This is a genomic window from Enterobacter cloacae complex sp. IR5459, assembly GCF_049238005.1.
Lineage (GTDB): Bacteria > Pseudomonadota > Gammaproteobacteria > Enterobacterales > Enterobacteriaceae > Enterobacter > Enterobacter hormaechei_C.
Genome location: NZ_JBMKIG010000006.1, coordinates 56,799 through 112,559 on the forward strand (window position 1 = coordinate 56,799; position 55,761 = coordinate 112,559).

Annotated in this window: 57 protein-coding genes, 3 tRNA genes and 2 pseudogenes (2 of these 62 running past the window's edge); 24 read left to right on the top strand and 38 right to left on the bottom strand. The window is 56.2% G+C overall.

Going from position 1 to position 55,761, the window contains the following annotated elements:
* From ACOTX4_RS14000 to hpaG, 11 genes are all read right to left on the bottom strand, one after another.
* Positions 1–13: the 5' end (the start) of an HTH domain-containing protein gene (locus tag ACOTX4_RS14000; RefSeq protein WP_023315336.1), read on the bottom strand. Its footprint begins 245 nt before the window's first position; the window shows 13 of its 258 coding nt (coding positions 1–13); it begins with the start codon at positions 11–13; the stop codon falls past the left edge of the window.
* 120 nt (positions 14–133) lie between these two features.
* Positions 134–643: a 4-hydroxyphenylacetate 3-monooxygenase reductase subunit gene (locus ACOTX4_RS14005; RefSeq protein WP_003856606.1), complete on the bottom strand. Its 510-nt coding sequence runs from the start codon at positions 641–643 to the stop codon at positions 134–136.
* Between the two features lie 17 nt (positions 644–660).
* Positions 661–2,223, bottom strand: a complete 1,563-nt coding sequence (hpaB, locus tag ACOTX4_RS14010) for a 4-hydroxyphenylacetate 3-monooxygenase, oxygenase component (RefSeq protein ID WP_023315337.1) — start codon at positions 2,221–2,223, stop codon at positions 661–663.
* 177 nt (positions 2,224–2,400) lie between these two features.
* Positions 2,401–3,333, bottom strand: coding sequence for a 4-hydroxyphenylacetate catabolism regulatory protein HpaA (hpaA, locus tag ACOTX4_RS14015; RefSeq protein ID WP_045331730.1), 933 nt, complete (start codon positions 3,331–3,333; stop codon positions 2,401–2,403).
* A 9-nt stretch (positions 3,334–3,342) separates the two neighbouring features.
* Complete coding sequence (gene hpaX, locus ACOTX4_RS14020) at positions 3,343–4,686, bottom strand: 4-hydroxyphenylacetate permease (RefSeq protein ID WP_003856603.1); 1,344 nt, start codon at positions 4,684–4,686, stop codon at positions 3,343–3,345.
* A 21-nt stretch (positions 4,687–4,707) separates the two neighbouring features.
* On the bottom strand, positions 4,708–5,502 hold the full coding sequence (hpaI, locus tag ACOTX4_RS14025) for a 4-hydroxy-2-oxoheptanedioate aldolase (RefSeq protein WP_045331732.1): 795 nt from the start codon (positions 5,500–5,502) through the stop codon (positions 4,708–4,710).
* A 10-nt stretch (positions 5,503–5,512) separates the two neighbouring features.
* Positions 5,513–6,316 (bottom strand): 2-oxo-hept-4-ene-1,7-dioate hydratase, encoded by an 804-nt coding sequence (gene hpaH, locus ACOTX4_RS14030; RefSeq protein WP_045331735.1) that lies wholly within the window; start codon positions 6,314–6,316, stop codon positions 5,513–5,515.
* Positions 6,317–6,381: 65 nt separating this feature from the next.
* On the bottom strand, positions 6,382–6,762 hold the full coding sequence (locus tag ACOTX4_RS14035; RefSeq protein ID WP_003856599.1) for a 5-carboxymethyl-2-hydroxymuconate Delta-isomerase: 381 nt from the start codon (positions 6,760–6,762) through the stop codon (positions 6,382–6,384).
* A 9-nt stretch (positions 6,763–6,771) separates the two neighbouring features.
* The gene (hpaD, locus tag ACOTX4_RS14040) at positions 6,772–7,623 is read right to left on the bottom strand and encodes a 3,4-dihydroxyphenylacetate 2,3-dioxygenase (RefSeq protein ID WP_045331737.1); all 852 of its coding nucleotides are present in this window, start codon (positions 7,621–7,623) and stop codon (positions 6,772–6,774) included.
* 2 nt (positions 7,624–7,625) lie between these two features.
* Positions 7,626–9,092: a 5-carboxymethyl-2-hydroxymuconate semialdehyde dehydrogenase gene (gene hpaE, locus ACOTX4_RS14045; protein WP_023315340.1), complete on the bottom strand. Its 1,467-nt coding sequence runs from the start codon at positions 9,090–9,092 to the stop codon at positions 7,626–7,628.
* Positions 9,089–10,366: a 4-hydroxyphenylacetate degradation bifunctional isomerase/decarboxylase gene (gene hpaG / locus ACOTX4_RS14050; protein WP_045331739.1), complete on the bottom strand. Its 1,278-nt coding sequence runs from the start codon at positions 10,364–10,366 to the stop codon at positions 9,089–9,091. The genes hpaE and hpaG overlap by 4 nt, the downstream gene beginning before the upstream one ends.
* A gap of 268 nt (positions 10,367–10,634) precedes the next feature.
* On the opposite strand from hpaG, the gene hpaR reads away from it, so the two are divergent.
* Both hpaR and tsr read left to right on the top strand, forming a co-directional pair.
* On the top strand, positions 10,635–11,075 hold the full coding sequence (hpaR, locus tag ACOTX4_RS14055) for a homoprotocatechuate degradation operon regulator HpaR (protein WP_045331741.1): 441 nt from the start codon (positions 10,635–10,637) through the stop codon (positions 11,073–11,075).
* 83 nt (positions 11,076–11,158) lie between these two features.
* A complete protein-coding gene (tsr, locus tag ACOTX4_RS14060) occupies positions 11,159–12,823 on the top strand; it encodes a methyl-accepting chemotaxis protein (protein ID WP_045331743.1) in 1,665 nt (554 codons plus the stop codon).
* 92 nt (positions 12,824–12,915) lie between these two features.
* Here tsr and ACOTX4_RS14065 read toward each other — a convergent pair whose 3' ends face one another.
* The 9 genes from ACOTX4_RS14065 to ACOTX4_RS14105 form a co-directional block, all read right to left on the bottom strand.
* Positions 12,916–13,425: a GNAT family N-acetyltransferase gene (locus tag ACOTX4_RS14065; protein WP_045331745.1), complete on the bottom strand. Its 510-nt coding sequence runs from the start codon at positions 13,423–13,425 to the stop codon at positions 12,916–12,918.
* Complete coding sequence (opgB, locus tag ACOTX4_RS14070; RefSeq protein WP_045331747.1) at positions 13,425–15,716, bottom strand: phosphatidylglycerol--membrane-oligosaccharide glycerophosphotransferase; 2,292 nt, start codon at positions 15,714–15,716, stop codon at positions 13,425–13,427. The genes ACOTX4_RS14065 and opgB overlap by 1 nt, the downstream gene beginning before the upstream one ends.
* A gap of 271 nt (positions 15,717–15,987) precedes the next feature.
* On the bottom strand, positions 15,988–16,470 hold the full coding sequence (locus ACOTX4_RS14075; protein WP_045331749.1) for a DUF2501 domain-containing protein: 483 nt from the start codon (positions 16,468–16,470) through the stop codon (positions 15,988–15,990).
* A gap of 84 nt (positions 16,471–16,554) precedes the next feature.
* Positions 16,555–17,292 carry a DNA replication protein DnaC gene (gene dnaC, locus ACOTX4_RS14080; protein ID WP_003856580.1) on the bottom strand — a complete coding sequence of 246 codons (738 nt, stop codon included), beginning with the start codon at positions 17,290–17,292 and terminating at the stop codon, positions 16,555–16,557.
* The gene (gene dnaT, locus ACOTX4_RS14085; RefSeq protein WP_045331751.1) at positions 17,289–17,834 is read right to left on the bottom strand and encodes a primosomal protein DnaT; all 546 of its coding nucleotides are present in this window, start codon (positions 17,832–17,834) and stop codon (positions 17,289–17,291) included. The genes dnaC and dnaT overlap by 4 nt, the downstream gene beginning before the upstream one ends.
* Before the next feature lie 124 nt (positions 17,835–17,958).
* Positions 17,959–18,387, bottom strand: coding sequence for an organic hydroperoxide resistance protein (locus tag ACOTX4_RS14090; protein WP_003856578.1), 429 nt, complete (start codon positions 18,385–18,387; stop codon positions 17,959–17,961).
* 84 nt (positions 18,388–18,471) lie between these two features.
* The gene (locus ACOTX4_RS14095) at positions 18,472–18,924 is read right to left on the bottom strand and encodes a MarR family winged helix-turn-helix transcriptional regulator (protein WP_032608457.1); all 453 of its coding nucleotides are present in this window, start codon (positions 18,922–18,924) and stop codon (positions 18,472–18,474) included.
* Between the two features lie 44 nt (positions 18,925–18,968).
* Complete coding sequence (locus ACOTX4_RS14100; RefSeq protein WP_003856576.1) at positions 18,969–19,442, bottom strand: threonine/serine exporter; 474 nt, start codon at positions 19,440–19,442, stop codon at positions 18,969–18,971.
* Positions 19,433–20,209 (bottom strand): threonine/serine ThrE exporter family protein, encoded by a 777-nt coding sequence (locus ACOTX4_RS14105; RefSeq protein WP_022650357.1) that lies wholly within the window; start codon positions 20,207–20,209, stop codon positions 19,433–19,435. Before ACOTX4_RS14105 ends, ACOTX4_RS14100 begins: the two co-directional genes overlap by 10 nt.
* A gap of 390 nt (positions 20,210–20,599) precedes the next feature.
* Here ACOTX4_RS14105 and ACOTX4_RS14110 point away from each other — a divergent pair, with 390 nt between their 5' ends.
* The gene (locus ACOTX4_RS14110; RefSeq protein WP_003856574.1) at positions 20,600–21,337 is read left to right on the top strand and encodes a helix-turn-helix transcriptional regulator; all 738 of its coding nucleotides are present in this window, start codon (positions 20,600–20,602) and stop codon (positions 21,335–21,337) included.
* The gene (bglJ, locus tag ACOTX4_RS14115; RefSeq protein WP_003856573.1) at positions 21,334–21,966 is read left to right on the top strand and encodes a DNA-binding transcriptional activator BglJ; all 633 of its coding nucleotides are present in this window, start codon (positions 21,334–21,336) and stop codon (positions 21,964–21,966) included. The genes ACOTX4_RS14110 and bglJ overlap by 4 nt, the downstream gene beginning before the upstream one ends.
* A gap of 37 nt (positions 21,967–22,003) precedes the next feature.
* Here the strand turns inward: bglJ and ACOTX4_RS14120 are convergent, their stop codons facing one another.
* Positions 22,004–22,462: a YbaK/EbsC family protein gene (locus ACOTX4_RS14120; RefSeq protein ID WP_003856572.1), complete on the bottom strand. Its 459-nt coding sequence runs from the start codon at positions 22,460–22,462 to the stop codon at positions 22,004–22,006.
* Positions 22,463–22,790: 328 nt separating this feature from the next.
* Here ACOTX4_RS14120 and ACOTX4_RS14125 point away from each other — a divergent pair, with 328 nt between their 5' ends.
* Positions 22,791–24,137 carry a PTS sugar transporter subunit IIC gene (locus tag ACOTX4_RS14125; protein WP_063937912.1) on the top strand — a complete coding sequence of 449 codons (1,347 nt, stop codon included), beginning with the start codon at positions 22,791–22,793 and terminating at the stop codon, positions 24,135–24,137.
* Positions 24,138–24,214: 77 nt separating this feature from the next.
* On the opposite strand, the gene fhuF is transcribed toward ACOTX4_RS14125, so the two are convergent.
* Positions 24,215–25,003 carry a siderophore-iron reductase FhuF gene (fhuF, locus tag ACOTX4_RS14130; protein WP_003856570.1) on the bottom strand — a complete coding sequence of 263 codons (789 nt, stop codon included), beginning with the start codon at positions 25,001–25,003 and terminating at the stop codon, positions 24,215–24,217.
* A 95-nt stretch (positions 25,004–25,098) separates the two neighbouring features.
* Positions 25,099–26,163, bottom strand: a complete 1,065-nt coding sequence (locus ACOTX4_RS14135) for a GGDEF domain-containing protein (protein ID WP_003856569.1) — start codon at positions 26,161–26,163, stop codon at positions 25,099–25,101.
* A 216-nt stretch (positions 26,164–26,379) separates the two neighbouring features.
* Here ACOTX4_RS14135 and ACOTX4_RS14140 point away from each other — a divergent pair, with 216 nt between their 5' ends.
* Positions 26,380–26,649: a DUF1435 domain-containing protein gene (locus ACOTX4_RS14140; RefSeq protein WP_032628028.1), complete on the top strand. Its 270-nt coding sequence runs from the start codon at positions 26,380–26,382 to the stop codon at positions 26,647–26,649.
* A gap of 42 nt (positions 26,650–26,691) precedes the next feature.
* On the opposite strand, the gene ACOTX4_RS14145 is transcribed toward ACOTX4_RS14140, so the two are convergent.
* The 4 genes from ACOTX4_RS14145 to rsmC form a co-directional block, all read right to left on the bottom strand.
* Positions 26,692–26,778 (bottom strand) — tRNA-Leu (locus tag ACOTX4_RS14145).
* 32 nt (positions 26,779–26,810) lie between these two features.
* A tRNA-Leu gene (locus ACOTX4_RS14150) sits at positions 26,811–26,896 on the bottom strand.
* Positions 26,897–26,924: 28 nt separating this feature from the next.
* A tRNA-Leu gene (locus tag ACOTX4_RS14155) sits at positions 26,925–27,011 on the bottom strand.
* Between the two features lie 144 nt (positions 27,012–27,155).
* Complete coding sequence (gene rsmC / locus ACOTX4_RS14160; RefSeq protein ID WP_063937913.1) at positions 27,156–28,184, bottom strand: 16S rRNA (guanine(1207)-N(2))-methyltransferase RsmC; 1,029 nt, start codon at positions 28,182–28,184, stop codon at positions 27,156–27,158.
* Positions 28,185–28,286: 102 nt separating this feature from the next.
* On the opposite strand from rsmC, the gene ACOTX4_RS14165 reads away from it, so the two are divergent.
* The 8 genes from ACOTX4_RS14165 (at position 28,287) to ACOTX4_RS14200 (ending at position 34,654) form a co-directional block, all read left to right on the top strand.
* Complete coding sequence (locus ACOTX4_RS14165) at positions 28,287–28,700, top strand: DNA polymerase III subunit psi (RefSeq protein ID WP_003856566.1); 414 nt, start codon at positions 28,287–28,289, stop codon at positions 28,698–28,700.
* Positions 28,669–29,112 (top strand): ribosomal protein S18-alanine N-acetyltransferase, encoded by a 444-nt coding sequence (gene rimI, locus ACOTX4_RS14170; RefSeq protein ID WP_063136693.1) that lies wholly within the window; start codon positions 28,669–28,671, stop codon positions 29,110–29,112. Before ACOTX4_RS14165 ends, rimI begins: the two co-directional genes overlap by 32 nt.
* A 19-nt stretch (positions 29,113–29,131) precedes the next feature.
* Positions 29,132–29,809: a pyrimidine 5'-nucleotidase gene (gene yjjG / locus ACOTX4_RS14175; RefSeq protein WP_003856564.1), complete on the top strand. Its 678-nt coding sequence runs from the start codon at positions 29,132–29,134 to the stop codon at positions 29,807–29,809.
* A gap of 92 nt (positions 29,810–29,901) precedes the next feature.
* Positions 29,902–31,491 carry a peptide chain release factor 3 gene (prfC, locus tag ACOTX4_RS14180; protein ID WP_003856562.1) on the top strand — a complete coding sequence of 530 codons (1,590 nt, stop codon included), beginning with the start codon at positions 29,902–29,904 and terminating at the stop codon, positions 31,489–31,491.
* A gap of 304 nt (positions 31,492–31,795) precedes the next feature.
* Complete coding sequence (osmY, locus tag ACOTX4_RS14185; RefSeq protein WP_003856559.1) at positions 31,796–32,413, top strand: molecular chaperone OsmY; 618 nt, start codon at positions 31,796–31,798, stop codon at positions 32,411–32,413.
* A 125-nt stretch (positions 32,414–32,538) separates the two neighbouring features.
* Positions 32,539–32,700 carry a DUF1328 domain-containing protein gene (locus ACOTX4_RS14190; RefSeq protein WP_003856556.1) on the top strand — a complete coding sequence of 54 codons (162 nt, stop codon included), beginning with the start codon at positions 32,539–32,541 and terminating at the stop codon, positions 32,698–32,700.
* Positions 32,701–32,822: 122 nt separating this feature from the next.
* The gene (locus tag ACOTX4_RS14195) at positions 32,823–33,875 is read left to right on the top strand and encodes a patatin-like phospholipase family protein (protein WP_003856550.1); all 1,053 of its coding nucleotides are present in this window, start codon (positions 32,823–32,825) and stop codon (positions 33,873–33,875) included.
* Positions 33,872–34,654, top strand: coding sequence for a TatD family hydrolase (locus tag ACOTX4_RS14200; RefSeq protein ID WP_045342575.1), 783 nt, complete (start codon positions 33,872–33,874; stop codon positions 34,652–34,654). Before ACOTX4_RS14195 ends, ACOTX4_RS14200 begins: the two co-directional genes overlap by 4 nt.
* On the opposite strand, the gene ACOTX4_RS14205 is transcribed toward ACOTX4_RS14200, so the two are convergent.
* Together ACOTX4_RS14205 and ACOTX4_RS14210 are read right to left on the bottom strand one after the other, a co-directional pair.
* A complete protein-coding gene (locus ACOTX4_RS14205; RefSeq protein WP_045342576.1) occupies positions 34,649–35,509 on the bottom strand; it encodes a YjjW family glycine radical enzyme activase in 861 nt (286 codons plus the stop codon). The genes ACOTX4_RS14200 and ACOTX4_RS14205 overlap by 6 nt on opposite strands.
* Complete coding sequence (locus tag ACOTX4_RS14210) at positions 35,484–37,019, bottom strand: YjjI family glycine radical enzyme (RefSeq protein ID WP_063937918.1); 1,536 nt, start codon at positions 37,017–37,019, stop codon at positions 35,484–35,486. The genes ACOTX4_RS14205 and ACOTX4_RS14210 overlap by 26 nt, the downstream gene beginning before the upstream one ends.
* 262 nt (positions 37,020–37,281) lie before the next feature.
* On the opposite strand from ACOTX4_RS14210, the gene deoC reads away from it, so the two are divergent.
* From deoC to deoD, 4 genes are all read left to right on the top strand, one after another.
* Positions 37,282–38,061, top strand: coding sequence for a deoxyribose-phosphate aldolase (deoC, locus tag ACOTX4_RS14215; RefSeq protein WP_003856543.1), 780 nt, complete (start codon positions 37,282–37,284; stop codon positions 38,059–38,061).
* A gap of 99 nt (positions 38,062–38,160) precedes the next feature.
* Positions 38,161–39,483 (top strand): thymidine phosphorylase, encoded by a 1,323-nt coding sequence (deoA, locus tag ACOTX4_RS14220; protein WP_063937920.1) that lies wholly within the window; start codon positions 38,161–38,163, stop codon positions 39,481–39,483.
* Positions 39,484–39,536: 53 nt separating this feature from the next.
* Entirely contained in the window at positions 39,537–40,760 is a 1,224-nt protein-coding gene (gene deoB / locus ACOTX4_RS14225) for a phosphopentomutase (protein ID WP_003856540.1), read from the top strand.
* Positions 40,761–40,885: 125 nt separating this feature from the next.
* Positions 40,886–41,605 (top strand): purine-nucleoside phosphorylase, encoded by a 720-nt coding sequence (gene deoD / locus ACOTX4_RS14230; RefSeq protein WP_022650368.1) that lies wholly within the window; start codon positions 40,886–40,888, stop codon positions 41,603–41,605.
* A 41-nt stretch (positions 41,606–41,646) separates the two neighbouring features.
* Here deoD and ACOTX4_RS14235 read toward each other — a convergent pair.
* From ACOTX4_RS14235 to ACOTX4_RS14265, 7 genes and pseudogenes are all read right to left on the bottom strand, one after another.
* Positions 41,647–41,745, bottom strand: a pseudogene (locus ACOTX4_RS14235) (hypothetical protein); the annotation flags it as partial.
* 86 nt (positions 41,746–41,831) lie between these two features.
* Positions 41,832–42,170, bottom strand: a pseudogene (locus tag ACOTX4_RS14240) (FimD/PapC C-terminal domain-containing protein); the annotation flags it as partial.
* 59 nt (positions 42,171–42,229) lie between these two features.
* Positions 42,230–42,463: a hypothetical protein gene (locus ACOTX4_RS14245; protein WP_063937928.1), complete on the bottom strand. Its 234-nt coding sequence runs from the start codon at positions 42,461–42,463 to the stop codon at positions 42,230–42,232.
* Positions 42,464–42,540: 77 nt separating this feature from the next.
* On the bottom strand, positions 42,541–43,230 hold the full coding sequence (locus tag ACOTX4_RS14250) for a DUF1120 domain-containing protein (protein ID WP_063937930.1): 690 nt from the start codon (positions 43,228–43,230) through the stop codon (positions 42,541–42,543).
* 57 nt (positions 43,231–43,287) lie between these two features.
* A complete protein-coding gene (locus ACOTX4_RS14255) occupies positions 43,288–43,974 on the bottom strand; it encodes a DUF1120 domain-containing protein (protein ID WP_045332543.1) in 687 nt (228 codons plus the stop codon).
* Positions 43,975–44,212: 238 nt separating this feature from the next.
* Positions 44,213–45,229, bottom strand: coding sequence for a lipoate--protein ligase LplA (lplA, locus tag ACOTX4_RS14260; RefSeq protein ID WP_045332542.1), 1,017 nt, complete (start codon positions 45,227–45,229; stop codon positions 44,213–44,215).
* Between the two features lie 39 nt (positions 45,230–45,268).
* Positions 45,269–45,913 carry a YtjB family periplasmic protein gene (locus tag ACOTX4_RS14265; RefSeq protein ID WP_003856526.1) on the bottom strand — a complete coding sequence of 215 codons (645 nt, stop codon included), beginning with the start codon at positions 45,911–45,913 and terminating at the stop codon, positions 45,269–45,271.
* Between the two features lie 117 nt (positions 45,914–46,030).
* On the opposite strand from ACOTX4_RS14265, the gene serB reads away from it, so the two are divergent.
* The 3 genes from serB to nadR are packed head-to-tail and all read left to right on the top strand — an operon-like array spanning position 46,031 to position 49,664.
* The gene (gene serB / locus ACOTX4_RS14270) at positions 46,031–46,999 is read left to right on the top strand and encodes a phosphoserine phosphatase (RefSeq protein WP_003856524.1); all 969 of its coding nucleotides are present in this window, start codon (positions 46,031–46,033) and stop codon (positions 46,997–46,999) included.
* Positions 47,000–47,010: 11 nt separating this feature from the next.
* Entirely contained in the window at positions 47,011–48,396 is a 1,386-nt protein-coding gene (gene radA, locus ACOTX4_RS14275; RefSeq protein ID WP_003856523.1) for a DNA repair protein RadA, read from the top strand.
* A gap of 35 nt (positions 48,397–48,431) precedes the next feature.
* Complete coding sequence (gene nadR / locus ACOTX4_RS14280; protein ID WP_003856522.1) at positions 48,432–49,664, top strand: multifunctional transcriptional regulator/nicotinamide-nucleotide adenylyltransferase/ribosylnicotinamide kinase NadR; 1,233 nt, start codon at positions 48,432–48,434, stop codon at positions 49,662–49,664.
* A gap of 97 nt (positions 49,665–49,761) precedes the next feature.
* On the opposite strand, the gene ACOTX4_RS14285 is transcribed toward nadR, so the two are convergent.
* A complete protein-coding gene (locus ACOTX4_RS14285; RefSeq protein ID WP_022650375.1) occupies positions 49,762–50,763 on the bottom strand; it encodes a zinc-binding alcohol dehydrogenase family protein in 1,002 nt (333 codons plus the stop codon).
* Between the two features lie 108 nt (positions 50,764–50,871).
* Here ACOTX4_RS14285 and ACOTX4_RS14290 point away from each other — a divergent pair, with 108 nt between their 5' ends.
* On the top strand, positions 50,872–51,771 hold the full coding sequence (locus ACOTX4_RS14290; protein ID WP_022650376.1) for a LysR family transcriptional regulator: 900 nt from the start codon (positions 50,872–50,874) through the stop codon (positions 51,769–51,771).
* A gap of 91 nt (positions 51,772–51,862) precedes the next feature.
* On the opposite strand, the gene ettA is transcribed toward ACOTX4_RS14290, so the two are convergent.
* Positions 51,863–53,530, bottom strand: a complete 1,668-nt coding sequence (gene ettA / locus ACOTX4_RS14295; RefSeq protein ID WP_003856515.1) for an energy-dependent translational throttle protein EttA — start codon at positions 53,528–53,530, stop codon at positions 51,863–51,865.
* 226 nt (positions 53,531–53,756) lie between these two features.
* On the opposite strand from ettA, the gene sltY reads away from it, so the two are divergent.
* Positions 53,757–55,694, top strand: a complete 1,938-nt coding sequence (gene sltY / locus ACOTX4_RS14300; RefSeq protein ID WP_063937934.1) for a murein transglycosylase — start codon at positions 53,757–53,759, stop codon at positions 55,692–55,694.
* A 55-nt stretch (positions 55,695–55,749) separates the two neighbouring features.
* Positions 55,750–55,761, top strand: the 5' end (the start) of a protein-coding gene (gene trpR, locus ACOTX4_RS14305; protein WP_003856511.1) for a trp operon repressor. 318 nt of this gene lie beyond the right edge of the window; 12 of the gene's 330 nt are visible here — the first part of the coding sequence; the start codon lies at positions 55,750–55,752; its stop codon lies off the right edge, out of view.

Here is a 55,761-nt window from a genome sequence, read left to right on the forward strand (position 1 = left end):
GTGAAGGGGCCATAAGACTTTCCAGCGTTAAGGGGGCGCCTGACGACGTCGCCAGCCGCCCCGGAAAATTTATCTTATGGATAGTTAACGGCGCACCTTTGCGGAAACCTTAGCGTTTTTTTGTGCAACGGGATCAAACCGCGGCTTCCATCTCCATCATCACCGGGTGGAAACGGCGTTTGAAGTAGATCAGGCCGTGCCCCTCGCTGCTGAGGATGATGTTCTTAATCTCCACAAGGTAGACCAGATGGGTACCGATGGTTTGCACCTGGGTTATCTCGCCTTCCAGGCTTGCCAGAGCGCCTTTCAGCACCGGCTGCGCCAGCGGTCCTTTCTGCCAGCAGGAGAGAGCAAAGCGCTCCTCCATTGCCATGCCGGTCATCCCGGCAAAGTGGCGGGCCATGATCTCCTGCTCGTGGTTCAGCACGTTGACACACAGTTTGCCGTTGCCCTGGAAGACCGGGTTCATGGCGCTGTTGGCATTGATGCAGACCATGACCGAAGGCGGGGTGTCCGTGACCGAACAGACGGCGGTGGCGGTAATGCCGCAGCGACCCGCATCGCCCTCGGTGGTGACCACATTCACCGCCGCCGACAGGCTGGCCATCGCGTCGCGAAAACGCAGGCGTTCTTCAGATTGCATTGAAACCTCCCGCTGCGTTATTTCAGCAGCTTATCCAGCATGTTGATATCAGTGTTGTTGTGCAGGTGCGGTACGGTCCAGCCGTGCTGGTCGTACTCGGACATGCAGCGGTCAACCATCGCCATCATCTTGTCCATGTTGCCGGAGCTTTGCGCCTGACGCAGGCATTGCAGGCGGATCTCATCCTGGCTACCGGAGTAGTTGATTTCGTACAGCTCGTGACGTCCGCCAAACTCGCTGCCGATGGCATCCCACATCAGTTTCAGAATCTTGATGCGTTCGACATGATCCATCCCGTTGGAGCCGCGCACGTACTTCGCCAGATACTGGTCGATCTGCGGGTTGTTCAGGTCCCGCGCGCTGGACGGCAGGTAGATCAGCCCGGAGGTCACGTTACGTTCGATGATGTTCTTGATCTTCGCATAGGCCATTGGCGCCATCACGCGGTAGGTCTGTAACGCCGCGTGGTCAGGCAGATACGCGCCGTTTACCCACGGCGTGGCTTCGGAGCACATGGAGTCGCTCAGCGCCCAGAACATGTTGCGCCACGCCACCACTTCGCCGAGATCCGCCTGCACGCCGCGGAACTCGAGGGTGCCGGTACACTCCAGCGACTTCTTCAGCAGAGCGGTGATGAAGTCGAGCTTCACTGCCAGACGCACGCAGGCCTGAAGCGGGTACATGCGGGCGAAGCCACCTTCCATCGTCCAGCGACGGCAGCGGTCGAAATCGCGGTAGATCAGCACGTTTTCCCACGGGATCAGCACATGATCCATCACCAGAATGGCGTCGTTCTCGTCAAAACGGCTGGAGAGCGGGTAGTCGTACGGGGAACCGGTCACCCCTGCCACCATCTCGTAAGAGGCGCGGGAGATCAGCTTCACCCCTTCGGCATCCATCGGCGCGACGAACATCAGCGCGAAGTCCGGGTTTTCGCCCATCACCTGCGCAGAGCCGAAGCCGATCATGTTGTAATGGGTCAGGGCGGAGTTGGTGGCCACCACTTTCGCGCCGCTGACGATGATCCCGGCGTCGGTCTCTTTCTCCAGCTTGATGTAAACGTCTTTCACCTCGTCTGCCGGTTTATGGCGGTCGATCGGCGGGTTGACGATGGCGTGGTTAAAGTACAGGCCGGTTTCCTGAATACGTGTGTACCAGTTGCGGGCGTTCTGCTCGAACTGACCGTAGAAGGCAGGGTTCGCCCCCAGCGCGCAGCCGAACGCGGCTTTGTAGTCAGGCGTACGCCCCATCCAGCCGTAGCTCAGGCGCGACCACTCGGCGATGGCGTCACGCTGCTGGCGCAGATCGTCGGCGCTTTTTGCCACGCGGAAGAACTTATGGGTGTAACCGCCGCTGCCGGTGTCCGTGCCCCAGCAGAGGGTATCCTGCATGTCTGGCTTGTGCAGGGCATCGTACATCTGGGCGATGGACGCCGCCGCATTGCGAAATGCCGGGTGGGTAGTGACGTCCTTAACGCGCTCGCCGTAGATATAAATCTCACGGCCATCTTGCAGGCTTTTTAAATACTCTTCACCGGTTAACGGACGTTTGGCATCAGCGCGGAAATCTTCAGGCTTCATAGGGACCTCGTATCGGAAGATGGTTGTTAAATTTATGTTTTGTTTTTGTTGTTTAATTGAAGCGTGAGAGGGGCGGAACGTGAAGGGACGATTGGGACAACGGCAGGTACTTTTCGCGAGAGATCACAGAGTGTGATTTCCCTCACCCTAACCCTCTCCCAGAGGGAGAGGGGACGGTTACTCTCTCTCCCTCTGGGAGAGGGCAGGGGTGAGGGGAACAGGCGACACCGGTACTTTCTGCGCCCGATATGCGCTGGGTGAGCACCCCGTCAGTCGGTTAAAAAAACGGGCGAAATAGGCCGGATCTTTAAAACCCAGCTGCCAGGCAATTTCGCTCACTGTGCTGTCGGAAAACAGCAGCAGGCGTCTGGCTTCCCGCAGCTGGCGGTCGAAGATCAGCCGTTTCGGCGAGCGGTTGGCGAAGCGGCGACAGATATCGGTCAGGCGGGATTCGGTGAGATGCAGTTCGCTGGCGTATTCCGGCACCGTCCAGTGCTCGTGGTAATGAGCATCTGTCAGCTGGTTAAAGCGCTGAAACAGCTTCAGCTCACCGCGCATGCCGCCTGATGCGTGGTCGTCGAGCTTCGCATTGCGCAGCAGCAGGGTAAAAACGGCCTGCGCCAGCAGGACCAGCGTATGCTCGCGACCGGGCAGCTGTTCCGTGGATTCCCGGGCAATCAGCTGCCAGTAGTGCTTCAGCGCCGCCAGCTCGTCAGGCTTGTCGGCAAGCGAAAGGCAGATCCCCGGCAGGCCGAACGCTTCCCGCGTACCGGGGTAGAGCACTTCTAACAGCGGCCAGATGAGATCCTCGCGCACCGTCAGCACGTGGCCGTCGCTGTCGGATTCGGTGATAAACGCATGCGGCACCGACGGCGGCGTCAGCACGAACAGCGGCGCCTGCACCGAGTAACGGTGGTCGTCGAGCTGGAGCTCAATCTGCCCGGTGTCGAGAAAATGCATCTGAAAATACTGGTCGTGGCGGTGCGCCTGCATGTCGCGGCCAAAAAAGGCCGCCATGCGGGCGAACGACTGGTAGTGCACATCGTCGGTGCCCAGACTTTCGTCGTACTCCTTGCTGATATCGATGTTGGTGATGGGGCTCTGACACATAGCGGCTCCTCAGTGGATCTTTTGCGCCGCGATGTCCGGCTCACGCTCCAGGCTTTCCCGGCGCGTCATCGGAATGCGCGTCAGCACCAGCGCGCCCACCACCAGCAGACCTGCCACGAACCACAGTCCCGAGCTGAAGCTGCCGGTCGCGTCGCGCAAAATACCTATCAGCAATGGGCTGACGGCAGACCCGACGTTGCCGATGGCGTTGATCACCGCCAGCGCCACCGCGCGGGATTGCAGGCTAATAACCTGATCCGGCGTGGTCCAGAATATCGCCATGGCGGTAAACGATCCGGTTGAGGCCATGATGATGCCAAGCAGCTGGATCAGACTGTGATCGGTCGCCGAGGCCAGCATCCATCCCGCCGCTGCAAAAAGATACGGCAGGATAGTGTGCTTTTTTCGCTCTTTCAGCCTGTCGGAGCGGCGGCTCCACCAGATCATCCCGAGGATGGTGCAAAACTGCGGGATCGCCGCCAGCAGGCCAATCACGATATTGCTGCTGCCGGTGTTGAAGCTTTGCAGGATCTGCGGCGTCCAGATGTTGATCGCGCTCAGCGTATTCGTCAGGCAGAAGTAGGCCAGCGTGTAGAGCAGCACGGCGGGCGTCAGCACCTCGCGCAGCGTCGATCGCGGCGTGGCGGCATGCGCAATGGCCAGCTCCTGCTCGCGGGCGATCATCGTTTTGAGTGCCTGCTTTTCGTCATCATCCAGCCAGGTGGCCTGATCCGGGGTGTCGTTAAGGTAGAACCAGGTCACCACGCCGAGCACCACCGACGGTAGCCCCTCCAGCAGGAACAGCCACTGCCAGCCCTTAAGGTTCCACAGTCCGTCCATCGCCAGAATGTACCCGGAGAGGATCGAACCGAGCATCATGGTCACCGGCATGGCGATCATAAACAACGCGTTGGCGCGGGCGCGGTGATAGGCCGGGAACCACCAGGTGAGATAGACCAGAATGCCCGGCAGGAAACCGGCTTCGGCAATGCCCACCAGCATGCGCAGGACGTAGAGCGTTTCGGGGCTGGTGGCGAACATGGTGCAGGTAGAGGCGATGCCCCACACCACCATGATCCCGGCGATCCAGCGGCGGGCGCCGATCTTCGCCAGCATGATGTTGCTGGGGATCCCGCACAGCACGTAGGTCACGTAAAAAAGCGTCGCGGCCAGGCCAAACATGGTCGACGTGAGGCCCAGATCTTTGCCCATCGTCAGCCCGGCAAAGCCGATGTTGATGCGATCGAGAAACGAGAAGACAAACAGGATAAAAAGAAACACGATCAAACGACGGAACAGCTTATTAATAACGCGATGTTCAACAGCTTTATTATGCAGGGTTGAGGTCGTCATGTTGCGCTCCACATCGTACGTTTAGTAGACGGATTTATTGTTATCAACTGCTGTGGTGACGTCGGTAAAGCGGGCCGCCAGCGCTTCGGCGCTGCGGGCGAGCAGGGTGGTATCCACGCCGACCGCGACAAACAGCGCGCCGAGTTCAAGATAACGTTTTGCCAGTTGCTCGTTCGCCATCAGGATGCCGGGCGCTTTGCCCGCGCTGAGGATCTGCGCGATCGCCTGCTCTATGGCGGCCTGCACCTCCGGGTGCTGCGGATTACCGGCGAAGCCCATGTCGGCGCTCAGATCCGCAGGACCGATAAACACGCCGTCCACCCCTTCCACGTCCAGGATCTGCGGCAGGTTTTTCAGCGCCTCGCGAGTTTCGATTTGCACCAGCACGCACATGGTGTCGTTAGCCTGATGCAGATACTCCGGGATGCGGTTCCAGCGCGACGCCCGCGCCAGCGCGCTGCCGACGCCGCGAATACCGGCAGGCGGGTAGCGGGTGGCGCTGACAGCCAGACGGGCTTCGTCGGCGTTTTGCACCATCGGCACCAGCAGGGTTTGCGCCCCCACGTCCAGCAGCTGCTTGATCTGCACCGGATCGTTCCACGACGGGCGCACCACCGGCTGGCTGGGATAAGGGGCGATGGCCTGTAGCTGAGTCAGGATGGTTTGCACGCTGTTCGGCGCGTGCTCTCCGTCGATCAGCAGCCAGTCAAAACCGGCCCCGGCCAGTAGCTCAGCGCTGTAGCTGCTGGTCAGCCCCAGCCATAACCCGATTTGCGGACGGCCCGCCTTCAGCGCCGCTTTGAATGCGTTTTGCATGGTCATCTCCTTACACAAAGCGGCAGCTGATGGAGCCCATGTTACCGTAGTCGACGTGGAAGGTGTCGCCTCTGCTGGCGGCAACCGGGCGGGTAAACGAGCCGCCGAGGATGATTTGCCCTGGCTCAAGCTGCACGTCGTATAGCGCGAGTTTGTTCGCCAGCCACGCCACGCCGTTCGCCGGGTGGTTAAGCACGCCTGCGGCGACCCCGGTCTCTTCGATCACGCCGTTGCGGTAAAGCAGGGCGGAGATCCAGCGCAGATCCAGCTCGTCGGGTTTAATCGGGCGGCCGCCGAGGATCACGCCCGCGTTGGCGGCGTTATCGGAGATGGTGTCGAACACCTTGCGCGGGCGCTGGGTTTCCGGGTCAACGTTATGGCAGCGGGCGTCGATCAGCTCCAGGGCGGGGATGATGTAATCCGTGGCGTTGTAGACGTCGAAGATCGTGCAGTTCGGGCCGCGCAGCGGTTTTGCCAGCACGAAGGCCAGCTCCACTTCGATGCGCGGGACGATAAAGCGATCCACGGGGATGTCGCTGCCGTCGTGGAAGAACATATCGTCCAGCAGCGCGCCGTAGTCCGGCTCGCTGATCTGCGAGCTGGCCTGCATCGCTTTGGAGGTAAGGCCGATCTTGTGGCCTTTCAGCACGCGGCCTTCGGCAATTTTCAGGCTCACCCATTCGCGCTGGACGGCGTAGGCGTCTTCAATGGTGATCTCCGGGTACTCCAGCGAGATCGCGCGGATCTGCTCCCGGGATTGTTCCGCCTGATGCAGACGGTGGGCGATCAGGGTATGGGTGTGTTTGTCGAGCATGGCGATATCCTGTTTTTATTTGTTTTCTCCCTCTCCCTGTGGGAGAGGGGACAGACCGTGCGGTGTTATTTAAACAACGCGTGCACGTTGTTTTGCTTGTAATTAAGCGTCGGGTGCAGCTCGTCCAGCTCGAACGACAGCGCCAGATATCGGCCCGCCATTAGCTCTGCGAAGTGCGTTTTGATCAGCGCAAACAGCATTTCACCGACCTCTTCCCGGCTTTCCAGGCTGCGCCCCGCGCCGATCTTCAGCGTCATATGCACAAAGGCGTAATCGTGCTTACCGTCGGCCATCTGCCAGGTATCCAGCCAGTGGGCGCGGCTGCGGATACCGCCGAGCGGGAAGATCCCCGTGGCGGCGAGCGCCTCGTTCACTTTGGCGAACAGACCCGGCAGGTCGGCCTGCTCGCGGATGTTGTTGGTACATTCAGCAATAAAGTGCGGCATAACGACTCCTTAGGCGGGCAGCGGGAAAACGGCGTTGACCTGGCCGGTGCCGGAGCTGGCGAACAGCTCGGTGAGAAACTCCACCTTACCGTCGTATTTGTCCCAGCCGAGCATCCCCAGCAGCATCACCGTGTCGTGCATGTTGCCCTCGCCGTAGCAGTAGTCGGCGTACTCCGGCAGCATGCTGCAAAACTCCTTGAACTGCCCCTCGCGCCACAGCTTCACCACGCGCTCGTCCATCTGGCGATCAAACTCGCGGGTGTAGCTGTTCATCCCTTCCTCCGCGCGCTGGTCGTCGATAAAGCGGTGCGACAGCGAGCCGCTGGCGAGCACCGCCACGGTGCCGTCGTATTTTTCGATGGCGCTGATGATGGCCTCGCCCAGCCTGCGGCTGTCGGCGAAGTCGTGAACCGTGCAGAACGCCGAGATGGAGACCACTTTGAAGTGCTTATCCGCGTTCATGTAGCGCATCGGCACCAGCGTGCCGTACTCCAGCTTGAGGCTCGGGATGTTGTGCGCCTTGGCGCGAACGCCAAGCTTCACCGCTTCGTCGGCAATCAGCTGGCCGAGTTCCGGGTTGCCGTCGTAGTCGTAGGTCATGTCGCGAATAAAATGCGGCAGCTCGTTGCTGGTGTAGACGCCTGAGAAATGGTCCGCGCAGTTGATGTGATACGCGCTGTTCACCAGCCAGTGGGTATCGAAGACGATAATGGTATCCACGCCCAGATCGCGGCAGCGCTTGCTGATCTCTTTATGCCCGTCGATGGCCGACTGGCGGCAGCCGTGGTTTTTGCCCGGCAGTTCAGAGAGATACATTGACGGCACGTGGGTGATTTTTGCCGCTAACGCTAATTTTCCCATGATCAGATCCCCCACTTTGGAATCGGATGGTCGCCCATGGAGATACAGACGTTCTTCATCTCCGCGAAGACCTCGAAGCTGTACTCGCCGCCTTCGCGCCCGGTGCCGGAGGCCTTCACGCCGCCAAACGGCTGGCGCAGGTCGCGCACGTTCTGGGTGTTGACGAACACCATGCCCGCTTCGATGTTGCGCGCCAGACGCAGCACTTTGCTGACGTCCTGGGTCCAGATGTACGACGCCAGGCCATACTCCACGTCGTTCGCCAGGCGCAGCCCTTCCGCTTCGTCCTTAAACGGCAGCAGGCAGGCCACCGGCCCGAAGATCTCTTCCTGCGCCACGCGCATGCGGTTATCGACATCCGCCAGCACGGTCGGGCGCAGGAAGTTGCCGCCTTCCAGGTGCGCAGGCAGATCGGTCGGTTTGTCCGGGCCGCCCGCCAGCAGGGTTGCCCCCTCTTCAATGCCGAGGCGGATATAGCCGGAGACTTTTTCCCAGTGCTGCTGGCTGATGAGCGCGCCAATCTGGGTGTTCGGATCGGTCGGGTCGCCCACGCGCAGGCGGTTGGCGCGCTCGGCAAAGCGTTTGACGAACTCCGGGTAGATGCTCTGCTGGATGAAGATGCGCGAGCCGGCGGTGCAGCGTTCGCCGTTGATGGAGAAGATGGTGAACAGGGCGGCGTCCAGCGCGCGCTCGATGTCCGCGTCTTCAAAAATCAGCACCGGAGATTTGCCGCCCAGTTCCATAGAATACTTCTTCAGCCCGGCGTTTTTCATGATGTTACGCCCGGTGGCGGTGCCGCCGGTGAAGGAGACGGCGCGCACGTCATGATGACGCACCAGCGCGTCGCCCGCCGTGGCGCCATAGCCCTGCACCACGTTGAGCACGCCCGCCGGAATGCCCGCTTCGAGGGCCAGCTCGCCCAGACGGTCGGCGGTCAGCGGGGAGAGTTCAGACATCTTCAGCACCGCGGTGTTACCCAGCGCGAGACAGGGCGCGACCTTCCAGGTGGCGGTCATAAACGGCACGTTCCACGGCGACACCAGCGCGCAGACACCCACCGGCTGCACCAGGGTGTAGTTGAGCATCTTGTCGTCGACCGGGTAGGTTTTGCCGTTCATCTGCTGGCACACCTCGGCGAAGAACTCGAAGTTGTGCGAGGCGCGCGGAATGAGCACGTTTTTGGTCTGGTGGATCGGCAGGCCGGTGTCGGCGGTCTCCATCGCGGCAATGTCCGGCACGTTCTGGTCAATCAGATCCCCCAGGCGACGCATCAGGCGCGCACGCTCCTTCATCGGCAGGTTGGCCCATTTCGGGAACGCCTCTTTGGCGGCGGCAACGGCCTGATGGATTTCGGCTTCGCCCCCGGAGGCTACTTCAGCCAGCACCTCGCCGGAGGCCGGGTTAGTGGTTTGGAAGTACTCACTTCCGGCGACGTTTTTCCCGTTGATCCAGTGGTTAATCTTTTTCATTTTGCAGTCTCCTCACTGACAATTCGGTTTACCAGACGGCCTACGCCCTCCACTTCCACCACCACTTCATCGCCCGGTACCACGTCGGACAGCCCCTTCGGCGTGCCGGTGGCAATCATGTCGCCCGGTTGCAGGGTCATGAAATCGCTCAGATACGCAATCAGGAATGGGATGCTGAAAATGAGATCGGCGGTGGTGCCTTCCTGACGCAGTTCACCGTTAACGTAGGTGCGAAGACGAAGGTTGTGCGGGTCAGGGATGGCTTCTTTTGGTACCACGTTCGGGCTGATGGGGGTCAGCCCGTCGCGGCTTTTCACCCGCAGGTTTGGGCGATAGTAGTTTTCGAGATAATCGCGGATGGCGTAGTCGTTGCACACCGTGTAGCCCGCAACATAGTCCATCGCCTCGGCTTCGCTGACCTTACGCGCGGTTTTACCGATGACCACCACCAGCTCGGCTTCGTAATGCATGTATTCAATGTTGTTTGGGCGCACCGAGGTCTGGTTATCGCCATTAAAGGTGTTCGGCGCTTTGATAAACACCAGCGGCTCGGTAGGCGGTTTGAAGTCCAGCTCGCTGGCGTGATCGGCGTAGTTCAGGCCGAGGGCAAACAGCGTGGCGTGCGGCGGTGTGCGCGAAGCAATGGTAACGTCGCGTTCCACTACCACCGGGTTTTCCAGCGGCGGAAATCCCTCTGCCAGAATGCGTACCCGATCGCCCGGGCGAATTTCGACACGGCTTTGTGGGGTACCGAGCAATATCGCATCGCCGGGGTTCAGGGTGGCAAATTCGCTCAGCGCGCTCAGCAGTTCGGCGGCGTTGCGGTGCAGATCGGCCGTGTTCCAGTGGTCCGCTTCGCGACCGTTGATCTCGGTGATGATGGTCAGGTTGTCCACGTTATCAACGGCGACAGGTTCGCCGAGCGGGCAAAATCCATCCCGACATTTGGCCTTGATCGCCGGACGGTAGAAGCTCTCTTCCGGCAGGCTGATTTCGTTGGCCAGCGCGTAGCCAGCGATGTACGCCGCCGCCTCTTCAACGCGGACTTTGCTGGCGGTTTTGCCCACCACCAGCGCCACCGTTGCGCCGCTTAACACGGTTTCTCCCTGTGGGAAGGGAATCGGCTCGCCTGCGCGAATAACGGTGTTATGTGGCTTGATAAACCACACCGCCGTTTTTGGCGGCGCGTTATAGGGGGCTTTTTCAAACGCCTCAGCCCAGGCTGCACGCTGGCTTTGGTGGTTTAGCGCTACGGCAAAAACAGTACCTTTCATTCCCATACTCCTCAAACCGGCTGTCCGGTTTTGATTTCATTAATATGTTAATGATCTGGTTTTATGCTTTTGCTGTTCGTTTCGCAATCAGAAGTGAATAATTTGTGATATGAATAACAATAAATTTACATAAATGAGTTAATTATCTTTTAATTCAATGGATTAAAAAAATGGCGTTGTTTCTGTTAGACTTTTTGGGTTACAACGTGTTGTCGATAAAAGCATCTGTTTTAAATTGTTTACTTGTTAATGATGTAAGGGGAAGGTGATGCATGACTCATTAACCATCGCGCTTTTGCAGGCGCGTGAAGCGGCGATGGGCTACTTCCGCCCGATAGTGAAGCGGCATAATCTGACCGAGCAGCAGTGGCGTATCGTCCGCGTGCTGGCCGAGCATCCCTCCATGGATTTTCACGATCTGGCGTTCCGCACCTGCATTTTGCGCCCAAGCCTGACCGGCATTCTGACGCGGATGGAGCGCGACGGTCTGGTGCTGCGCTTAAAGCCGGTGAATGACCAGCGCAAGCTGTACGTATCGCTGACGAAAGAAGGCAACGCGCTGTACCAGCGTGCTCAGGCTCAGGTGGAAGAGGCGTACCAGCAGATTGAGACGGAATATACCCCGGAGAAGATGACGCAGCTCACGGCGCTGCTGGAAGAATTTATTGAACTTGGAAACCGACATATTGCCGCGCGGGACGAAGAGTAAAAACCCTAAATTCCAGGATGATTTTCGTAAAGTTTTCCCTTTCCAGGCCGAAAATTCTGTATCTGTCTGAGGAAAGAGAAAACATGTTAAATCGTATCAAGATTGTCACCAGCTTACTGCTGGTTTTAGCGATATTTGGCCTTTTACAACTCACATCCGGTGGTCTTTTCTTCAATGCCCTGAAGCATGACAAAGAGAATTTCACCATCCTGCAAACCATTCGCCAGCAACAATCCACCCTGAACGGTAGCTGGGTGGCGCTGCTGCAAACCCGTAACACTCTGAACCGCGCGGGTATCCGCTATATGATGGATCAGAACAATATCGGTAGCGGCTCAACCGTCGCCGAGCTGATGCAGATTGCCTCTGCGTCTCTGAAACAGGCGGAAAAAAACTGGGCGGATTACGAAGCGCTGCCGCGCGACCCGCGTCAGAGCGACGCTGCGGCACTGGAAATCAAACGTAATTACGATATCTACCACGGCGCGCTGGCCGAGCTGATCCAGCTGCTGGGGGCGGGCAAGATCAATGAGTTCTTCGACCAGCCGACCCAGAGCTATCAGGATGGCTTTGAGAAGCAGTACGTCACCTATCTGCAACAGAACGACGCGCTGTATCAGACCGCGGTTGAAGACAGCAACAGTTCTTACCGCCAGGCTATCTGGGTGCTGTTTAGCGTGCTGGCTGCGGTGCTGGTGGTGATTGTTGCCGTCTGGCTGGGTATTCGTCAGGCGCTGATTTCGCCGCTGAACCGTCTGATTGACAGCATTCGTCATATCGCCAGCGGCGACCTGGTGAAGCGCATCGACGTGGAAGGCTCCAACGAGATGGGGGAACTGGCTGACTCCCTGCGCCACATGCAGGGCGAGCTGGTGCGTACCGTGGGTGACGTGCGTAACGGCGCAAACGCCATTTACAGCGGTGCGAGCGAAATCTCGATGGGTAATAACGATCTCTCATCCCGTACCGAACAGCAGGCTGCCTCTCTGGAAGAGACCGCCGCCAGCATGGAACAGCTGACTGCCACCGTGAAGCAGAACGCCGAGAACGCCCGTCAGGCGAGCAACCTGGCCCTGAGCGCGTCTGAAACCGCGCAGAAAGGCGGCAAGGTGGTGGATAACGTGGTGCAGACCATGCGCGATATCGCCGGCAGTTCGCAGAAAATCGCCGATATCATCAGCGTGATCGACGGGATTGCCTTCCAGACCAATATTCTGGCGCTGAACGCGGCGGTAGAAGCGGCGCGTGCGGGCGAGCAGGGCCGCGGCTTTGCGGTGGTTGCAGGTGAAGTCCGAAACCTGGCGCAGCGCAGCGCCCAGGCGGCCCGTGAGATCAAGAGTCTGATTGAAGACTCCGTGGGGCGCGTGGAAATTGGTTCAACGCTGGTGGAAAGCGCGGGTGAAACCATGGGTGAGATCGTGAATGCGGTAACGCGCGTGACGGACATCATGGGCGAAATCGCGTCTGCGTCTGACGAGCAGAGCCGCGGTATCGACCAGGTTGGGCTGGCGGTGGCTGAGATGGATCGCGTGACCCAGCAGAACGCCTCGCTGGTGGAAGAGTCTGCGGCGGCGGCCGCGGCACTGGAAGAGCAGGCGAGCCGTCTGACGCAGGCCGTTGCGGTGTTCCGTATTCAGCAGGAACAGATGAAGGCGCGCGAGTTCGCCTCCGCGAAAAGCGTTGCCGCTCCGGTAGTGGCGCGTAAACCGGCGACCGCAGATGCGGGCGATAACTGGGAAACGTTCTGACGCTGTGCGTTTTGCCGGGTGGCGGCTGCGCCTTACCCGGCCTGCGGAATTGGGTTTTGTAGGCCCGGTAAGCGCAACGCCACCGGGCGATCTTACAGAGGCAGGCGCATGGCGCAGCGGGAACCATACGCTAAACCGTGCGCCGTCTCTTCCTCGCGTTTCTGGCGCAGTTCCGGCGTCAGCGTCGTCAGCATTTCAAACCCTAATCGCCTGTAGAAGGGCGCATTCCACGGGACATCACGAAACGTCGTTAACGTCAGCGAGTTCAGCCCCAGACAGCGGGCATGCGCGGCGGCACGGGCGATTAACTGGCGTCCGAGACCTCGTCCCTGCCAGTCCAGGTGAACCGACAGTTCCACAATAAACAGTGACGATGGATGAGCTTCGGCGAGAATAAAGCCCACAGGCCTGTCGTCAGCCAGCGCCAGCCAGCTTAATCCGCGTCCGGCGTAACCGAGGTGATCTTCAACACAAATAACCTCATTGTCTGCCAGCCAGGCCAGCTCAGGAACGTCGCGAAACCGCTGCCCCGCCGCACGTTCGATGGCGGGCAGGGCAGCGACGTCGTCGATGCGCGTCGGGCGAAGGGTGAACGCCGTCATCAGCCAGCGCTGCTCACAATTTTAATCTCCACCATGCCGATCCCCAGCTTGCGCGGAGCGTGACCGAGAATATTCCCTTCGTTAGTGGACTGCGGATCGGGCGGCACAATGACCAGCGTATTGCTGCGCGTTGGGTTATCGAAGTGCAGCGTGCTGGTGGTGACATCATTGCTCAGCGTCAGCGTCTGTTCTTTATCGCCGACGCGCACCGGTATAGGACGGTTTGCGTTGGGACCAAATGCCCTGGCGGTGATCACCAGATCGAATTTCTCCGGCAGCGGATGGGTATATTCAATTTTCACCTCATCGCCTAACTGGGCGTTAGACCAGCGCCCCCATGATTCCGGCCGCGAAATACCGCTGAACTGCTTCACCTCTTCCGGCGCGCCGGCAACATTAAAGATGAAGCTGTCTGCTTTATAACGAATGTCGTTGTCGACGATTTTCAGCAGGTCTACGTTGCGCTGATAGCGTGCGGTATCAATAACCGTATCTTTAAACGCGGTTTTTCCCTGCCACTGCGGTTTGTCAACGTGTTGCACGGCCTGCTCGCCGCCGAGTTGCCCCTGAGAGACGCACCAGTCGGTGGACAGCGACAGCTGTTGCGACCAGAGCTGGCCCATTTTGTAGCATTTGTCGACCCAGACGAAATTATCGCGCGGGGCGAATTCCGCCAGCTGGAAGCGCAGTGGCGCGGAGTATTCGCTTTCCGGCAGCGGCTCGACGCGGTTATCCGACACGCGCAGCAGCAGTGGCAGGCGGAAATGGCTGCCGGAGAACGCGATCATTTTTTTATCTTGATCGATGGTGAAGTCTTTTATCTCTTTCGGGAAGTTCCACAGACGAATGATATCCGGCTTCCAGGCGAGGATTTTTTCCTTCATGTTGAGGAAGATTTCCGACAGGGACTGGCCCGACAGCGTACTGCGACCCAGTCCAATGAAGTTATCGCCACCCAGAATATCCAGCACGGTAGCGCCGTTATCCATCGAGTTACGTTTAGCGGCAATGATCTCCTGCTGCGGTTTATCGCCGCGCAGCACAAAGAACAGGTTGCTGCGATCCAGCTTATTCAGCTCATCCCAGGCGCTGTTTTTCATCGCCAGATGGTCAGATGAGACGACGATGACCGTATTTTTGAAATACGGCGACGCTTTGATTTTCTCGATTAACGCCGCGATATGCTCCTGGCTACAGGTCACGGCGCTGAACGACTTGTTGTTTTTACCGTCAATGTCGTAGCCCTGACGTTTACAGGTGCGTGAGACAAAACCATCCGGATGATGCGTGTCGACGGTCAACGCAAACAGCGAGAAGCGTTTACCGGCGCGGGAAAGCTCCTCGAATTTCTTCCAGGTTTCATCCAGAACGGTATCGTCGTAAAAGCCCCAGTCGTTGCGGTAGGCCGGATCGGCCACCGTGGTTTTCAGCTCTTCGGAACCATACAAGTGATCGAAACCGTGGGATTTCAGGAACACATCTTTCCCGGCAAAGCGCAGGTTAGCGCCCTGCATAAAGTAGTTTTCATAGCCCGAGTTTTTCAGGATATCGCCGAGGCAAATGTTCTGCGGGAAGAAGCTCGACATCGAGGCGGAGGCGTTGCCTTCAAACGGAGCGAACAGCGGAATGCCGCACTGGGAGGCCACCATCCCGGCGATGGTGTAATCCGTGCCAGGGAGCTGCATGGTGTGGCTGAAGTCGAGGCCCTGGTTTTTCAGCGCGCCAAGCTCTGGCGTCAGGTTCGGGAAAGCATCGTTATCAAAATAGGTGCGCTCCAGACTTTCGCCGTAGATATAGACCAGGTTGAGTCTGGGATTGTCGATCTTCTTCGAGGGTTCTTTGTAATAGGCCGCAAAGTCCGGGTCGCCATCGCGCGACTGGGATTTTACCAGCTCGGTAATTTGATGGAATGCGGGGCTGGCATCCACGGAGGCCAGCGCCAGGCACAGCGCCAGCAGGCTGTAGCCATGATGATGCGGACGGTGACGGCGACGGCGCAGAACCCAGGCCAGCGCGGCGAAGATGCCCACCAGGGCGACCACCAGCCCCAGACCCGGAAGGATATACTTACCTACACCAGCGCCGGTCAGGCTGTTGGTCAACGTGTAGAGCACCGCGTCGTTAATACCGTCGCCGGTAAAATAATCGCTGGCATATAACGTAATGTTTAAAACAATAAAAATGCCGAGCACCACCAGGGTGGCCACAAACCACCAGGTGTGACGACCGGCTTTCCAGGCATAAACGCCGATGGAAGCCAGGAAAAGGACAAGGGATATTAACTCTGACAACAGCAGATCCTCATCATGCCGGACGCTTAGCCGGCTAATTGCTTATTTTTTGGGTAATACAATGTAATTGCGATGTCGCTTAGCTGCAATTTTAGTGTCACGAAAGTGTGCTGTTGTTAGGATTTGGTTTATAAAATCGGATTTTTGAATACAGTCGCATCGTGGTATACGGAGGCTGAGGTGGTGGCAGGGGATAAAAAAACGCACTTCACGCCGCGGTGTAAGACTAACGTAATAAACCTGGCGTGTTGTGGTAGAAAATGGGAGACGATCAGGAGAGGAAATTAACGCCTTGTTTCAGCACCAGATCGCAGGCTTTCGTTTTCACCTGTTTCGCCAGAGATGAATTTCCAAGGGTGCTGAGGTTCAGCTGCTGGCCATTTTGCGCGTTCAGCAGGCCCTGAATACCGTCCATATAGTTGGTGTCCGCTTTCTGCTCCTGGGTGTCCAGACCCAGTTTACCCAGCACCTGGTTTTTGATGTTTTCGGTATCGGTGACGGAAGCCAGTTTCTGCTTCGCGCAGTATTCCAGAATGCCCGCCGCATTGTTCATCGTGCCGGCGCTCAGGCTTTGGGAGCTGTTACTCAGCAGGCCGGTGAGGGACGAGGCTGACAGCCCGCCCTGGGAAGAGCCGCTCTCTTTGGTTAACTCACTTGCTGCGCTGGAGAGCGACTCCTGCCATGATGCGGCCTGCGCTGCGCCAGTCACCAGCAGGGCGCCAGTAAGGATGCTGATAAGAAACTGTTTTTTCATAATGATTTACTCAACAAGGTCCGTTTTGGGCCAGAAGTGGGTTCAGTATATACCTCTGCTCTTCCGGCGCTCCCTGGAAATATCTTAATACTCTTTGCCGGTGACGCGGCTGCGGTAGCTGTCCCAGTCGAAGATGACGTACAGGCTGTTACCCAGCTTCATGCGATCCATCACCCGCTCGCCAAGAAGTCGGGTCATCTCGTCGATATTGTGGTTCGTCAGCATACCTGTTGGGCGTTTTGACGACGAACGGCGATCGACAATCTGGTTGATGATCACTTTTTCGTAGCGGGACTCCGTCTGGACGCCGATCTCGTCGATGACCAGCAAATCCACGTTACTTAAATCATTCAGCAGCTGTTCTTCGCTGGTTTCGCGGTTGCTGAAGGTGTCCTTCATGGCGGACATAATATCGGCCACGGTGATAATCAGCACTGACTTCCCGCGCAGCAGCAGCTCGTTGCAGATAGCGGCCGCAAGGTGATTTTTCCCCGTGCCGGGTTTTCCGCTAAAGATGAAGCTGGCAATGTTGCCGTCAAATTCATCCACATACTGGCGCGCCTGGTTGAGGGCGTTCATCTGCCCCTGCGACTCGACCTTATAATTCTCGAAGGAGCAGTTCTGGTGCAGAGGGCGAATGCCAGAGCGGTTAAAGGTGCGCTGCATTTTCATCGCGCGGTTTTCGCGGGCGAGGGCAGCCGCGCGAATTTTACCCTGCTCTTTTTGCCACGCCAGCAGCTCTTCACCGGTGGTGAAGGCGGGCTTCACGTTGGCGGGCATCATCTTCTGCAAACGTTTCATCAGGTCGCCGACGTTTTTCATTTCGCACCTCGGAATCCATCAGGGATTTTTTTGTCCGGTTCTGAAAAGGCATTGATATCACGTTTTGGCTGGCCATTGTTGCTGGCGCGGTTGATTTGCAGACTGCGCGCGAACTTTTGCTGCCACTGAACATGGTGGAAGACTTTTCCTTCAGCCTGCCAGTATGCGGTAAAGGCCGCCAGCTCTTCTGGCGTCGCGGGCTGCGCGAGGGCTATTCCCCATAAGGCCGCCTGCCGCTGAAAATCGGCGTCCGGCTGCCAACCGGCGTACATGGGAAATTTCCCCATTGGAACGGCCACCGGAGCGCTGGCGGGTTCGCCAAAAAACTGATTATCCAGCATGACATCGCTCGCCGGGCGCGACAGCTTCGCTTCAATTTCCAGAAGCTGCGCCAGACGTTCCGGCGTGACCGCATAAAACGCCGGGGCGTTGTCGGCAAATACCGCGAGCGTGCCGCCTTCGGCGTGCGTCAACACACCGCGAGGATCGCGCATAAAGGCATCAATGCCAGCAATGCTGGTGGTCAGGATTCTGGAGGACATAACACTTTCTCAACTGATTACTACGGGCGTGATTGAGGGTTATGGTAGCACAGAGAGAGGAGAGGAAAGGAGAGGATTTCCCCGGCGGCGTTACGCTTACCGGGGCTAAAATCACAGGAGCTGATTACGCGATGATGTTCAGCGTCACGTCGATATTGCCGCGCGTCGCGTTAGAGTACGGACAGACAATATGCGCCGCATCCACCAGTTTTTTGGCTTCCGCTGCGTCCATCCCTTCAACGTGGATGTTCAGCTTCGCTTCGATACCAAAACCGGTTGGCAGCGGGCCAATCCCCACTTCGCCTTCAATAAAGGCATCTTTTGGCAGAGCGAATTTGTCGCGTGCCGCAACGAACTTCATTGCGCCCAGGAAGCAGGCGGAGTAACCCGCAGCGAACAGCTGTTCAGGGTTGGTTACTTCACCCCCCATGCCACCCATCTCTTTGGGGACCCCCAGTTTGACATCCAGAACGCCATCGGAAGACGTTGCGCGGCCATCACGGCCTCCGGTTGCTTTGGCTTTGGCAGTGTAGACAACTTTTTCTAAAGACATGGCAGGTTCCTCATCTTACGTTTATATGCACTATTAAATAGCGCGCGATGTATTAAGTTAAAATCAGGCGCGTAAAGTATAGCCTTACGCGCGATGAAGCTGTTGGCGCAAAAGTTCGAGCTGGTGCTTGAGCGCCAGCATGGTGTCGGTATCACACTGCGCTGCACAGCCCACGGCGTGGGGTATCGTCACGGCCTGCTGTTGCAGCGCCCGACCCGCGTCGCTCAGGGTGACGGCGACCTGACGCTCATCCTGACGGGAACGCTGGCGGAAGATTAATCCTGCACTTTCCAGGCGTTTCAGCAGGGGCGTCAGCGTGGCGGAATCCAGGAACAGCCGCTCGCCAATGTCTGATACCGTAATATCATCCTGCTCCCACAGCACCAGCATCACCAGGTATTGCGGGTAGGTCAGGTTAAGCGGCGCCAGCAGTTGCCGGTAGAGCTTGTTAAGCGCCAGATTTGCCGAATAGAGGGCAAAACAGAGCTGGTTATCCAGCAGAAGCGCGTTAGTGGTGTCGTTCATTTTTGCGTCCATGAAATGAATATAGATAGTGCACGATACAATTGCAAGCTATTTTATTATACGCGTGGACGTTTGCGGTAAAGCCATAAGCCGGGGATCGACAGGCCGATGGAGAGCGCGCCCACAATCGACGAGGCTTTAAGGAAGTTGCTCAGAAGCAGGATCATCTGCGGTTCGCTGTAGCCAAAGTGGCTGATTTTGACGGCGGAAATCATCGCCGTATAGGCTGAAATACCCGGGAACATAGGAATGACTGCCGCCACGGTGAACACCTTCGGATGCGCCAGATACCAGCGGGACCACTGAATACCGATGCTGCCGACCAGCATGGAGGCGATAAACGTCGACCATTCGATATTAAAGCCCGCGGTCATCATGATCATACGTGACCCGTGGCCAATGGCACCCAGCAGCGCACACCAGGGTAATGCACGCTGCGGGACGTTAAACACCATCGCAAAGCCAACGGCGGGAAGGGCTGCCAGGAGCATGTCCTGCGCCAGTGCGAGCAGAAAATCGATCACGCCCATCCGCGTAACCCCCAGAGTGTCATGGCCATTACCACCCCGATACAGGTCGCCAGCGTCAGCAGGCTGGCTATCGCCCAGCGCGCCAGACCGGTGTTGATGTGGCCTTTGAACATATCAGCGACGGCATTGATTAAGGGAAAACCCGGCACCAGCAGCAATACGCTGGCGGCCATCGCAACAGTAGGCGTGCTGGCGAAGTAAGGCTGGCGCAAAAGCAGGCCGGATACGGTTGTCGCCACAAATGCCGTGATGCAGAAGTTAATTTGCGGATGCAGTTGCCTGTGCGTCAACAACTGGCGGACATACATCGCGATGCTGCTGGCAAAGAAGGTCACGACAGCGCCGTCCCAGCCGCCCGCGTTGAGCTTGCAGAAGCAGGCGCAGGAGAGTCCCACCATCAGCACAACCAGCCAGCGTGGATACCGGAGAGGTTTGATCTGGTTGAAGCGTTTCTCTATTTCCCGCAGATCGAGCAGCCTGTGTTCAGCAAGGATCACAATGTGCTGCACTTCCGTCACGACGTGCATGTTAATGCCGCGGTCATGATTTTTACGAGTGGAGGTGAGGCACTGTCCGTCTTTAATGGTGGTCAGTACAATGGCATTTGACGAGATGGAGCTCTCAACGCTGTCCATCCCCAGCGCCAGACCAAGGCGTGTGGAAAGTTCTTCGACGAGGGCGCTTTCTGCCCCGTGTTGTAAAAGAAAAAGTCCGCACTGAATACATAGCCGCGTGGTAGCACGTTGCGTAGACCGATTTGCCTGCATGAAACGCCCTGAAGAGAAGAGAGATTGCTTACTTTTAACACAAAGGGCAGGGCCCTTTGCGCTGGGCCAGATCAACATTTGTGCGATCAGTTGCGTGTCCAGCATGGCGAAGAGGCCGTATCTTTATTTATTTAATGAATATGTGACGAGAATTTATAAAAAAAATATATTAAGTATTTCTAATTTCATATTTTCGATCTTTTCACACAACCAGAATTAAATTCTTGTAGTCTTTATGCGATATTAAGACTGTATTGGGCGTTTCATAACCCATGTGACATTTCTTCTGGTTTACGAATATTAAGCCGTTTTGTACTAAGGAATACAAACGTGTTTAACCTCGTAGGGTTAGTTCGTTCTTAAATAATGAATTCATGACATGGAGGGTCTATGTTGCCATTGAATGGTAAACACGGAGTTGTGATTAGCAGAGTGCCGGTTATGCAAAATGGGTTAGGTGGCGTCATGTCGCGTCATTTTCCCGATTTTGAGATAACGTACTGCCGTTCGATGCAGGAGTTGACGCTACTTCAGTTGCGTCGCGCCGGGGTCGTTATTGCCGATATTTCGGGTGAGTATCGTAATCCTCGCGGCACGCTTGAGCAGTATTATGGATTAATGAATCAGTATCGGGATATTCACTGGATATTCCTTGTCTCGCGTCCTCTTTATCCGCTTGCAGTAGAGCTTCTTATGCGTCCGGAAAGCACGCTGCTTTCAGATATGGAGCCTATTGAAGGCGTCATTAACGCTATTCGCGCGGGCAGTGAACGTGCCGAGCGAATAAGCCAGACGTTATTAATACCGGAAACGCCCGATATTGAAGAGGAGAGTGAGCAAATGATTGCACTCACTCACTCTGAACGCAAGGTGTTGCGTTTACTCGGTAAAGGTTGGGGAATCAACCAAATTGCCACACTACTGAATAAAAGTAATAAAACGATCAGCGCACAGAAAAACAGTGCAATGCGTCGCTTATCACTTCGCAGTAATGCCGATATGTACGCGTGGATAAGCAGTACCCAGGGAATGCGAGAACTCAGTTTAATGTCGGCTTATGGAGAGTTTGAGGAATGGAAAAGACCACTGCAACAAGACATATCGCCGTCATCGAAAGCTGCTCAATGAGCGCTGTGGGGTTGAAGCATCTCTTTGCGATGCCCAGCCTGAGCCATTACCAGGTGCACCTGTTTAGCAGATTCGCCAGCTTTAAAGCGGCGCTCTCGGATATCTCATTCTATGCGGTTATCTATTCACTGTCTGATGAGCGTGAGGAGCGGAGAAACTGTCTTGCCTGTTTACGGGATCTCACCTTCACCCACAGCGACGTCCAGCGTATTGTGCTGGCCTCTGACGAAATGGAGGCGAGGCTGGTCAGCCATCTTTCGCCTTCTCGCTTGCATGGAATCATCAGTAAATCGGTTCCGCTAAAGCAGCTAATGGAGGGCCTGAAGACATTACTCAGCGAAACGCATCAGGTGAACGACAACATGTACAATCACTGGTGTGTTAGCAATCGTATGTTAAGCCCAACCGAGAGGGCGATTCTGCGTTATATGTCATCGGGTTTTTCGATCCCTGAAATTGCAGCACAGCTTGAACGCAATATTAAAACTATCCGGGCGCATAAGTTTAACGCCATGGTAAAGCTGGGCGTCAATTCTGACGTGGGATTACTGGATGCGGCGGATATCCTGGCGCATCTCCCTGCCCGGGAAGTTCGTCGTTCCGCTCTCACCGTTCCTTCATTCTCTTAGCGTTAAATGATGCGCCAGAGTTCTTCTGGCGCATCGTTCAAATGCACACATCCACCCATTTTGCTGCGGTCAGTTCCGCCATTCTGTCGGGCGATATACGCACCGCACTGTGGATGGCGCCCGCTGCGGGTAACACTTCCGCGTATTGTTTTAATGTGATGTCACAGTAAACAGAAAGCGGGTTTTCCAGTCCGAAAGGGCAGACGCCGCCAACAGGATGACCTGTCAGGGTGACTACCTCATCGCTGCTGAGCATGCGGGCTTTTGCGCCGAATGTCTCTTTAAGCTTTTTGTTATCCAGACGCGCATCGCCTTTTGCAACCACCAGAATCACGTCATTTTTAATTTTTAGTGACAGCGTTTTGGCAATTTGGCCGGGTTCAACGTTGTGCGCGGCAGCAGCAAGGGCAACAGTCGCTGTGCTTTGGTTAAGCTCAATGATCTCTATATCCGGAGCGTGTTCGGCAAAAAACTGTTGTACAGACTGCAAACTCATTGATTCCTCCTGACAAATATCCTGCGTAATCTGTCATAAGAATTTAGTCGCTGTAAATATCCCTTAAGTAACAAATATCCGTCAGGGGCGATTTCTGGATCGCCTTCACATTCACAGAAACCGGTTACAGTAACCGGTTGCAGAGCGTGATGCACAGATTAATACTGAGTGTGTAACTTCCCCTGTATCTAATAATAAGAGCTAATTATGAAACCATTCCGTTTGAGCAGTACCGCAGGTACACGATTCGGCAAGGTTGTGACGCTGATGTATGGAACAACGTGTGACGTGAGAACGTCCGAAACGAACGTATGACAGGAGATCTGCTATGTCTGCCAACCATGCTGCATTTAATCTGATTTTCCGCTTCGTTGAAAATTATGTTAGCCCTATTGCCGGGCGCATCTCTTCCCAGCGTCACGTTATGGCTATTCGTGACGGGTTTATCTCAGCGATGCCGTTTATGATTGTGGGCTCGTTTCTGTTAGTGTTCGCTTACCCACCTTTTTCGCCTGATACCACCTGGGGTTTTGCTCGCGCCTGGCTGGATATGGCGAAGCAGTTTGAAGGCCAAATTCTGACGCCGTTTGATATGACAATGGGGGTGATGTCCCTTTATATCTGTGCGGCTATTGCCTACAACCTGGGCAAACATTACGTTAAAACCCATCAGCTGGATCCGTTCATGTGCGCGATGCTGTCGCTGATGGCGTTCCTGCTGGTCGCCGCCCCTAAAACCAAAGGCGCTTTGCCGGTCGATAGCCTGGGAGGGACCGGTATTTTCACCGCGATTCTGGTGGCGATCTATTGCGTTGAGATGATGCGTTTCCTGAAAGCACACAATATCGGGATCCGCCTGCCAGACCAGGTTCCGCCGATGATCAAAAACTCGTTTGATCTGCTGATCCCGGTGCTGCTGGTGGTGCTGACGCTCTATCCGCTGAGTCTGCTGATCCAGTCGCAGTTCGGTATGCTGATCCCACAGGCCATCATGTCGATATTCAAACCGCTGGTCTCTGCGGCTGACTCGCTGCCTGCGATCCTGCTGGCGGTGCTGATTGGCCACCTGCTGTGGTTTGCCGGGATCCACGGCGCGGCGATTGTCTCCGGGATGCTGCAAATGTTCTGGCTGACGAACCTGGGGGCGAACCAGACCGCGCTGGCGGCAAGCCAGCCTTTGCCACACATCTTTATGGAAGCCTTCTGGACGTTCTTTATCGTTATCGGCGGATCGGGGGCGACGATGGGTCTGGTGTTCTGCTATCTGCGTAGCCGCTCCGCGCACCTGCGCTCTATTGGACGTCTGAGCGTGGTGCCAAGCATTTTCAATATCAATGAGCCGGTGATTTTCGGTACGCCGATTGTGATGAACCCGGTGTTCTTTATTCCTTTCCTGCTGGCGCCGATGGTTAATGCCGTGCTGGCATGGGCAGCGATGAAGTTTGATCTGATTGGCCGCGTGATTTCCGTCGTGCCGTGGACGGCACCGGCTCCGGTTGGTGCCGCCTGGGCGCTGGGCTGGGATTTCCGTGCAGCCATTCTGGTGCTGGTTTTGGCCTGCGTTTCCGCGATTATCTATTTCCCGTTCTTCAAGGTGTACGAGAAACAGTTGCTTCAGCAGGAAGCGGAAGAAGCACAGCGTAATGGAGAAGAGGAAAATGAGCAGGTCGCTTAGGTAAAAGCAAAACGGCAACGCAGGTTGCCGTTTTTAGTGTTTGTTCTCTCTCACTGCGGGTATCAGGCCGGGCCAGACTACTTAAGCGTGCAATCGCCGCACTGCTGGACGTCCGGCAGACGGTAGCGCTGACAGCAGGTACGACGTACCAGAAGTCCCTCACGCGGAACCACGGTGCGGTAAAGAGGGTTATCCCGTCCATCCGATAGCTGTCTGGCAAAGAAACAGCTCTGACGCAGTGCATCCACTTTCTCGTCGCCGAGCAGCGGCTTCATTTCCGTTAAATACCAGTGGATAAGATACCCGGTATTACTCCAGATCAGTTTGCCGTTAATCTCTCCCGTCGCTTCCAGCGCATCAATGACCGGAACCAGCGCTCTTGTAATCAGCCGTTCCATACGCGCCTGCGCTGACAGGTGTCTCGCGCTCGGATCTTCATGTACATCAATCCAGAAACAGGCAGCGCGCCCGGTTTCATGAAATTCAACATGGAAATGTTCCGACGAGAGATCGAGCATCGTTTCCTGGGTAAGCAGGGCTAGCATGACGGGCGGCACCATCAGCCCGATATACCACTGTGCCCAGAGGGATAACAGCGGTTTATTTTCCCGCGTCAGGGTAGGTTGGTTACGATAAATATGGTCGGAATAGGTTGCCAGCAGCGACCGCAGCTCGGCAGGACGTTGCCACTCAGTCAGCGTCAGCGCATGATGCGGCGGTGCTTCATCCAGTTTGATGAAATCCAGCAGATGGGCGCGCGTTACGGCAATTTTTTCCCGAATGGCATCCGCAAGCGTCGTTTCCCCGGCGGAGAGTGGAGCTCGCCAGAGCAGGGGCTCAACGATGTGTGCGGTACGAGTCGCCATAGTGTGGATTACAAATCTAAATGATAATGATTGCCAATCCTAACTATAGATAAAACCAAGCGCAAGCGTTTTATCCTGGCGCTGTGAAGGCGGTTTCAGGCAGTATGAAGCTCTTCGCTCAGCAGAATGCTGTTACGTCCCATATGCTTGGCTTCATAGAGGGCTTTATCCGCTTTCGCCAGCGCGCCCTCAACGTCTTCACCTTCGAACATGGCGATGCCGATGCTGATGGTCACGTTAGTGGCGACGCTTTCGTTAAACATATGGGGGATTTTAAGATCGTAAACCTTCTGACGTATGCGTTCAGCCGTCTGGCGCGCTTGCTCCAGCGGGATGTTACTCAACAGCACCATAAATTCTTCCCCGCCAAACCGGGCGACAACATCGCGTGAGCGCACGGCGTCGCGTATCGCAGCCGAGACCCTGATCAAGGCCTGATCGCCCATCATATGGCCGTAATGGTCGTTGTAGGCTTTGAAGTGGTCGATATCCATCAGCAGCACGAAGTGCTCGCCAGCGTCAGGCCTGGGAAGGTTCTCCAGCCGGCTTTGCAGCCCGCGACGGTTATACAGGCCGGTGAGCGGGTCCATCATGCTAAGATCGGTCAGGGTTTCGCGCTCCTCCAGCAGTTCGGAAAGCAGCTCCTGGGCGAAACGGTCATTGCGCCGCTGAAGAACATGATGGATACCAATGGCGACCACCGGCAGCGCGAAAAAATAGGCCATTCTCAGCCAGTTTTCGGACGGGCTAAGCCACAGGCAGGATATAAAGGCGGGAAATGAATGTAACGTAAAGGCTTTAATATTACTCGCGAACGCCAGAGACCCTATAAAAAGCACTGTTAATAGCGCCATCATTAAATAGGTCGCGTGATCGTGCGTGATTAACAGAAATTTAGAGACGATCTGCCAGGCCCATAAAAGACCAAAAATAGCTGAAACAACAGGGATATTTATTTTTCGCGTGCTGTTTTTCCAGTGCCAGATAAGTAAGCCTGTGCTGATAGTCAGTACGGCAAAGAGCGGGACTGATAACACACGCACGGAATAGAGAGGATTTGTTACCGAGAACAATGCTGATGCGGCGTTCAGAAATAAAAACAAACGTAAAGATAGCTGATATTTCTTGTTGACTAAAGACAGCCAGGATTGTGATGTCATATGCGTGCGTTTTTATTAAAACTCAATTAAAACAATGAGCAAGGTGTTGTTGTGTAATATTGGTCGCTACAAAATTGAATTTTTATTATCAGAAAAACTTTATCGGAAGTTAACAGGTGGGCAATTTATCACCTTACACATTCTCTGTCATTATGGGAAAGCAATTGCTGGCGCAATTTCTTACGTCGCCTGCTGACAAGTGATAATTACTATCATATGATACTGGTTATCATTATCAGTGCGAGAGGTGAAACCATGTTGAGCAAAGCGCTGGGAAGTGGGTGGGGAATATTACTGCCTGGTTCCATTATCGGTGGGCTGATGTTTACCGATCTCCCCATTGATGTCTGGAAAGCAATGATTGTTTCAGGCTTGCTGGTGACATCCGCGATGATCTGGCACAAACAGTTACGGCATTATGTCCTGCTGCCTTCATGCGTGGCGCTAATCAGTGGACTGCTGGTGATTCTGATGAGTTTGAAATAAAAGAGAAAAATAAGAGGGACTTCTGAGAGGATGTAAGATAATTGGTGCGAGGGGGGGGACTTGAACCCCCACGTCCGTAAGGACACTAACACCTGAAGCTAGCGCGTCTACCAATTCCGCCACCTTCGCACAGTCATCTTACTGGTTTGATATCGCCTCGTTGGTGCGAGGGGGGGGACTCGAACCCCCACATCCTAAGGACACTAACACCTGAAGCTAGCGCGTCTACCAATTCCGCCACCTTCGCCCAGTGCGAGCAATATCAACGTGATTTATGGTGCGAGGGGGGGGACTTGAACCCCCACGTCCGTAAGGACACTAACACCTGAAGCTAGCGCGTCTACCAATTCCGCCACCTTCGCATACCATCGACACTGTAAAAGTATCGTAACCACGGAGGCGCATTCTAGATGTTTTCAGCTTTACGTCAACAGAAAATTGCGCACGTTGTTTTGATTGCTGCAAAATTGGGCGATGGCAGCGTCAGCCATCGCCGGACCGGGGGGTTACTTTTTCGCCTGGCGCGTCATCACGGTGCGATAGACCTTAAAGCGGCCCGTCTGGGCGATCACTTCGTGGAAGCCAAAGGTTTCATCCAGCACTTTCGGGTATGCGAGGAAGGCGTTCGCCACAATACGCAGCTCACCGCCGCTGTTGAGGTGACGGGTTGCGCCACGGATCAGCGTTTGCGCCGCTTCAAGGCTGGTCTCCATTCCGTCGTGGAACGGCGGGTTAGAGATGATCATGTCAAAGCGACCGGTCACATCGGAGAAGACGTTGCTGGCAATCACGTCGCCTTCAATGCCATTCGCAGCAAGCGTGGCGCGGCTGGCTTCTACCGCCGGAGCGCTCACGTCACACAGGGTTAAACGCACTTTTGGTGAGTGACTGGCGAGAACCGTTGACAGCACGCCCGCGCCACAGCCGACGTCCAGCACTTTGCCCTTGGTATGAGGCGTCAGGGTGGACAGCAGAAGCTTGCTGCCCGTATCGAGCGCATCACGGCTGAACACGCCCGGCAGGGTTTTAATGGTCAGGCCGTCAAGCTGGTACTCGTCCCAGAAGGCGTCGGCATCGAAGGTGGTCTGTTTTTCCAGACGACCATGGTACAGGCCGCAGCGACGGGCGCTGTCGATTTTCGTCAGCGGCGCCCAGTCTTCGAGCATCTGCTCTGCGCTACGCACCCCGCTGCGGTTTTCACCGACAACAAAAATATCGCAGCCGACCGGCAGCAGAGAAAGCAGGTTCATCAGCTGGAACTGGGCTTCCGGCTTGTTTTTCGGCCAGTAGTAAATGAGCGTATCGCAGTCAGCAATATCGCTCTGCTCCGCCGCCAGGCTAAAGCGCGCGCGCTCGCCCATCTGACGGCTCAGCACTTGCCAGTGGTGATAGTACTGGGTGTGGGCACGGCTTTCAGCACAGTCGAAACGTGCGGGCAGGTCATCCTGCATATCTCCGGCAAACAGAATACGGCTCTCTTCGAAATCATCACTGTGACGCAGCAAGACTTCACTTGCCGGGGTAAATGCAGACATGAATTGTTCCTCAATAAACTCAGGCGGGGATTATAGTAGGTAGATGGCGCAGTTTCGACACATTTGCTATATTTGCGCGCCTGAGAGACAGGAGTTTTCGCTATGACATCCCGACGAGACTGGCAGTTGCAGCAACTGGGCATCACCCAGTGGGCTTTGCGTCGCCCGACGGCGTTGCGGGGCGAAATAGCCATCTCCATCCCTGCGCATGTCCGCCTGGTGATGGTGGCAGAAGCGCCGCCTGCCCTGAACGAGCCCCTGATTGAGGATGTCCTTCGCAGCCTGAAGGTGACCCACGATCAGGTATTACAGCTGGCGCCCGAAAGCGTCGCGATGCTTCCCTCTGACAGCCGCTGTAACAGCTGGCGAATCGGGGCGGTGGATGAGCTACCCCTTGAAGGAAGCCAGATCAGCTCGCCAGCGCTGGACGAACTGAAAGCCAACCCAAAAGCGCGTAGCGCGCTATGGCAACAAATTTGCGAATATGAACACGATTTCTTCCCTCACGACGGCTGACCTGACCACCGCGTTCGCGATTGAAACCCGCGCCCATGCCTTTCCGTGGAGCGAAAAGACGTTTGCCAGCAATCAGGGCGAACGCTATTTAAATCTCCGCCTGGACGTTGACGGTGCGATGGCTGCGTTCGCCATCACGCAGGTCGTTCTGGACGAGGCGACGCTGTTTAATATCGCGGTCGATCCCGCATACCAGCGCCGCGGGCTGGGCAGGGAACTGCTTGAGCACCTCACTCGTGAGCTGGAAACCCGTGACGTTTTCACCCTGTGGCTGGAGGTGCGCGCGTCCAATGTCGCCGCCATCGCGCTCTATGAAAGCTTAGGCTTCAACGAGGCGACTATCCGCCGTAACTACTACCCCACCGCAGAGGGACGTGAAGACGCCATTATCATGGCTCTGCCGATTGGATAACGAAAATAAGGTTGTAACGATGAAATGGGACTGGATTTTCTTTGATGCCGACGAAACGCTGTTTACGTTTGACTCGTTCGGCGGCCTACAGCGGATGTTTCTCGACTATAGCGTGACGTTCACCGCGGAAGATTTTCAGGACTATCAGGCGGTGAACAAACCGCTGTGGGTGGATTACCAGAACGGAGCCATCACCGCGTTACAGCTTCAGCATCAGCGTTTTGACGTGTGGGCTGAACGGTTAAACGTGAGTCCTGGGGTGCTGAACGAGGCCTTCCTGAATGCGATGGCGGATATCTGCGCGCCGCTGCCCGGCGCCGTTTCTTTGCTGGATTCGCTGAAAGGGAAGGTGAAGCTTGGGATCATTACCAACGGCTTTACCGCGCTTCAGCAGATTCGCCTTGAACGCACCGGCCTGCGCGATCATTTCGACGCGCTGGTGATCTCCGAAGAGGTGGGCGTACCGAAGCCGGATCCGCGTATTTTCGATTATGCGTTGGCGCAAGCGGGCAATCCTGACCGCGATCGCGTGCTGATGGTGGGGGATACGGCAGAATCTGATATTCTGGGAGGTATGAGATCGGGCCTGTCGACCGTCTGGCTGAATGCGCATGGCCGCATGCTGCCGGAAGGCATCGAGCCGACCTGGACCGTTACGTCATTGAACGAACTGGAGCAGCTCCTGTGTAAACAATGATTGCCTGCCCCCTGTTGATGGGTAAAATAGCCGCATTTTTCGTATTCCATGATGCGCGGCCTGCTGCCGCGCTTACCTAAGAAGAATTGATTATGACGTTGTCTCCTTATCTGCAAGAGGTGGCCAAACGCCGCACTTTTGCCATTATCTCGCACCCGGATGCCGGTAAAACGACCATCACCGAGAAGGTGTTGCTGTTCGGACAGGCGATCCAGACCGCGGGTACCGTTAAAGGCCGTGGCTCCAGCCAGCATGCTAAATCCGACTGGATGGAGATGGAAAAGCAGCGTGGTATTTCGATTACCACCTCCGTGATGCAGTTCCCGTATCACGACTGTCTGGTGAACCTGCTGGACACCCCGGGGCACGAAGACTTCTCCGAAGATACCTACCGTACCCTGACGGCGGTGGACTGCTGCCTGATGGTGATCGACGCCGCGAAAGGTGTTGAAGATCGTACCCGCAAGCTGATGGAAGTCACCCGTCTGCGCGATACGCCGATCCTCACCTTTATGAACAAACTCGACCGTGACATCCGTGATCCGATGGAGCTGATGGATGAAGTGGAAAACGAGCTGAAGATTGCCTGCGCGCCAATCACCTGGCCGATTGGCTGCGGCAAGCTGTTCAAAGGGGTTTACCACCTCTATAAAGACGAAACCTACCTGTACCAGACCGGTAAGGGTCACACCATTCAGGAAGTGCGCATCGTGAAAGGTCTGGACAACCCGGATCTGGACGCAGCGGTCGGTGAAGAACTGGCCGCGCAGCTGCGCGATGAGCTGGAGCTGGTTAAAGGCGCGTCGCACGAGTTCGACCGAGAGCTGTTCCTGAGCGGTGAAATTACCCCGGTCTTCTTCGGTACCGCCCTCGGCAACTTTGGCGTTGACCATATGCTCGACGGTCTGGTGGAGTGGGCCCCGCAGCCAATGCCGCGTAAAACCGACACCCGCGAAGTAGAAGCAAAGGAAGAGAAGTTCTCCGGCTTCGTCTTTAAAATTCAGGCCAACATGGACCCGAAACACCGCGACCGCGTTGCCTTTATGCGCGTGGTCTCCGGTAAGTACGAGAAGGGCATGAAGCTGCGTCAGGTCCGTATCGGTAAAGACGTGGTGATCTCCGACGCGCTGACCTTCATGGCGGGCGACCGTTCGCATGTAGAAGAAGCCTATCCGGGTGACATCATTGGTTTACACAACCACGGTACCATTCAGATTGGCGATACCTTCACGCAAGGCGAAATGATGAAGTTCACCGGTATCCCGAACTTCGCGCCAGAACTGTTCCGCCGCATTCGCCTGCGCGATCCGCTGAAGCAGAAGCAACTGCTGAAAGGCCTGGTCCAGCTTTCCGAAGAGGGGGCTGTACAGGTGTTCCGCCCTATTGCTAACAACGATCTGATCGTGGGCGCGGTGGGTGTGCTCCAGTTTGACGTGGTGGTTGCCCGTCTTAAGAGCGAGTACAACGTGGAAGCGATTTACGAATCGGTGAACGTGGCGACCGCCCGCTGGGTTGAATGTTCAGACGTGAAGAAATTCGAAGAATTTAAACGTAAGAACGAAGTTCAGCTGGCGCTGGACGGTGGCGATAACCTGACCTATATCGCCCCGACCATGGTTAACCTGAACCTGACGCAGGAACGTTATCCTGATGTTCAGTTCCGCAAAACGCGCGAGCATTAATTCCCTCTCAGAGCACGGCAGCCGCCGTGCTCTTCTTTAATTCCTGTGTTATTAAACCCTTGCGGAATGTTCTTAATTCACCGCATTTTTTCGCTATTCGTTCGTTTTTTCCCCAATTCTGAATGCACCCCTCTGATTGTGATCTATATTTAACTCAGTGTTTAGCACCGGGCGTGGATGAATTAACTGTTCAATGCATGTCCATTGGTTCTCCATTTTGCCCCGGTGTTAATTCGCAATATATAAAACCAAGATTTAGGGAAGTATGTCGCCCAAATAACGGGCAAAACACAGGAATAAATCGATGAATATGACAAGACTGAAGATTTCTAAAACTCTGCTGGCTGTAACGTTGGGTAGTGTCCTGGTAAGCGGTTCTGCTCTGGCGGAATCCAGCACTATGGATAAAGCGCAAAGTTCCGCCAATACTGCAGGGGAAAAAATCGATAGCTCTATGAATAAAGTCGGTAATTTCATGGATGACAGCTCAATCACAGCAAAAGTGAAAGCCGCATTGGTGGATCACGACTCCATTAAGAGCACCGATATTTCTGTAAAAACCGACAACAAGGTTGTTACCCTGAGCGGTTTCGTTGAAAGCCAGACCCAGGCCGAAGAAGCCGTTAAAGTGGCGAAAGGCGTTGAGGGCGTAAGCTCCGTCAGCGACAAACTGCACGTACGTGACAGCAAAGAATCGTCCGTGAAGGGCTATGCCGGAGATGCAGCAACTACCAGCGAAATCAAAGCTAAACTGTTAGCTGACGACATCGTGCCATCCCGTATGGTGAAAGTTGAAACCACTGATGGTGTGGTCCAGCTGTCCGGTACGGTTGAGAATCAGGCACAAAGCGATCGTGCCGAGTCAATTGCGAAAGCTATTGATGGTGTGAAAAGCGTCAAAAACGATCTGAAAACGAAGTAAAGCAGTACCATTCGCCCGTAAGGCTGAAAACCGCGGGCGAAATAAAAACGATTCTGGAAAAGCCGGTGAGTGACCTGAGCGCTCACGTTTAGCGGCCGACATTAACTATGGTAAAGGAGAGGCTTATGTTTCGTTGGGGCATTATATTTCTGGTTATCGCGTTAATTGCCGCCGCATTGGGCTTTGGTGGACTGGCGGGTACCGCGGCATGGGCAGCGAAAATTGTCTTCGTCGTCGGTATTATTCTGTTCCTGGTCAGCCTGTTTACGGGTCGACGTCGCCCGTAGCAAACGCAATATTTACTAAACAAACTCAAGCCAGTCCTCGTGACTGGCTTTTTCTCGTTTGAGAACCACCGGGGAAGTGCGTTACTGTGTCTCATCACAATAATGAAAACAGGAAGGCAGAGGTGGGGCAACGAATTCCCGTTACGCTCGGCAATATTGCGCCGCTGACGTTAAAACCGTTTCATGCAGGCCAGCTTGCGCTGGTCTGTGAAGGGGGCGGGCAGCGCGGTATTTTTACCGCCGGCGTGCTCGACGAATTTATGCGCGCGCAATTCAACCCGTTCGATCTCTATTTCGGTACCTCTGCCGGGGCGCAGAACCTCTCCGCCTATGTCTGCAACCAGCCCGGCTATGCGCGCAAAGTGATTATGCGCTATACCACCTCGAAAGAATTCTTCAATCCGGTACGCTTCGTGCGCGGCGGGAACCTGATCGATCTCGACTGGTTACTGGATGCCACCTCCAGCCAGATGCCGCTGGCCATGGATACCGCGTCACGACTGTTCGATACCGGCAAAGAGTTCTGGATGTGCGCCAGCCGTGGCGATGACTATTCGCCGGGTTACTTTTCGCCGCAGAAAGAGAACTGGCTGGATATCATCCGCGCGTCCAGCGCGATCCCGGGATTCTACCGCACCGGCGCGTTGCTGGAGGGGATAAGCTATCTTGACGGTGGTATCAGCGACGCGGTGCCGGTACAGGAGGCGGCGCGGCGCGGGGCAAAAACCATTGTGGTGATCCGTACGGTGCCTTCGCAGATGTATTACACCCCACAGTGGTTTAAGCGGATGGAACGCTGGCTGGGCGACAGCAGCCTGCAACCGCTGGTGAATATTGCGAAGCAGCATGAAACCACCTACGGCGCGATGCAGCGTTTTATTGAAAAACCACCGGGCAAGCTGCGCATCTTTGAAATTTATCCGCCGAAGCCGCTGTTGAGCATGGCGCTGGGCAGTCGGTTGCCTGCGTTGCGTATGGATTACAAAACGGGGCGGCTGTGCGGGCGTTACTTCCTTGCGACCGTCGGGAAAATGCTGGCCGAGCAACCGCCTCTTCATCGGCATAAAAGCATCATTTTGCCGCCTGCCGTTGTGGCCAATGACGCGGTGGCGATGCCGCTGGTGGACGCGCCGCAGGCCAACGATGGCTTACTCGATAACGAGGATCTGGCGTGACGCACTGCTTTATCGATACCCATTGCCACTTTGATTTCCCGCCGTTTAGCGGGGAGGAAACATCCAGTCTTGCGCGTGCGGCTGAGGCCGGTGTGAGAGCCATTATTGTGCCCGCTATTGAAGCGGCGAGATTCGAGAAAGTTCTGGCGCTTGCCCGGGGGCACGATGCGCTGTATGCCGCGTTGGGTCTGCATCCGATCGTTATTGAGCACCATCTTGATGACCATCTCGACAGGCTGGATGCCACGCTGCAAAACGCGGATACGAAGCTGGTTGCCATCGGTGAGATCGGCCTCGATCTCTATCGTGAAGATCCGCAGTTTGAACGCCAGCAGACGATTCTGGACGCGCAGCTCCGGTTGGCAAAGCGCCACGATCTGCCGGTGATCCTCCACTCCAGACGTACCCATGACAAACTGGCGATGCACCTGAAGCGCATCGACGTGCCGCGCAGGGGCGTGGTCCATGGTTTCGCTGGAAGCCTTCAGCAGGCGCAGCGTTTTATCGAGCTGGGCTATAAAATTGGCGTCGGTGGCACCATTACCTATCCGCGTGCCAGCAAAACCCGTGATGTGATGGCACAGCTCCCGCTGACCTCGCTCCTGCTGGAAACGGATGCGCCTGACATGCCGCTGAATGGTTTTCAGGGCCAGCCTAACCGCCCGGAGCAGGCGGCGCGCGTTTTTGATGTGCTGTGTGAGTTGCGTCAGGAGCCTGAAGATGTGATTGCCAGCGCGCTGCTGGAAAATACCCGAGCGGTCTTCGGCATCACGCTATAGATAAAGGGCCGGGCGGATCACCGTGATCTGCTGCCGTTCCAGGGCCTGCGCCAGCGGCTCGATGTCCTCCGGCGTGGCGCTCCGCCATCTCGCCGCCTCCCCGTAAACCCCATGGGCATGAAACGCGTTGATCCGCACCGGAACGTTCCCCAACGTGTGGATAAAAGCGGTCAGCGATGGCAGATGTTGCAGATAATCACACCGATCGGGGATCACCAGCAGGCGCAGCTCCGTCAGGCGATGACGATCGGCCAGCCAGCGGATGCTCTGCTTGATCAGCGTGTTTTCGCGCCCGGTCAGAAAACGGTGATGTTCATTGCCCCAGGCTTTCAGATCCACCATCGCGCCGTCAAACACCGGAAACAGCTTTTGCCAGCCGGTTTCGCTTAACAGGCCGTTGCTGTCCACCAGGCACGTCAGATGGCGCAGGGACGGATCGGCTTTGATTGCGGTGAAAAGCGCAACCAAAAACGGCAGCTGCGTGGTGGCCTCACCCCCGCTGACGGTCACGCCCTCAATAAACGGCGCGCACGTGAGAACCCGGGAGAGGATCTCCTCGACGCTATAGCGCTGCGCCATCGGCGTCGCCTGCTTCTGACACAGGTGCAGGCAGGTGTCGCACTGCTGACAGTGACTCTCCTGCCACCAGATGCGCCCGGCCTGAATCGTCAGCGCATCATGCGGACAGTGGGGTACACAGTCGCCGCAGTCGTTGCAGCGCCCTATCGTCCACGGGTTGTGGCAGGTTTTGCAGCGCAGGTTACAGCCCTGGAGGAACAACGCCAGGCGGCTGCCCGGCCCGTCCACGCAGGAGAAGGGTATGACCTGACTAACTAAAGCGCATCTGCTGTTCATGACTTATCACGCGCGGCTGACGTTCCAGAATACGGGTATTGCGCGCGGCCTCCTCGCCGAGCCAGGTGGTGTTGGTGCGCGAGCCGGCCTCCCGGTATTTCTCAAGATCGGAGAGCCGCACCATATAGCCGGTAACGCGCACGAGATCGTTACCCGCAACGTTGGCGGTAAACTCGCGCATCCCCGCCCTGAACGCGCCGAGACAGAGCTGGACCACTGCCTGCGGGTTACGTTTTACCGTTTCATCCAGCGTCAGAATGTCGCTGATCCCGGAAGCGTAGTGCTTGTGGTGCGGCGCAACGGCCAGCAGGTGGCTGATGGGATCCGGCTCGTCGCCGTAGGGCAGGCGCGCGCCCGGCGTGGTGCCCGAGTCAGAGCTGATCCCCGACTGCGCATGAAGCATCGCGCGCTGCTTCCAGCCGTGTTTCACCGGCGTGTTTTCGACAAACGCCGCAAGCTGTTCACTGATGCGGTAGCCCAGCGCATTGGCCTGTTCGTTCTTACCGTAACGTCCCGTAATGCCTGCTTTCTGGCACAGCACGTTCACCGCTTCGGCCAGACCGTACATGCCAAACATCGGCACAAAGCGATCGGCATCAATCAGCCCCTCTTTTACCAGGAAGCTATTCTCAAAGAAGCCGGATTGTTCATATAAAAAATCGCAGCGCGCATTAATGATCGCGATTTGTTGCTGGCAGTAGTGGGGAAGGGTACGGGTGAAAAAGTCTTCCGATGAGTGGCTGTGTTCCGCAATCGCTTTCAGGTTTAGGCGCACCAGCGTGCTGCCGCCGCCCGCCAGCGGCAGGGAGTTGTAACAGCTCACCACGCCATAGCGACCTTTTGTGAAAATTTTATCATTCACCGGGCCATTAGAAATATGCGGTTTACTACATTCACAAATGTTTTTCGCCACGCTCAGCAGCAGATCGCCGGGGGTAACATCCGGGTCGTAGATAAAGGTCAGGTTCGGCGCAACCTGCTTAAGTTCGGCATCCGCACGAAGGATTGCTCGGGTGACAGGCGTATCCGCCGGGCCGATATTGGCATGCATAAACGCATCGGGCAGCGTTCTGTCCAGGTAACGCCAGAAACGTTTTATTCGGCTATCGATTTTATCCTGTGTTAGAATTTTAACATAAGGGCTGAGGATTTCATCGAGCTGGCCCAGATAGACCGGCATGGACGTGACGGACGGAACGTGGTGGTAAAGGATAGTGAGCAGCGAGAGGGCATCATCCAGATCTTTCGCCCCTTCCAGCTCCAGCCATTCTGAGCCGTTAGCCAGAAATTTAGCGTAGTCCGGCAGCACGTAGCGCGGTTTGTAAGGCGCATGGCCTTCGAACATGTCGCAGATGAATCCCTCGTCCAGCGCGGCGCGGGCCGCCTCTGACAGAGCGGGATAGGGCAGATTGTTCTCCGCTTCCAGCGCCAGAAAATGACGTTTTTGTTCCGGGGTTAACACCGGGCTGGTCACAATGTGCTGGCAACGTTGTTGCAGGGCGTCGGGCATGTTCACTTCCTTGGTTGTTCTGCGGATAGTGAACGAATTGTAGGAAGCCAGCCTGGTGGCGCTTTTGATCAGAAAGGGGATATCGCCGATTTAGTCAGCAATTAACGCACTAAAATTTGAAGCAGATCTCATTACAGTAATGCAAATTTGCACACAGTTTTCATTAACTGTGATGAATGTCGAAGTGTGGATGCGGGTGAATGTTAGAATACTCACAGACCCGCAAGGTAAAATTTATACGGCACTGCCGTTGGAGAATGTTATGACCGATTTAACTGCAAGCAGCCTGCGCGCGTTGAAACTGATGGACCTGACCACCCTGAACGATGACGACACCAATGAAAAAGTCATCGCCCTGTGCCATCAGGCGAAAACGCCAGTGGGTAACACCGCCGCCGTTTGTATCTATCCGCGCTTCATCCCGATTGCCCGCAAAACGCTGAAAGAGCAGGGCACGCCGGACGTGCGCATTGCCACCGTAACTAACTTCCCGCACGGCAATGACGATATCGAGATCGCGCTGGCAGAAACCCGCGCGGCGATTGCGTACGGCGCAGACGAAGTTGACGTGGTATTCCCGTACCGCGCGCTGATCGCCGGCAACGAGCAGGTCGGTTTTGACCTGGTGAAAGCCTGTAAAGACGCGTGTGCGGCGGCAAACGTGCTGCTTAAAGTGATCATTGAAACCGGCGAGCTGAAAGAAGAGGCGCTGATTCGTAAGGCGTCTGAAATCTCCATCAAAGCGGGCGCGGATTTCATTAAAACCTCTACCGGTAAAGTGCCGGTCAACGCTACCCCGGAAAGCGCACGCATCATGATGGAAGTCATCCGTGATATGGGCGTGTCCAAAACCGTTGGCTTCAAACCGGCAGGCGGCGTGCGTACCGCAGAAGACGCGCAGCAGTTCCTGGCGATTGCCGACGAGCTGTTCGGCGCCGACTGGGCGGACTCCCGCCACTACCGCTTCGGCGCGTCCAGCCTGCTGGCCAGCCTGCTGAAAGCGCTGGGTCACGGCGACGGTAAGAGCGCAAGCAGCTACTAAGTTGAATTGCCGGGTGGCGCTACGCTAACCCGGCCTAAAGGATCGTGGGGCGGGTCAACATACCCGCCGCCATTCACCCGATTCCGCATGGAGGTTACCGTGTTTCTCGCACAAGAAATTATTCGTAAAAAACGTGATGGTCATGCATTAAGCGACGAAGAAATCCGCTTCTTTATCAATGGCATTCGTGATAACACCATCTCTGAAGGGCAGATTGCGGCTCTGGCGATGACCATTTTCTTCCACGATATGTCGATGCCTGAGCGCGTGTCGCTGACCATGGCGATGCGAGATTCAGGAACCGTTCTGGACTGGAAAAGCCTCAACCTCAACGGCCCGATTGTGGACAAACACTCCACCGGCGGCGTGGGCGACGTGACCTCCCTGATGCTTGGCCCGATGGTGGCAGCCTGCGGCGGTTACATCCCGATGATTTCCGGGCGCGGCCTGGGCCACACCGGCGGTACGCTCGACAAACTGGAAGCCATTCCGGGCTTCGATATCTTCCCGGATGACAACCGCTTCCGCGACATTATTAAAGACGTTGGCGTGGCGATTATCGGCCAGACCAGCTCTCTTGCTCCGGCTGACAAGCGTTTCTACGCGACGCGTGACATTACCGCGACTGTAGACTCCATCCCGCTGATCACCGCCTCTATCCTTGCCAAAAAACTGGCGGAAGGTCTGGATGCGCTGGTGATGGATGTGAAAGTGGGCAGCGGCGCGTTTATGCCGACCTATGAACTCTCTGAGGCGCTGGCCGAAGCGATCGTTGGCGTTTCCAACGGCGCGGGCGTGCGCACCACCGCACTGCTGACGGACATGAACCAGGTGCTGGCCTCCAGCGCCGGTAACGCGGTTGAAGTCCGCGAGGCTGTGCAGTTCCTCACAGGCGAATACCGTAACCCGCGCCTGTTCGATGTCACCATGGCGCTGTGCGTTGAGATGTTAATCTCCGGCAAGCTGGCCAAAGACGACGCTGACGCGCGCGCGAAGCTTCAGACGGTGCTGGACAACGGCAAAGCGGCGGAGATCTTTGGTCGGATGGTGGCGGCGCAGAAAGGCCCGACCGACTTCGTGGAAAATTACGCGAAATACCTGCCCACCGCGATGCTCAGCAAAGCGGTCTATGCGGACAGCGAAGGCTTTGTCTCGGCTATGGATACCCGCGCGCTCGGCATGGCTGTCGTGTCTATGGGCGGCGGTCGTCGTCAGGCATCGGACACCATTGATTACAGCGTCGGCTTTACCGATATGGCCCGTCTGGGTGACTGCGTTGACGGCCAACGTCCGCTGGCGGTGATCCACGCGAGAGATGAAGTCAGCTGGCAGGACGCGGCGAAAGCGGTGAAGGCGGCAATATCTCTTGACGATAAAGCACCGGAAACCACACCGACGGTCTATCGTCGTATCACTGAATAGCGGTATACTGATCTGATCGCATTTTTATGAAGCACTAAGTACGGAGAACAATTATGAAACGTGCATTTATTATGGTGCTGGACTCATTCGGCATCGGCGCAACCGAAGATGCAGAACGATTTGGTGACGTGGGTTCCGATACCCTGGGTCACATCGCGGAAGCCTGTGCAAAAGGCGAAGCGGACAACGGTCGTAAAGGCCCTCTGAACCTGCCAAACCTGACCCGTCTGGGGCTGGTAAAAGCGCATGAAGGCTCTACCGGTAAGATCGCAGCCGGTATGGACGGTAACGCGGAAGTGGTGGGCGCCTACGCGTGGGCGCACGAGCTCTCTTCCGGTAAAGATACTCCGTCCGGCCACTGGGAAATCGCCGGCGTGCCGGTGCTGTTCGACTGGGGTTACTTCTCCGATCACGAGAACAGCTTCCCGCAAGAGCTGCTTGATAAGCTGGTGAAGCGTGCCAACCTGCCGGGCTACCTCGGCAACTGCCACTCCTCGGGTACCGTGATTCTGGACCAGCTCGGCGAAGAGCACATGAAAACCGGCAAGCCAATTTTCTATACCTCTGCTGACTCCGTGTTCCAGATCGCCTGCCATGAAGAGACGTTTGGCCTGGATAAACTGTACGAGTTGTGCGAAATCGCCCGTGAAGAGCTGACCGAAGGCGGCTACAACATTGGCCGCGTTATCGCGCGTCCGTTTATCGGCGACAAAGCGGGTAACTTCCAGCGTACCGGCAACCGTCACGATCTGGCCGTGGAGCCACCGGCGCCGACCGTGCTGCAAAAACTCGTCGACGAGAAAGACGGTCACGTGGTTTCCGTGGGTAAAATCGCGGACATTTACGCCAACTGCGGCATTACCAAAAAGGTCAAAGCGACCGGTCTGGATGCGCTGTTCGACGCCACCATCAAAGAGATGAAAGAAGCGGGCGATAAGACCATTGTCTTCACCAACTTCGTGGACTTCGACTCCTCCTGGGGCCACCGTCGCGACGTCGCCGGTTATGCTGCGGGTCTGGAGCTGTTTGACCGCCGTCTGCCAGAGCTGATGGAGCTGGTGGGAGAAGATGACATTCTGATCCTGACCGCTGACCATGGCTGTGACCCGACCTGGACCGGTACCGACCACACCCGTGAGCACATTCCGGTGCTGGTGTACGGCCCGAAAGTCAAACCGGGCTCGCTGGGTCACCGTGAAACCTTCGCGGACATCGGCCAGACGATTGCGAAATACTTTGGTACGTCTGACATGGAATATGGCAAGGCTATGTTCTAAACGGATTGGGTGAGGCCTGATGCCCTCACCCCGACCCTCTCCCACAGGGAGAGGGAAAACAGAATGTAGGCCGGGTAAGGCGCAGCCGCCACCCGGAAAAAACAACAATGTAAAAGGAACTGAAGATGGCAACTCCTCACATTAATGCAGAAATGGGTGATTTCGCTGACGTCGTATTGATGCCGGGCGACCCGCTGCGCGCGAAGCACATTGCAGAAACCTTCCTCGAAGACGTGCGTGAAGTGAACAACGTGCGCGGCATGCTGGGCTTCACCGGTACCTATAAAGGCCGCAAAATCTCCGTGATGGGTCACGGCATGGGTATCCCATCCTGCTCCATCTACACCAAAGAGCTGATCACCGATTTCGGCGTGAAGAAAATCATCCGTGTCGGCTCCTGCGGCGCGGTTCGCATGGACGTTAAGCTGCGTGACGTGGTGATCGGCATGGGCGCGTGCACCGACTCTAAAGTCAACCGCATTCGCTTTAAAGATCATGACTTTGCGGCCATTGCTGACTTTGACATGGTGCGTAACGCGGTTGACGCGGCAAAAGCGCTGGGCGTAGACGCGCGCGTGGGCAACCTGTTCTCTGCCGATCTGTTCTACTCGCCAGAAGGCGACATGTTCGACGTGATGGAAAAATACGGCATTCTGGGTGTGGAAATGGAAGCGGCCGGTATCTACGGCGTGGCGGCTGAATTCGGTGCGAAAGCGCTGACCATTTGCACCGTGTCTGACCATATCCGTACTCACGAGCAGACCACCGCTGCCGAGCGTCAGACCACCTTCAACGACATGATCAAAATCGCGCTGGAATCCGTTCTGCTGGGCGATCAAGAGTAATTTCGTTTTCTTCAGGGGGGCAGGTTTGCCCCCTATGGTGCTTACTTCGTCAACACTTCCCACATCAAATTGCTTTCCAGCGTCACCGTATCACCTATGTGATTAAACTGGCGGTCATTCAGCACCGGGGTGAGGGTGAGCAGGCACTCATCGGCGGACCACGAGGCAGGCGTAAAAAGCGTAGCCATTAGCGAAAAAGTCATCAGTAAATGTTTACCCAGGTGTTTCATTTACAGACTCCTTTAGCAGTTTCATAAAACGATTCTTTGTCCTGAGTCTCACTCAGGGATTAATCGATGCGGCAGATGCGCTGCATATTATCGTCAACGGCATAAAGTGCCGGGCTATTGGACATATCAGTGACAAAAACGCGCCCGCTGTCCACCGCGCTGACCAGGTAGTTGTTTTTCTCATCCACGATACTGGTCCCTTTTGACAGTCACGAGCCGTCTGCACGTTTCACTTCGAGCATTACGCGACGGGTATTCAGTACTTTGAAATCCAGCTCCCTGAAGGCTGTATGGGCGACAGAAATGTTCTTGATGCCGTTGGGCAGATCCTGACTCAGGTTAAAGCCGATCTACATATGTTTATCGGTGTTTTTCGACGGGATACCCTCAAGGGTCACGCGTTTAACGTCACGCCTGTATCGTCAGGAAGATCGACAATGGTGGTATAGATCAGGGCCGGGAAGGTGTCGGTATATTTGACGTTCATGGTGCCGCTGTGAGTCGACTCTTCAATAACCAGCAGCGTGGTTTCTGGCACCATTCCGGCGGCATACGCCTGAGCAAAGAGAGCAGAGAATAATAACGGTGCGGCAATGGCGCACTGAGCGATCGTGGATTCAACTGACATCAAGATTAATCCTTTAACCTGACAAAATACCTCCTCTGTTAAGAGGAGGCATAGTTCACACTTTATCGGGTTGATAATCAGAGATATTTAACGGTAATCGTGGCCTGACCATCCAGGTTGGTATCATCGGTAATCGCGAGGGCCGCGGTATTCTGAATCGCCAGGGAGGTTTTCAGCGGAAATACTGCGGTCGTGAAAGGCAGCGGCGCAGTGGTGCCGGAAGCGGCCACGGTCATCATTTCCATGTTGGCGTTTTTGATGATACCGGTAGCGGTTTTCTGCCAGGACGGGCTGTCCACGGTACCGGAGATAACGTCTGATTTCACGCCGTCGGCGGTGACGTTCGCCACATCAGCAAAGATGGAGTAATCGCCAATTTTCACGCCGCCCGCGGTTTTGCCCACGCCGTAGGACTGGGTGGTGTCGGAAACGTTGCCGCCCGCCGCGTCTGCGGTGTTAATGGTGATCACAGAAGCACCCGGATGGGTGTCTGCGCGGTCATCGCTGATGGTCCAGCCAGCTTTAGTGGCTACCGGGCAGGTGATGGTCAGGGAGATATCTTTCTGACCCAACTGGTTAACGCTGGTCGCGGAGAGATCCGCCAGGTGGATAAGACCATAATCCACCTCGCCGCCGCCGCTTAACTGCGGGGTGCAGGCGGCAACGGAGAGTAAACCGGTCACTTTCAGTACGGCGGTAGAGGCGGCGTTAGCGGCAGTCGCGGAGAGGGCCAGCGCAACGGCAGTGGCAACTAAAATCTTTTTCATTGTTGTTCCTTAACAAATGCAGGCCATCACGCTCAGTTCACAAGCGAAATGAGCCAGTTACAGATAATGCAAAGTGATGGTGGCCTGGCCGTCGATCGGGGTATCGTCGGTAATCGCCAGGGTGTCAGTTTTCTGCACCGCCAGCGCAACGCGCAGCGGGAATACGGCATTCATAAAGGGAACCAACGTCCGATCACTGCTATTTAGTGCGCTATACTGGATAGAACCGTCACTATGAGTGACGAGCTGCGAACCTGTATCCGCAAGCAACCACATTGGATCATCTGCTATCGCGGAATAACCTAATGCTTTGACGTTTCCATCTACGGTTACATTCGAATTCATACCCACGGAGTAAGCGCCGATATTGACGCCGCCAGCCGTTTTACCTACGCCGTACTGGTTAGTTGAACTCCATGCCTGATCGCCCGCGAAAGTGGCGTTATCGATGGTCATTTTCTTCATTGAATCTGCGTGATCATCGGTAATGGACCACGCTACTTTCGTTGCGGCAGAGCAGTTGATAGTCAGAGAAATATCTTTATAACCCAGCTGGTTATCTGCCGTTGCGGAGAGCGTACTGATATATTTGGTGCCGAAATCAACGACAGCGCCATCGCTCAGCGTTGGGGTACAGGCGTTGTTGGTTAATACGCCTTTTAATTTTAATACCGCAGTAGAGTCGGCATGTGCAGTCGCAGAGAGGGTCATTGCAACAGCGGTTGCAATAATGATTTTTTTCATCGTTAATCCTTAACGTTCGAAACAGACGTGTGGAGAAGAAATAGAAAAACTATTTCTTGCTGTCTATTATTCTAGAGGAAAAGCTAACTTTACATTAAGGAGTGTTAATTTTTGAATGTAATTCCCCTTAATATATAATCTATAAATATATATTTTGTGTATGTTCCCTGTTTATTTATATACGTGTGTTAATTTTCAGGAATAAGGGAAGCGTATTCACTTCCCTTATGTGTTTTTATTAACGCACCGCGCCAGCGATCCATTGGGAAAGATCCCGTAGCTCCCGCTCGTGGTCCGGGAAATCCACCCACAGCGCTTCGCACGCCTGTTGCAGACTGTCTGCATGGTACAGACAGCCCTGTAAACCTGCGGCCAGCGCCTCCAGCGGTGCAGGATTGAGACTATCCGTAAAGACCTGCGTGCGGGTAATATGGCCCTTCTCCACGTCAAAGTGCAGCTCCACTCCGCCCCAGGTAAACCGTTCGTCCAGCAGGTGTGAAAAGGCCGGTGCCTGGCCGAAGTTCCACTCCCAGCTGCTCTGGCGCGCAAAGGTTTCCGCGAAGTTGGGCAGGTCCGGTGTTTTGTCAGGGGAGATCACTTCAGCTTCTACCCGCTCACCGTAATGTTCGAAGAAGGCTTCACGGATCGCATCGCAAATCTGCTCATGAGTAATCCCGGGCAGCAGTTCCACCAGATTCGCCACGCGCCCGCGCACGGAGGTAATACCCTTAGCCTGTAGCTTTTTCTTATCTGGATTAAGGTAGTTAGCCAGACGGCTCAGATCGGCATTCAGCAATAATGTGCCGTGGTGGAATCCCCGATCCATCGTTTCGCGATAGGCAGAGCCGGATACCTTGCGGTCGCCATCGGGCGTTTTGACCACCAGATCGTTACGTCCCGAGGCTTCAGCCGTCACGCCGAGCGAATTGAGCGCATTAAGCACAATGGAGGTCGAGATGGTTTTGTCGTATTCCGGCTTGCCCGCCATAAAGGTAAAGCAGGTATTGCCCAGATCGTGGAATACCGCACCGCCGCCGCTGCTGCGGCGCGCCAGGCGGACGTTGTCCTCTTCCATACGGCGGGTGTTACACTCTTTCCACGGATTTTGCGCGCGGCCAATAACGACCGTATCAGCGTTGCGCCAGAGAAACAGGACGCGCTGGGTGGCAGGCATCTGGCGGAAGATGCACTCTTCTACCGCCAGGTTAAACCAGGGATCGTAAGAGTCAGAGATTAGCAGGCGTAACGTCGACATGGCAGAGTTCCTTTTCCGAATCATCCGCCTACTTTATCACTATTCTTTCTTCTCGCTCTCTTCCTCTTCGGGAACCGACTTGCTGGCGGTTAACAGGAACGGCGACTGCTGCCAGCGGGTGCGCTTGCCCTGGAGCAACGTACGTGCCAGTACCACGCCAATCGCCAGTGAGAGCAGCAGCATCAGGCGCAAAATATTGGTGGTGTTATCTACCTGTTTGGCTTCGGTTGGCAGGGTGTGGGTGTCGAGTGTCAGACGTAAATAGCCGAGCGGACCATTTTTGCCCTGAATGGGTTCGACGATTTGTTGGTTGAAATAACCACCGGCTTTTTTGCCATCCAGCGCCAGCCTGTCGCGCACGTCGACATGCTCACCCGCGCGGGCAATCAGGTCGCCCTGTTCATCGTACACGCCCGCATCCAGAATGCGGCTGTTTTCCGTAAGCTGGCGCAATACCAGGGCTATTCGCTTATCATCCGGCGTTTCGGTGCGCATAGACGGCGCAACGTTGAGCGTCACCTGGCGCGCCAGCGTCCGGGCCAGCTCCTCAAACTGCGGGTTACGCTGTCGTTGGTGATTCTGGCTAAACCAGGATGCCCCCTGCATCAGCGCCACTAATAGTGCGAGACAGATCAGGACAATCACGGCGCGATGAAGCCGGAATTTCAGTTTTGCGCGAGCCATATTCCACCTGCTTAAAATTTACGGCTTAATGTTGCCAGAAGTGATGGTTACAGGGTAGCCTCATGCGTTATTTTCCCTCTGGAACCTTCCGGCGCGAACGAAATTACAGGAGCTTCAATGCCGAACATTACCTGGTGCGACCTGCCAACGGATGTCTCTTTATGGCCAGGATTGCCGCTCTCTTTAAGTGGCGATGAGGTGATGCCTCTCGATTACCACGCTGGCCGTAGCGGCTGGCTGCTGTACGGACGCGGCCTGGATAAGCAACGCCTCACCCAGTATCAAACCAAACTGGGCGCAGCGATGGTCATCGTTGCGGCCTGGTGTGTGGAAGATTATCAGGTCATTCGCCTGGCGGGTTCCCTGACGCAGCGCGCCACGCGTCTGGCGCACGACGCCGGGCTGGACGTTGCTCCCCTCGGCAAAATTCCGCACCTGAAAACGCCCGGCCTGCTGGTAATGGACATGGACTCCACCGCCATTCAGATCGAGTGTATTGACGAGATTGCTAAACTGGCGGGCAGCGGAGAGCTGGTGGCGGAAGTCACCGAGCGCGCGATGCGCGGCGAGCTGGATTTCACCGCCAGCCTGAGACAGCGCGTAGCGACCCTGAAGGGGGCCGATGCTAACATTTTGCGTCAGGTGCGCGATGAACTGCCCCTGATGCCTGGGCTTACGCAGCTGGTACTCAAGCTGGAGACGCTCGGCTGGAAAGTGGCGATTGCCTCCGGCGGGTTCACCTTCTTTGCCGACTACCTGCGTGACAAGCTGCGTCTGACCACCGTGGTGGCAAACGAGCTGGAGATCATGGACGGCAAACTCACCGGACAGGTCATCGGCGACATCGTGGATGCGCAGTACAAAGCCAATACGCTGACGCGTCTGGCAGAGAAATATGCCATCCCGGTCGAGCAGACCGTCGCCATCGGCGATGGCGCGAACGATCTGCCGATGATCAAAGTTGCCGGGCTGGGTATTGCCTACCATGCCAAACCGAAAGTGAATGAAAAGACGGAAGTCACTATCCGTCATGCTGATCTGATGGGGGTGTTCTGTATTCTCTCCGGCAGCATTAATCAAAAATAACGAGGTAAACCGTGGCGAAAGCTCCAAAACGCGCATTTGTCTGTAATGAATGTGGTGCGGATTATCCGCGCTGGCAGGGGCAATGCAGCGCCTGTCATGCCTGGAACACCATCACCGAAGTGCGTGGTGTGGCGGCTTCGCCGAGCGTGGCCCGCAATGAACGGCTGAGCGGCTATGCGGGCAATGCAGGCGTGTCGAAGGTACAAAAACTTTCGGATATCAGCCTTGAGGCGCTGCCGCGCTTCTCAACCGGATTCAAAGAATTTGACCGCGTGCTCGGCGGTGGCGTAGTGCCGGGCAGCGCCATTCTGATCGGCGGTAACCCGGGCGCGGGTAAATCGACCCTGCTGCTGCAAACGCTCTGCAAGCTCGCCGAACAGATGAAAACCCTGTACGTCACGGGGGAAGAATCACTCCAGCAGGTGGCGATGCGCGCGCACCGCCTCGGCCTGCCGACCGGCAATCTGAATATGCTGTCGGAAACCAGCATCGAGCAGATCTGCATGATCGCCGAAGAAGAGCAGCCGAAGCTGATGGTGATCGACTCCATTCAGGTGATGCATATGGCTGACATTCAGTCGTCACCGGGAAGCGTGGCGCAGGTGCGTGAAACCGCGGCCTACCTGACGCGCTTTGCCAAAACGCGCGGCGTGGCGATTGTGATGGTTGGTCATGTGACCAAAGACGGCTCGCTGGCGGGACCGAAAGTGCTTGAACACTGTATCGACTGCTCGGTGATGCTCGATGGCGATGCGGATTCCCGTTTTCGTACCCTGCGCAGCCATAAAAACCGCTTTGGCGCGGTGAATGAGCTGGGCGTGTTTGCCATGACCGAGCAGGGGCTTCGCGAAGTCAGCAACCCGTCGGCCATCTTCCTGAGCCGTGGCGACGAGATCACGTCCGGGAGTTCGGTGATGGTGCTGTGGGAAGGAACGCGTCCGCTGCTGGTTGAAATTCAGGCGCTGGTGGATCACTCGATGATGGGCAATCCGCGGCGCGTGGCGGTCGGTCTGGAACAGAACCGCCTGGCGATCCTGCTGGCGGTGCTGCACCGTCACGGCGGTCTGCAAATGGCGGATCAGGATGTGTTCGTCAACGTGGTTGGTGGGGTGAAGGTTACGGAAACCAGCGCGGACCTGGCGCTGCTGCTGGCAATGGTCTCCAGCCTGCGCGACAGACCGTTGCCGCAGGATCTGGTGGTATTTGGTGAGGTAGGGCTGGCCGGCGAGATCCGCCCGGTGCCGAGCGGTCAGGAGCGTATCTCCGAAGCGGCAAAACATGGCTTCCGCCGCGCGATTGTTCCGGCCGCCAACGTGCCGAAAAAAATTCCGGAAGGGATGCAGGTTTTCGGCGTTAAAAAACTCGCAGATGCGTTAAATGTCTTTGACGACTTATAATTACGTATTCGATTTTGCAGGAGGCACCGTAATTTATGTCATCATTTGACTACATCAAGACCGCTATCCGCCAGAAGGGCTGCACGTTGCAGCAGGTGGCGGACGCCAGCGGCATGACCAAGGGCTACCTGAGCCAACTGCTGAACGCCAAAATCAAAAGCCCCAGCGCGCAGAAGCTGGAAGCGCTGCACCGTTTTCTGGGGCTTGAATTTCCGCGGATGCAAAAGAACATTGGCGTGGTGTTCGGTAAGTTCTACCCGCTGCATACCGGGCATATCTATCTGATCCAGCGCGCCTGTAGCCAGGTCGACGAGCTGCATATCATCATGGGTTATGATGAAACCCGCGATCGCCAGCTGTTTGAAGACAGCGCCATGTCGCAGCAGCCCACCGTGCCGGACCGCCTGCGCTGGCTGCTTCAGACCTTTAAATATCAGAAAAATATTCGTATTCATGCCTTTAACGAAGAGGGCATGGAGCCGTATCCGCACGGCTGGGACGTGTGGAGCAACGGCATCAAAGCGTTTATGGAAGAGAAGGGCATTGCGCCTAACTGGATCTACACCTCTGAAGAGTCCGACGCGCCGCAGTTCCGCGAGCATCTGGGTATCGAGACGGTGCTGATCGATCCTAAACGCACCTTCATGAACATCAGCGGGGCGCAGATTCGCGAGAACCCGTTCCGTTACTGGGACTACATCCCGACCGAGGTGAAGCCGTTCTTCGTGCGTACGGTGGCGATCCTCGGCGGCGAGTCGAGCGGGAAATCGACGCTGGTCAATAAGCTGGCGAACATCTTCAACACCACCAGCGCGTGGGAGTATGGCCGCGATTATGTCTTTTCACACCTTGGCGGCGACGAGATGGCGTTGCAGTATTCCGACTACGATAAAATCGCGCTCGGTCATGCCCAGTACATTGATTTCGCGGTGAAATACGCCAATAAAGTCGCCTTTATTGATACCGATTTCGTCACCACGCAGGCGTTCTGCAAAAAGTACGAGGGGCGCGAGCACCCGTTTGTGCAGGCGCTGATTGACGAATACCGCTTTGACCTGGTGATCCTGCTGGAAAACAACACCCCATGGGTGGCCGACGGCATGCGCAGCCTGGGCAGCTCCGTGGACAGGCGTGAGTTCCAGACCATGCTGGTAGAGATGCTTAACGAGAACAACGTTGAGTTTGTCCATGTGGAAGAGTCGGACTACGACACCCGTTTCCTGCGCTGCGTCGAGCTGGTGAAGGAGATGATGGGGGAGCAGGGGTAAAAGATTTACCCCTCACCCTAACCCTCTCCCAAAGGGAGAGGGGACTTTAATCACCCTCTCCCTTTGGGAGAGGGCCGGGGTGAGGGAATCAGTCCACTCAATACTCAACCACCACCTTTCCACGCATATGTCCCTCCAGCACCTTGCGGTGCGCTTCGGTAATGCTTTCCACGCTTAGCCCGTGCAGCGTTTCGCTGAGCGAGCTTTCCACCACGCCGTTATCCACCAGCTTCGCGACTTCGTCCAGGATCTCTCCCTGACGCGCCATATCCGCCGTCTGATACATGCTGCGGGTGTACATAAATTCCCAGTGCAGCGCGGCGGATTTGGACTTCAGCTTGTCCTGGTTCAGCGGATGTTCATTCTCAACGATGGAACAGATATGCCCCTGCGGTGCAATCAGGTCGCTGACCGCATCCCAGTGCCCGTCGGTGTCGTTGAGGATGAAAATGTAATCCACAAAGGTCAGCCCGTGCTTCGCCAGTTCGCCTTTCAGATCGCGGTAGTTCACCACCACATCTGCACCGCGATCGCGGCACCACCGGGCGGAATCTTCACGGGACGCCGTTGCGATCACCTTTACCTTGCTGTTGTGCTTCGCAAACGGGATCGCCAGCGATCCCACCCCGCCCGCGCCGCCAATAATCAGCAGCGTTTTATCTGCGTCGGCATCCTGAATCTTCAGCCGTTCAAACAGGCCTTCCCACGCGGTGAGCGCCGTCAGCGGCAGTGCAGCCGCGGCGGCCCAGTCAAGGCTTGCAGGCTTGTGCCCGACAATGCGCGCATCGATCAGCTGATGTGTGGTATTGCTGCCCGGTCGGGTGATATCCCCCGCGTACCACACTTCGTCACCCGGTTTGAATCCGGTGACGCCAGCCCCAACGGCTTTTACGATCCCGCTGGCATCCCACCCGAGAATGCGCGGCTCCTTCAGCCCGCTTTTAGCAATGCCTGCATGTACCTTGGTGTCCACCGGGTTTACGGAGACGGCTTTCACCTCCACCAGCAGATCGTGTTCGCCGGGCTGCGGCATCGGCGGGGTGATTTCAACGAAGGTGGAGGGATTTTCTGGGTTAACGGCAATGGCTTTCACTGACATGGTGTGCTCCTCAATGGCATTCGTTTTGTTGAGGCTAGTCTATTAAGTGGTCAGCCGCATGATAAGATGGACAATCCAGAACTCAGCGTTCGTACAGAGTGAACAATCATGTTTAAACAGCTTCAGGATATGGCACTGTTTGCGCTGGTGGCCGAGATGGGCAGCTTTACCGCGGCGGCGCAGAAGGCGGAACTGCCAAAATCTAGCGTCAGCCAGCGCATTAGCCAGCTGGAGCAGCAGGTGGGGATCCGTCTGTTGAATCGCACGACGCGCAGAATAAGCCTGACGTTTGCGGGCGAGCACTATCTGGTGCACTGTCGCGAGATGCTGGCGGCCAGCGAGCGCGCGGAGTATGCCATTCAGCGGCTGCGAGAAAACCCCAGCGGGCGGCTGCGGATCACCTGTCCGGCAGGAATTGGCGCGACGCTGCTGGCGCATATGAATGCCGAGTTCCAGCTTCGCTATCCGGACGTGTCACTGGATGTGTCGATCTCAGACGACGTGGTGGATCTGGTCGAGTCTGGCTTTGACGTGGCGCTGCGCACCGGCAAACCGCAGGATTCTTCCCTGATTGGCCGCATGATTGGGCACTGTCCGCGCTACATGCTGGCCTCGCCCGACTACCTGGCACGCCGGGAGCCGTTAATTCATCCCCGACAGCTGGTGGAGCATCGCTGCATTACGCACCGGGCATGGTCGGAGTGGCTTCTGCGAAGCGAGAATGAGGATTACCGCTACCTGCCGGATAACGCTCATATGACGGATAATCTGGTGTACGCCAGGGAATGCGCCATTGCCGGGGCGGGGATCACGCTGTTACCCGCATTCCTGCTGGAAGATAAGATCGAAAAGGGCGCGCTGGTGAAGGTGTTGTCGGCGTGGAGCGTTGAGGGAAACGATCTCTGGCTGGCCTACCCGAGTCGTAAGCTCAATTCGCCTGCGCTGATGAGCTATATCGACTTTGCGATGCAGTTTGATGAGGTGAAGCGGTATTACGTGGGCGGGTGATTTTGTGCGGCCTGATGCCCTCACCCTGACCCTCTCTCACCGGGAGAGGGTACAAACATAAAAAACGGCAACCGAAGTTGCCGTTTTGCTTTTATTTCGCAATACGCTTGTACTTAATACGCTTCGGCTCCAGCGCGTCTGCGCCCAGCGTGCGTTTCTTGTACTCTTCGTATTCGGTGAAGTTACCTTCGAAGAACTCCACCTTACCTTCGTCCTGGTAGTCCAGGATGTGGGTCGCGATACGGTCCAGGAACCAGCGGTCGTGCGAGATAACCATCGCGCAGCCCGGGAACTCCAGCAGGGCGTTTTCCAGTGCGCGCAGGGTTTCGATGTCCAGGTCGTTGGTGGGTTCATCGAGCAGCAGAACGTTGCCGCCAACCTGGAGCAGTTTCGCCAGGTGCAGACGACCGCGTTCGCCGCCGGACAGTTCGCCCACGCGTTTGCCCTGGTCGGTGCCCTTGAAGTTAAAGCGGCCAACATAGGCGCGGCTTGGCATCTCGGTGTTGCCGATACGCATGATATCCAGACCGCCGGAGACTTCTTCCCACACGGTTTTGCTGTTGTCCATCGCGTCGCGGAACTGGTCAACGGAGGCCAGCTTCACGGTCTCACCCAGGGTGATAGAGCCGCTGTCAGGCTGTTCCTGACCAGACATCATGCGGAACAGGGTGGATTTACCCGCGCCGTTCGGACCGATGATGCCGACGATAGCGCCTTTCGGAACGGAGAAGGTCAGATCGTCGATCAGCACGCGGTCGCCGTAGGACTTACGCAGGTTAGTCACTTCAACCACTTTATCCCCCAGACGAGCTCCAGGTGGAATAAACAGTTCGTTGGTTTCGTTACGTTTCTGGTATTCGGTGTTGTTCAGCTCTTCGAAGCGTGCCAGACGGGCTTTGCCCTTAGACTGACGGCCTTTCGCGCCCTGACGCACCCACTCCAGCTCTTTCTCAATAGACTTACGGCGGGCGGCTTCCTGAGACGCTTCCTGCGCCAGACGCTGGTCTTTCTGCTCCAGCCAGGAGGAGTAGTTGCCTTCCCACGGAATACCTTCGCCGCGGTCCAGCTCCAGGATCCAGCCCGCAACGTTGTCGAGGAAGTAACGGTCGTGGGTAATCGCTACCACGGTGCCTTCGAAGTCATGCAGGAAGCGCTCCAGCCACGCCACGGATTCGGCATCCAGGTGGTTGGTCGGTTCGTCGAGCAGCAGCATGTCTGGTTTTTCCAGCAGCAGGCGGCACAGCGCCACGCGGCGGCGTTCACCACCGGACAGGTTTGCGATTTTCGCATCCCAGTCTGGCAGACGCAGGGCATCAGCCGCGCGCTCCAGCTGCACGTTCAGGTTGTGACCATCGTGCGCCTGGATAATTTCCTCATATTTGCCCTGCTGAGCGGCCAGTTTGTCGAAGTCCGCATCCGGCTCGGCGTATTTGGCATACACTTCATCCAGACCTTTCAGGGCGTTAACCACCTCGGATACCGCTTCTTCAACGGATTCACGCACGGTGTGCTCCGGGTTCAGCTGAGGTTCCTGCGGCAGGTAGCCGATCTTAATGCCAGGCTGCGGACGGGCTTCACCTTCGATGTCTGTATCGATGCCGGCCATGATGCGCAGCAGGGTGGACTTACCGGCACCGTTGAGACCCAGAACACCGATTTTTGCGCCCGGGAAGAAGCTCAGCGAGATATTTTTAAGAATATGACGTTTCGGCGGGACAACTTTGCCGACACGATGCATGGTATAAACGAATTGAGCCACGTTGGACTTCGCCTCTTTTATCGTGATGAGAATGAATTTCAGCCTCGAAGTGTAGCCTTTTTCACGCCCTAATCCCAGCCAGGAACGTCGGGAGTGTTAAAACGCGCAAGAAAGGTAAAAAAGTGTCCATGACGTGGCGCGTTGTGGGATGCCTGGTTAGCATAAGTTGATGTAACTTTGACGTGGCAAGACGCTGCAACTGACGAAAAACAATGAGGAAGAGCTTGTGGAAAAAGCCAAACGGGTGGTCTGGCGTCTGCTGGCTGCCAGCGTATGCGTAATGGCGGTAAGCCAGGCGGTGCATGCCGATTCACTGGACGAACAACGTAGCCGCTATGCCCAGATTAAGCAGGCATGGGACAACAGGCAGATGGATACCGTGCAGGCGCTGATGCCGACGCTGAAGGATTATCCGCTGTATCCGTATCTGGAGTATCGCCAGATTACTGACGATCTGATGAATCAACCAACCGTCACCGTGAACAACTTCATTCAGGCGAACCCGACCCTGCCGCCTGCGCGCACCCTGAAGTCCCGGTTCGTGAACGAGCTTGCCCGTCGCGAAGACTGGCGCGGCCTGCTGGCCTTCAGCCCGGACAAGCCGGGCGCGACGGAAGCGCAGTGTAATTACTATTACGCGAAATGGGCTACCGGCCAGCAGGAAGAAGCGTGGGCCGGCGCAAAAGAGCTGTGGCTGACGGGCAAAAGTCAGCCCAACGCCTGTGACCCGCTGTTCAGCGCCTGGCGCGCCTCGGGCAAGCAGGATCCGCTCTCTTACCTGGAGCGTATTCGCCTGGCGATGAAGGCCGGAAACACCCGGCTGGTCACCGTGCTGGCGGGGCAAATGCCGGCGGATTATCAGACCATTGCTTCTGCCGTTATCGGCCTGGCAAACGATCCGAACACTGTCCTGACGTTTGCGCGTACCACCGGCGCGACCGATTTTACCCGCCAGATGGCGGCGGTGGCCTTTGCCAGCGTGGCGCGTGATGATGTGGAAAACGCCAGGCTGATGATCCCGCAGCTGGTGCAGGCCCAGCAGCTTAATGACGATCAAACTCAGGAGCTGCGCGATATCGTGGCATGGCGACTGATGGGAACAGATGTCACCGACGAACAGGCGCGCTGGCGTGATGATGCGGTGATGCGTTCAAACTCTGTCTCGCTGGTGGAGCGTCGCGTGCGCATGGCGCTGGGAACGGGCGATCGTCGTGGCCTCAATACCTGGCTGGCGCGTCTGCCGATGGATGCCAAAGAGAAAGATGAATGGCGTTACTGGCAGGCAGACCTGCTGCTGGAACGTGGTCGTGACGATGAAGCCAAAGAGATCCTCCACTCCCTGATGCAGCAGCGCGGATTCTACCCGATGGCGGCGGCGCAGCGTCTGGGCGAGGAGTACACCCTGAAGATCGACAAAGCGCCAGCCAACGCGAACCCGGCGCTGACGCAGGGGCCGGAAATGGCGCGCGTGCGCGAGCTGATGTACTGGAATCTGGATAATACCGCGCGCAGCGAATGGGCGAATCTGGTCACCAGCCGTACCACTGAAGAGAAAGCGCAGCTTGCCCGCTATGCGTTTGATAATCGCTGGTGGGATCTGAGCGTGCAGGCGACGATCGCCGGCAAACTCTGGGATCATCTCGAAGAGCGTTTCCCGCTGGCTTATAAGGATCTGTTCGATCGCTACACCAGCGGCAAAGATATTCCGCAAAGCTACGCGATGGCCATTGCCCGTCAGGAGAGCGCCTGGAACCCGAAAGTGCGTTCACCAGTGGGTGCCAGCGGCCTGATGCAGATTATGCCGGGCACCGCGACGCACACGGTGAAGATGTTTAATATTCCAGGCTACAGCAGCCCGTCCCAGCTGCTGGATCCGGAGACCAACATCAACATCGGTACCAGCTACTTGCAGTACGTCTATCAGCAGTTCGGTAATAACCGTATCTTCGCGTCAGCGGCGTACAACGCCGGGCCAGGCCGCGTGCGGACATGGCTTGGTAACAGCGCAGGGCGTATCGACGCCGTGGCGTTTGTCGAGAGCATTCCGTTCTCGGAAACGCGCGGCTATGTGAAGAACGTGCTGGCCTATGACGCCTACTATCGCTACTTCATGGGGCAGAAAGATACCCTGATGAGCGATGCCGAGTGGCAGAGACGTTACTGATCGGCGTGGGTTGTGTTATGCTGTACTCGCTAAAGAGTACAAGAGGCAGCATAACATGACCCAGCAT

Coding starts and splice junctions, on each gene's coding strand:
- ACOTX4_RS14065 (WP_045331745.1), bottom strand. CDS start 13,425: ATGACGGCGTTCACCCTTCGCCCGACGCGCATCGACGACGTCGCTGCC.
- hpaH (WP_045331735.1), bottom strand. CDS start 6,316: ATGCTCGACAAACACACCCATACCCTGATCGCCCACCGTCTGCATCAG.
- ACOTX4_RS14105 (WP_022650357.1), bottom strand. CDS start 20,209: ATGCAGGCAAATCGGTCTACGCAACGTGCTACCACGCGGCTATGTATT.
- hpaI (WP_045331732.1), bottom strand. CDS start 5,502: ATGCAAAACGCATTCAAAGCGGCGCTGAAGGCGGGCCGTCCGCAAATC.
- ACOTX4_RS14110 (WP_003856574.1), top strand. CDS start 20,600: ATGTTGCCATTGAATGGTAAACACGGAGTTGTGATTAGCAGAGTGCCG.
- ACOTX4_RS14250 (WP_063937930.1), bottom strand. CDS start 43,230: ATGAAAAAGATTTTAGTTGCCACTGCCGTTGCGCTGGCCCTCTCCGCG.
- dnaC (WP_003856580.1), bottom strand. CDS start 17,292: ATGAAAAACGTCGGCGACCTGATGAAACGTTTGCAGAAGATGATGCCC.
- bglJ (WP_003856573.1), top strand. CDS start 21,334: ATGAGCGCTGTGGGGTTGAAGCATCTCTTTGCGATGCCCAGCCTGAGC.
- ACOTX4_RS14290 (WP_022650376.1), top strand. CDS start 50,872: ATGTTTAAACAGCTTCAGGATATGGCACTGTTTGCGCTGGTGGCCGAG.
- rimI (WP_063136693.1), top strand. CDS start 28,669: ATGAACACGATTTCTTCCCTCACGACGGCTGACCTGACCACCGCGTTC.
- fhuF (WP_003856570.1), bottom strand. CDS start 25,003: ATGGCGACTCGTACCGCACACATCGTTGAGCCCCTGCTCTGGCGAGCT.
- hpaB (WP_023315337.1), bottom strand. CDS start 2,223: ATGAAGCCTGAAGATTTCCGCGCTGATGCCAAACGTCCGTTAACCGGT.
- ACOTX4_RS14205 (WP_045342576.1), bottom strand. CDS start 35,509: ATGAACAGCAGATGCGCTTTAGTTAGTCAGGTCATACCCTTCTCCTGC.
- ACOTX4_RS14210 (WP_063937918.1), bottom strand. CDS start 37,019: ATGCCCGACGCCCTGCAACAACGTTGCCAGCACATTGTGACCAGCCCG.
- ACOTX4_RS14090 (WP_003856578.1), bottom strand. CDS start 18,387: ATGTCTTTAGAAAAAGTTGTCTACACTGCCAAAGCCAAAGCAACCGGA.
- hpaG (WP_045331739.1), bottom strand. CDS start 10,366: ATGAAAGGTACTGTTTTTGCCGTAGCGCTAAACCACCAAAGCCAGCGT.
- ACOTX4_RS14005 (WP_003856606.1), bottom strand. CDS start 643: ATGCAATCTGAAGAACGCCTGCGTTTTCGCGACGCGATGGCCAGCCTG.
- nadR (WP_003856522.1), top strand. CDS start 48,432: ATGTCATCATTTGACTACATCAAGACCGCTATCCGCCAGAAGGGCTGC.
- rsmC (WP_063937913.1), bottom strand. CDS start 28,184: ATGTCTGCATTTACCCCGGCAAGTGAAGTCTTGCTGCGTCACAGTGAT.
- hpaR (WP_045331741.1), top strand. CDS start 10,635: ATGCATGACTCATTAACCATCGCGCTTTTGCAGGCGCGTGAAGCGGCG.
- deoB (WP_003856540.1), top strand. CDS start 39,537: ATGAAACGTGCATTTATTATGGTGCTGGACTCATTCGGCATCGGCGCA.
- ACOTX4_RS14140 (WP_032628028.1), top strand. CDS start 26,380: ATGATACTGGTTATCATTATCAGTGCGAGAGGTGAAACCATGTTGAGC.
- tsr (WP_045331743.1), top strand. CDS start 11,159: ATGTTAAATCGTATCAAGATTGTCACCAGCTTACTGCTGGTTTTAGCG.
- osmY (WP_003856559.1), top strand. CDS start 31,796: ATGAATATGACAAGACTGAAGATTTCTAAAACTCTGCTGGCTGTAACG.
- hpaD (WP_045331737.1), bottom strand. CDS start 7,623: ATGGGAAAATTAGCGTTAGCGGCAAAAATCACCCACGTGCCGTCAATG.
- deoD (WP_022650368.1), top strand. CDS start 40,886: ATGGCAACTCCTCACATTAATGCAGAAATGGGTGATTTCGCTGACGTC.
- ACOTX4_RS14075 (WP_045331749.1), bottom strand. CDS start 16,470: ATGAAAAAACAGTTTCTTATCAGCATCCTTACTGGCGCCCTGCTGGTG.
- ACOTX4_RS14165 (WP_003856566.1), top strand. CDS start 28,287: ATGACATCCCGACGAGACTGGCAGTTGCAGCAACTGGGCATCACCCAG.
- hpaA (WP_045331730.1), bottom strand. CDS start 3,333: ATGTGTCAGAGCCCCATCACCAACATCGATATCAGCAAGGAGTACGAC.
- ACOTX4_RS14095 (WP_032608457.1), bottom strand. CDS start 18,924: ATGGACGCAAAAATGAACGACACCACTAACGCGCTTCTGCTGGATAAC.
- ACOTX4_RS14135 (WP_003856569.1), bottom strand. CDS start 26,163: ATGACATCACAATCCTGGCTGTCTTTAGTCAACAAGAAATATCAGCTA.
- ACOTX4_RS14035 (WP_003856599.1), bottom strand. CDS start 6,762: ATGCCGCACTTTATTGCTGAATGTACCAACAACATCCGCGAGCAGGCC.
- ACOTX4_RS14125 (WP_063937912.1), top strand. CDS start 22,791: ATGTCTGCCAACCATGCTGCATTTAATCTGATTTTCCGCTTCGTTGAA.
- ACOTX4_RS14100 (WP_003856576.1), bottom strand. CDS start 19,442: ATGGGCGTGATCGATTTTCTGCTCGCACTGGCGCAGGACATGCTCCTG.
- ACOTX4_RS14190 (WP_003856556.1), top strand. CDS start 32,539: ATGTTTCGTTGGGGCATTATATTTCTGGTTATCGCGTTAATTGCCGCC.
- ACOTX4_RS14255 (WP_045332543.1), bottom strand. CDS start 43,974: ATGAAAAAAATCATTATTGCAACCGCTGTTGCAATGACCCTCTCTGCG.
- ACOTX4_RS14265 (WP_003856526.1), bottom strand. CDS start 45,913: ATGGCTCGCGCAAAACTGAAATTCCGGCTTCATCGCGCCGTGATTGTC.
- lplA (WP_045332542.1), bottom strand. CDS start 45,229: ATGTCGACGTTACGCCTGCTAATCTCTGACTCTTACGATCCCTGGTTT.
- hpaX (WP_003856603.1), bottom strand. CDS start 4,686: ATGACGACCTCAACCCTGCATAATAAAGCTGTTGAACATCGCGTTATT.
- dnaT (WP_045331751.1), bottom strand. CDS start 17,834: ATGTCCTCCAGAATCCTGACCACCAGCATTGCTGGCATTGATGCCTTT.
- deoC (WP_003856543.1), top strand. CDS start 37,282: ATGACCGATTTAACTGCAAGCAGCCTGCGCGCGTTGAAACTGATGGAC.
- hpaE (WP_023315340.1), bottom strand. CDS start 9,092: ATGAAAAAGATTAACCACTGGATCAACGGGAAAAACGTCGCCGGAAGT.
- prfC (WP_003856562.1), top strand. CDS start 29,902: ATGACGTTGTCTCCTTATCTGCAAGAGGTGGCCAAACGCCGCACTTTT.
- ACOTX4_RS14245 (WP_063937928.1), bottom strand. CDS start 42,463: ATGTCAGTTGAATCCACGATCGCTCAGTGCGCCATTGCCGCACCGTTA.
- ACOTX4_RS14285 (WP_022650375.1), bottom strand. CDS start 50,763: ATGTCAGTGAAAGCCATTGCCGTTAACCCAGAAAATCCCTCCACCTTC.
- serB (WP_003856524.1), top strand. CDS start 46,031: ATGCCGAACATTACCTGGTGCGACCTGCCAACGGATGTCTCTTTATGG.
- yjjG (WP_003856564.1), top strand. CDS start 29,132: ATGAAATGGGACTGGATTTTCTTTGATGCCGACGAAACGCTGTTTACG.
- ACOTX4_RS14120 (WP_003856572.1), bottom strand. CDS start 22,462: ATGAGTTTGCAGTCTGTACAACAGTTTTTTGCCGAACACGCTCCGGAT.